The organism is Bradyrhizobium sp. 62 (genome assembly GCF_023073035.1).
Classification (GTDB): Bacteria; Pseudomonadota; Alphaproteobacteria; order Rhizobiales; family Xanthobacteraceae; genus Bradyrhizobium.
This window is the reverse complement of the sequence record NZ_JADPIT010000014.1, coordinates 74,217-130,055: the sequence shown is the minus strand read 5'-3', so window position 1 is coordinate 130,055 and position 55,839 is coordinate 74,217. Positions and strand designations below refer to the sequence as shown.

The 55,839-nt window shown below is 64.7% G+C and carries 51 protein-coding genes, 3 tRNA genes and 1 riboswitch (1 of these 55 cut by a window edge); of the genes, 32 read left to right on the top strand and 22 right to left on the bottom strand.

All coding sequences use genetic code 11. The features are described 5' to 3' along the window. Window positions 1-391, bottom strand: the beginning of a protein-coding gene (gene trxA, locus IVB47_RS09130) for a thioredoxin (RefSeq protein ID WP_247461144.1). 533 nt of this gene lie to the left of the window's left edge; only the first 391 of its 924 coding nucleotides appear in the window; its start codon is at window positions 389-391; its stop codon lies beyond the left edge, outside the window. Window positions 392-666: 275 nt separating this feature from the next. On the opposite strand from trxA, the gene IVB47_RS09125 reads away from it, so the two are divergent. The 4 genes from IVB47_RS09125 (at window position 667) to IVB47_RS09110 (ending at window position 4,252) form a co-directional block, all read left to right on the top strand. After that, window positions 667-741: transfer RNA gene (locus IVB47_RS09125), tRNA-Gly, on the top strand. A 76-nt stretch (window positions 742-817) separates the two neighbouring features. Then, complete coding sequence (locus tag IVB47_RS09120; protein WP_247461142.1) at window positions 818-1,804, top strand: NAD(P)-dependent oxidoreductase; 987 nt, start codon at window positions 818-820, stop codon at window positions 1,802-1,804. Window positions 1,805-2,182: 378 nt separating this feature from the next. Then, window positions 2,183-3,475: a PQQ-dependent sugar dehydrogenase gene (locus IVB47_RS09115; protein WP_247461140.1), complete on the top strand. Its 1,293-nt coding sequence runs from the start codon at window positions 2,183-2,185 to the stop codon at window positions 3,473-3,475. A 183-nt stretch (window positions 3,476-3,658) separates the two neighbouring features. Then, window positions 3,659-4,252, top strand: coding sequence for a c-type cytochrome (locus IVB47_RS09110; protein WP_211394972.1), 594 nt, complete (start codon window positions 3,659-3,661; stop codon window positions 4,250-4,252). 12 nt (window positions 4,253-4,264) lie between these two features. On the opposite strand, the gene panE is transcribed toward IVB47_RS09110, so the two are convergent. The 4 genes from panE to IVB47_RS09090 form a co-directional block, all read right to left on the bottom strand. Next, window positions 4,265-5,188 (bottom strand): 2-dehydropantoate 2-reductase, encoded by a 924-nt coding sequence (gene panE, locus IVB47_RS09105; protein ID WP_247461137.1) that lies wholly within the window; start codon window positions 5,186-5,188, stop codon window positions 4,265-4,267. A 203-nt stretch (window positions 5,189-5,391) separates the two neighbouring features. Beyond that, complete coding sequence (locus tag IVB47_RS09100; RefSeq protein WP_247285460.1) at window positions 5,392-6,006, bottom strand: 2-hydroxychromene-2-carboxylate isomerase; 615 nt, start codon at window positions 6,004-6,006, stop codon at window positions 5,392-5,394. Window positions 6,007-6,092: 86 nt separating this feature from the next. After that, entirely contained in the window at window positions 6,093-7,442 is a 1,350-nt protein-coding gene (locus tag IVB47_RS09095; RefSeq protein ID WP_247461135.1) for an MATE family efflux transporter, read from the bottom strand. An 89-nt stretch (window positions 7,443-7,531) separates the two neighbouring features. Beyond that, window positions 7,532-8,128, bottom strand: coding sequence for a DUF2239 family protein (locus IVB47_RS09090; protein WP_247461134.1), 597 nt, complete (start codon window positions 8,126-8,128; stop codon window positions 7,532-7,534). 150 nt (window positions 8,129-8,278) lie between these two features. Here IVB47_RS09090 and IVB47_RS09085 point away from each other — a divergent pair, with 150 nt between their 5' ends. Next, entirely contained in the window at window positions 8,279-8,944 is a 666-nt protein-coding gene (locus IVB47_RS09085; protein ID WP_247461133.1) for a glutathione S-transferase, read from the top strand. Window positions 8,945-8,953: 9 nt separating this feature from the next. On the opposite strand, the gene IVB47_RS09080 is transcribed toward IVB47_RS09085, so the two are convergent. Together IVB47_RS09080 and ggt are read right to left on the bottom strand one after the other, a co-directional pair. Beyond that, window positions 8,954-10,249: an MFS transporter gene (locus IVB47_RS09080; protein ID WP_247461131.1), complete on the bottom strand. Its 1,296-nt coding sequence runs from the start codon at window positions 10,247-10,249 to the stop codon at window positions 8,954-8,956. Between the two features lie 106 nt (window positions 10,250-10,355). Beyond that, entirely contained in the window at window positions 10,356-12,107 is a 1,752-nt protein-coding gene (ggt, locus tag IVB47_RS09075) for a gamma-glutamyltransferase (RefSeq protein ID WP_247461129.1), read from the bottom strand. A gap of 99 nt (window positions 12,108-12,206) precedes the next feature. Here ggt and IVB47_RS09070 point away from each other — a divergent pair, with 99 nt between their 5' ends. Beyond that, a complete protein-coding gene (locus IVB47_RS09070) occupies window positions 12,207-13,592 on the top strand; it encodes an MFS transporter (RefSeq protein ID WP_247405313.1) in 1,386 nt (461 codons plus the stop codon). Between the two features lie 176 nt (window positions 13,593-13,768). Here IVB47_RS09070 and purH read toward each other — a convergent pair whose 3' ends face one another. From purH to IVB47_RS09055, 3 genes are all read right to left on the bottom strand, one after another. Continuing rightward, window positions 13,769-15,361: a bifunctional phosphoribosylaminoimidazolecarboxamide formyltransferase/IMP cyclohydrolase gene (gene purH, locus IVB47_RS09065; RefSeq protein WP_027566294.1), complete on the bottom strand. Its 1,593-nt coding sequence runs from the start codon at window positions 15,359-15,361 to the stop codon at window positions 13,769-13,771. A gap of 25 nt (window positions 15,362-15,386) precedes the next feature. Beyond that, window positions 15,387-15,468, bottom strand: a riboswitch (ZMP/ZTP riboswitch). Between the two features lie 59 nt (window positions 15,469-15,527). Then, window positions 15,528-17,246 (bottom strand): heparinase II/III family protein, encoded by a 1,719-nt coding sequence (locus tag IVB47_RS09060; RefSeq protein WP_247461364.1) that lies wholly within the window; start codon window positions 17,244-17,246, stop codon window positions 15,528-15,530. Between the two features lie 156 nt (window positions 17,247-17,402). Further along, window positions 17,403-18,749, bottom strand: a complete 1,347-nt coding sequence (locus IVB47_RS09055; protein WP_247461127.1) for an RsmB/NOP family class I SAM-dependent RNA methyltransferase — start codon at window positions 18,747-18,749, stop codon at window positions 17,403-17,405. A 187-nt stretch (window positions 18,750-18,936) separates the two neighbouring features. On the opposite strand from IVB47_RS09055, the gene IVB47_RS09050 reads away from it, so the two are divergent. Then, window positions 18,937-19,146, top strand: a complete 210-nt coding sequence (locus IVB47_RS09050) for a DUF1674 domain-containing protein (RefSeq protein ID WP_027566297.1) — start codon at window positions 18,937-18,939, stop codon at window positions 19,144-19,146. 57 nt (window positions 19,147-19,203) lie between these two features. Next, a complete protein-coding gene (locus IVB47_RS09045; protein WP_247461125.1) occupies window positions 19,204-19,794 on the top strand; it encodes a thermonuclease family protein in 591 nt (196 codons plus the stop codon). A 55-nt stretch (window positions 19,795-19,849) separates the two neighbouring features. On the opposite strand, the gene IVB47_RS09040 is transcribed toward IVB47_RS09045, so the two are convergent. Both IVB47_RS09040 and acs read right to left on the bottom strand, forming a co-directional pair. Continuing rightward, window positions 19,850-20,365 carry a L,D-transpeptidase gene (locus IVB47_RS09040; RefSeq protein ID WP_027566299.1) on the bottom strand — a complete coding sequence of 172 codons (516 nt, stop codon included), beginning with the start codon at window positions 20,363-20,365 and terminating at the stop codon, window positions 19,850-19,852. A gap of 465 nt (window positions 20,366-20,830) precedes the next feature. Beyond that, window positions 20,831-22,777: an acetate--CoA ligase gene (gene acs / locus IVB47_RS09035; RefSeq protein WP_247461123.1), complete on the bottom strand. Its 1,947-nt coding sequence runs from the start codon at window positions 22,775-22,777 to the stop codon at window positions 20,831-20,833. A gap of 398 nt (window positions 22,778-23,175) precedes the next feature. Between acs and IVB47_RS09030 the strand changes: the two genes are divergently transcribed. Further along, on the top strand, window positions 23,176-24,345 hold the full coding sequence (locus IVB47_RS09030) for a DNA topoisomerase IB (protein ID WP_247461121.1): 1,170 nt from the start codon (window positions 23,176-23,178) through the stop codon (window positions 24,343-24,345). Window positions 24,346-24,355: 10 nt separating this feature from the next. Here IVB47_RS09030 and IVB47_RS09025 read toward each other — a convergent pair whose 3' ends face one another. Continuing rightward, on the bottom strand, window positions 24,356-24,811 hold the full coding sequence (locus IVB47_RS09025; protein ID WP_247461119.1) for an SRPBCC family protein: 456 nt from the start codon (window positions 24,809-24,811) through the stop codon (window positions 24,356-24,358). A 100-nt stretch (window positions 24,812-24,911) separates the two neighbouring features. On the opposite strand from IVB47_RS09025, the gene IVB47_RS09020 reads away from it, so the two are divergent. After that, complete coding sequence (locus IVB47_RS09020; protein WP_247461362.1) at window positions 24,912-26,006, top strand: adenylate/guanylate cyclase domain-containing protein; 1,095 nt, start codon at window positions 24,912-24,914, stop codon at window positions 26,004-26,006. An 81-nt stretch (window positions 26,007-26,087) separates the two neighbouring features. On the opposite strand, the gene IVB47_RS09015 is transcribed toward IVB47_RS09020, so the two are convergent. The 3 genes from IVB47_RS09015 to tsaD are packed head-to-tail and all read right to left on the bottom strand — an operon-like array spanning window position 26,088 to window position 28,560. Next, window positions 26,088-26,501 carry an EVE domain-containing protein gene (locus tag IVB47_RS09015; RefSeq protein WP_247461117.1) on the bottom strand — a complete coding sequence of 138 codons (414 nt, stop codon included), beginning with the start codon at window positions 26,499-26,501 and terminating at the stop codon, window positions 26,088-26,090. A gap of 2 nt (window positions 26,502-26,503) precedes the next feature. Next, complete coding sequence (locus IVB47_RS09010; protein ID WP_247461115.1) at window positions 26,504-27,484, bottom strand: NAD(P)H-dependent glycerol-3-phosphate dehydrogenase; 981 nt, start codon at window positions 27,482-27,484, stop codon at window positions 26,504-26,506. Between the two features lie 2 nt (window positions 27,485-27,486). Beyond that, window positions 27,487-28,560, bottom strand: coding sequence for a tRNA (adenosine(37)-N6)-threonylcarbamoyltransferase complex transferase subunit TsaD (gene tsaD, locus IVB47_RS09005; protein ID WP_247461114.1), 1,074 nt, complete (start codon window positions 28,558-28,560; stop codon window positions 27,487-27,489). 164 nt (window positions 28,561-28,724) lie between these two features. On the opposite strand from tsaD, the gene IVB47_RS09000 reads away from it, so the two are divergent. The 6 genes from IVB47_RS09000 (at window position 28,725) to IVB47_RS08975 (ending at window position 35,911) form a co-directional block, all read left to right on the top strand. Further along, on the top strand, window positions 28,725-29,471 hold the full coding sequence (locus tag IVB47_RS09000) for a uroporphyrinogen-III synthase (RefSeq protein WP_247461112.1): 747 nt from the start codon (window positions 28,725-28,727) through the stop codon (window positions 29,469-29,471). 69 nt (window positions 29,472-29,540) lie between these two features. After that, window positions 29,541-30,812 (top strand): hypothetical protein, encoded by a 1,272-nt coding sequence (locus tag IVB47_RS08995; protein WP_247461110.1) that lies wholly within the window; start codon window positions 29,541-29,543, stop codon window positions 30,810-30,812. Window positions 30,813-30,848: 36 nt separating this feature from the next. Next, a complete protein-coding gene (locus IVB47_RS08990) occupies window positions 30,849-32,648 on the top strand; it encodes a heme biosynthesis HemY N-terminal domain-containing protein (protein ID WP_247461108.1) in 1,800 nt (599 codons plus the stop codon). Window positions 32,649-32,748: 100 nt separating this feature from the next. After that, a tRNA-Thr gene (locus tag IVB47_RS08985) sits at window positions 32,749-32,824 on the top strand. A gap of 505 nt (window positions 32,825-33,329) precedes the next feature. Beyond that, the gene (locus IVB47_RS08980; protein WP_247461106.1) at window positions 33,330-35,306 is read left to right on the top strand and encodes a hypothetical protein; all 1,977 of its coding nucleotides are present in this window, start codon (window positions 33,330-33,332) and stop codon (window positions 35,304-35,306) included. A 215-nt stretch (window positions 35,307-35,521) separates the two neighbouring features. Further along, a complete protein-coding gene (locus IVB47_RS08975; protein ID WP_247461104.1) occupies window positions 35,522-35,911 on the top strand; it encodes a hypothetical protein in 390 nt (129 codons plus the stop codon). Between the two features lie 76 nt (window positions 35,912-35,987). Here IVB47_RS08975 and IVB47_RS08970 read toward each other — a convergent pair whose 3' ends face one another. Continuing rightward, window positions 35,988-37,034 carry a polysaccharide deacetylase family protein gene (locus IVB47_RS08970; protein ID WP_247357311.1) on the bottom strand — a complete coding sequence of 349 codons (1,047 nt, stop codon included), beginning with the start codon at window positions 37,032-37,034 and terminating at the stop codon, window positions 35,988-35,990. Between the two features lie 253 nt (window positions 37,035-37,287). Between IVB47_RS08970 and IVB47_RS08965 the strand changes: the two genes are divergently transcribed. After that, a complete protein-coding gene (locus tag IVB47_RS08965) occupies window positions 37,288-37,614 on the top strand; it encodes a hypothetical protein (protein WP_247285455.1) in 327 nt (108 codons plus the stop codon). 166 nt (window positions 37,615-37,780) lie between these two features. Next, window positions 37,781-37,993, top strand: a complete 213-nt coding sequence (locus tag IVB47_RS08960) for a hypothetical protein (protein WP_247430085.1) — start codon at window positions 37,781-37,783, stop codon at window positions 37,991-37,993. A 25-nt stretch (window positions 37,994-38,018) separates the two neighbouring features. On the opposite strand, the gene IVB47_RS08955 is transcribed toward IVB47_RS08960, so the two are convergent. Beyond that, complete coding sequence (locus tag IVB47_RS08955; protein ID WP_247461102.1) at window positions 38,019-39,707, bottom strand: MFS transporter; 1,689 nt, start codon at window positions 39,705-39,707, stop codon at window positions 38,019-38,021. A gap of 172 nt (window positions 39,708-39,879) precedes the next feature. Here IVB47_RS08955 and IVB47_RS08950 point away from each other — a divergent pair, with 172 nt between their 5' ends. From IVB47_RS08950 to IVB47_RS08920, 7 genes are all read left to right on the top strand, one after another. Further along, window positions 39,880-41,247: a hydrolase gene (locus IVB47_RS08950; protein ID WP_247461100.1), complete on the top strand. Its 1,368-nt coding sequence runs from the start codon at window positions 39,880-39,882 to the stop codon at window positions 41,245-41,247. Between the two features lie 34 nt (window positions 41,248-41,281). Continuing rightward, on the top strand, window positions 41,282-42,649 hold the full coding sequence (locus IVB47_RS08945; protein WP_247461098.1) for a cytochrome P450: 1,368 nt from the start codon (window positions 41,282-41,284) through the stop codon (window positions 42,647-42,649). 50 nt (window positions 42,650-42,699) lie between these two features. After that, window positions 42,700-44,109, top strand: a complete 1,410-nt coding sequence (locus IVB47_RS08940; RefSeq protein ID WP_027566317.1) for an adenylate/guanylate cyclase domain-containing protein — start codon at window positions 42,700-42,702, stop codon at window positions 44,107-44,109. Between the two features lie 307 nt (window positions 44,110-44,416). Beyond that, window positions 44,417-44,905 (top strand): TerB family tellurite resistance protein, encoded by a 489-nt coding sequence (locus IVB47_RS08935; RefSeq protein ID WP_027566318.1) that lies wholly within the window; start codon window positions 44,417-44,419, stop codon window positions 44,903-44,905. A 225-nt stretch (window positions 44,906-45,130) separates the two neighbouring features. Continuing rightward, the gene (locus IVB47_RS08930) at window positions 45,131-45,910 is read left to right on the top strand and encodes an SDR family oxidoreductase (RefSeq protein ID WP_247461096.1); all 780 of its coding nucleotides are present in this window, start codon (window positions 45,131-45,133) and stop codon (window positions 45,908-45,910) included. A gap of 127 nt (window positions 45,911-46,037) precedes the next feature. Beyond that, a complete protein-coding gene (locus IVB47_RS08925; protein ID WP_247430097.1) occupies window positions 46,038-46,832 on the top strand; it encodes a glutamine amidotransferase in 795 nt (264 codons plus the stop codon). Window positions 46,833-46,929: 97 nt separating this feature from the next. After that, window positions 46,930-47,742 carry an enoyl-CoA hydratase gene (locus IVB47_RS08920; RefSeq protein WP_247461094.1) on the top strand — a complete coding sequence of 271 codons (813 nt, stop codon included), beginning with the start codon at window positions 46,930-46,932 and terminating at the stop codon, window positions 47,740-47,742. Between the two features lie 116 nt (window positions 47,743-47,858). Here IVB47_RS08920 and IVB47_RS08915 read toward each other — a convergent pair. Next, window positions 47,859-47,934, bottom strand: a tRNA-Ala gene (locus IVB47_RS08915). 188 nt (window positions 47,935-48,122) lie between these two features. Between IVB47_RS08915 and IVB47_RS08910 the strand changes: the two genes are divergently transcribed. Genes IVB47_RS08910 through folD form a run of 3 tightly spaced genes read left to right on the top strand, consistent with a single transcriptional unit; the run spans window position 48,123 to window position 49,673 of the window. Then, complete coding sequence (locus IVB47_RS08910; protein WP_007598721.1) at window positions 48,123-48,413, top strand: YggT family protein; 291 nt, start codon at window positions 48,123-48,125, stop codon at window positions 48,411-48,413. A 20-nt stretch (window positions 48,414-48,433) separates the two neighbouring features. Continuing rightward, window positions 48,434-48,778 carry a DUF167 domain-containing protein gene (locus IVB47_RS08905; RefSeq protein ID WP_027566322.1) on the top strand — a complete coding sequence of 115 codons (345 nt, stop codon included), beginning with the start codon at window positions 48,434-48,436 and terminating at the stop codon, window positions 48,776-48,778. Between the two features lie 10 nt (window positions 48,779-48,788). After that, entirely contained in the window at window positions 48,789-49,673 is an 885-nt protein-coding gene (gene folD / locus IVB47_RS08900; protein ID WP_247461092.1) for a bifunctional methylenetetrahydrofolate dehydrogenase/methenyltetrahydrofolate cyclohydrolase FolD, read from the top strand. A gap of 130 nt (window positions 49,674-49,803) precedes the next feature. Here the strand turns inward: folD and ppa are convergent, their stop codons facing one another. Continuing rightward, window positions 49,804-50,340 (bottom strand): inorganic diphosphatase, encoded by a 537-nt coding sequence (gene ppa, locus IVB47_RS08895; protein ID WP_027566324.1) that lies wholly within the window; start codon window positions 50,338-50,340, stop codon window positions 49,804-49,806. Between the two features lie 177 nt (window positions 50,341-50,517). Next, complete coding sequence (locus IVB47_RS08890; protein WP_007598725.1) at window positions 50,518-51,027, bottom strand: GNAT family N-acetyltransferase; 510 nt, start codon at window positions 51,025-51,027, stop codon at window positions 50,518-50,520. A gap of 262 nt (window positions 51,028-51,289) precedes the next feature. Between IVB47_RS08890 and IVB47_RS08885 the strand changes: the two genes are divergently transcribed. The 4 genes from IVB47_RS08885 to IVB47_RS08870 are packed head-to-tail and all read left to right on the top strand — an operon-like array spanning window position 51,290 to window position 54,388. After that, the gene (locus tag IVB47_RS08885; RefSeq protein ID WP_027566325.1) at window positions 51,290-52,189 is read left to right on the top strand and encodes an alpha/beta fold hydrolase; all 900 of its coding nucleotides are present in this window, start codon (window positions 51,290-51,292) and stop codon (window positions 52,187-52,189) included. Beyond that, complete coding sequence (locus IVB47_RS08880) at window positions 52,186-52,653, top strand: DUF2269 domain-containing protein (RefSeq protein ID WP_027566326.1); 468 nt, start codon at window positions 52,186-52,188, stop codon at window positions 52,651-52,653. Before IVB47_RS08885 ends, IVB47_RS08880 begins: the two co-directional genes overlap by 4 nt. A gap of 8 nt (window positions 52,654-52,661) precedes the next feature. Next, window positions 52,662-53,981: an SDR family oxidoreductase gene (locus IVB47_RS08875; RefSeq protein ID WP_247461090.1), complete on the top strand. Its 1,320-nt coding sequence runs from the start codon at window positions 52,662-52,664 to the stop codon at window positions 53,979-53,981. Then, window positions 53,981-54,388 (top strand): DCC1-like thiol-disulfide oxidoreductase family protein, encoded by a 408-nt coding sequence (locus IVB47_RS08870; RefSeq protein ID WP_247461088.1) that lies wholly within the window; start codon window positions 53,981-53,983, stop codon window positions 54,386-54,388. The genes IVB47_RS08875 and IVB47_RS08870 overlap by 1 nt, the downstream gene beginning before the upstream one ends. A 93-nt stretch (window positions 54,389-54,481) precedes the next feature. Here IVB47_RS08870 and IVB47_RS08865 read toward each other — a convergent pair whose 3' ends face one another. Next, the gene (locus IVB47_RS08865; protein WP_247461086.1) at window positions 54,482-55,729 is read right to left on the bottom strand and encodes an NAD(P)/FAD-dependent oxidoreductase; all 1,248 of its coding nucleotides are present in this window, start codon (window positions 55,727-55,729) and stop codon (window positions 54,482-54,484) included. Window positions 55,730-55,839 lie beyond the last annotated feature (110 nt).

Sequence of the window (55,839 nt, the reverse complement as noted above, 5' to 3'; positions counted from 1 at the left end):
CCGGCGCGGTCACGCCCTTGGTCAGCTTCTCGATGAAGGCGTTGAGCTGGCTCTCCGGGACCGCGCCCATGAAGCCGTCGGCCGGCTGGCCGTTGATGAAGGCGATCACCGCCGGAATCGACTGGATGCCCATCTGGCCCGGGATCGCCGGATGCTGGTCGATGTTCATCTTGACCAGCTTGACCTTGCCCTTGGCGGCCTTGACCGCTTTTTCCAGCAAGGGCGTGAGCTGCTTGCAGGGGCCGCACCACTCCGCCCAGAAGTCGATCAGCACCGGCTGGTGCTTCGATTCCTCGATGACGTCCTTCACGAAGGTCTGGGTGGTCGTGTCCTTGATCAGATCGGCGGCAGCCGGGCCCGCTGCTCCGTTACCCTGGTCGATGATCGTCACGGGATCCCCTCGTCTGATGTCTGGAATTGGCGGCTCTTTAGCACGCCGCCAATTCATATGCTTCGCTGTTGGCCCTAAATTGGGCCGGGACGGCCGAATTTCAATCCATGCGGGCCGATTCGCTGGTTCCGGGGCCTTTTTGGGTCATTTGGCCGCGTTCGGGTCCATATCCGGCCTCCGATTGCAAATCTATGCCGCCGGTAGCTGTTGCATTCCCCTCCCGCTTTTGGCATACGACAGCCGTTGCCGGCGCAGTCATGCGACCGACACAGGATGCGGGTGTAGCTCAGTGGTAGAGCACGACCTTGCCAAGGTCGGGGTCGAGGGTTCGAGCCCCTTCGCCCGCTCCAATTTTTCCCAAAGCATCCAGCCGGACCGGACGGGCACGTGGTTTTCCACGCCGCTGGCGGCTGTATTGGGTCACGAATGACGATTCTGGTTACCGGCAGCGCGGGCCATCTTGGCGAGGCCCTTCTCCGCACGCTCCGCGGGCGCGGTTCGCCTGCGCGGGGCATCGACCTGAAGGCGTCGCCCTTCACCGACGCCGTCGGTTCGATCGTCGATCCCGATTTCGTGCGGGGCCAGATGGACGGTGTCACCGCCGTGATCCACACCGCGACGCTGCACAAGCCGCATGTGGCGACCCACAGCAAGCAAGCCTTCATCGACACCAACGTCACCGGCACGCTCAACCTGCTTGAAGCAGCCATGGCCGCCGGCGTGCGCAGTTTTGTCTTCACCAGCACCACCAGCGCGTTCGGCTCGCAGCTCCGCTCCGACGCGGGCCAAGCCGCGGTGTGGGTCACCGAGGATCTGCCCCCGATCCCGAAGAACATCTACGGCACGACCAAGCTGATGGCCGAAACTCTCTGCGAGCTGTTCTGTCGCGAGCGCGGCCTGCCCGTCGTGGTCTTGAGGACCTCGCGCTTCTTCCCGGAAGTCGATGACGATCCGGCGATGCGGTCGGCTTACGCGCCGGAGAACGCGCAGGCCAACGAGCTGCTCTATCGCCGGCTGGATATCGCGGACGCGGTGAACGCCCATCTCCTCGCCGCCGAGCGCGCGCCGGACATCGGGTTTGCCCGCTACATCCTGTCGGCCACGAGCCCGTTCGAGCAACGCCAACTCGCGGCGCTGGCACGTGACGCGGCCGATGTCGTGCGCGAGCTCTATCCGGAGTGTGCGGAGCTCTTTGCTGCGCGCGGCTGGCGGCTATTCCCCGCGATCGACCGCGTCTATGTCAATGAGCGTGCGCGGCGCGAACTGGGCTGGCGGCCCGAATTCGACTTCGCGCATGTCCTGAAATGTCTTCGCGATCACCGCGATTTTCGCAGCACGCTCGCGCGCGATGTCGGCGCGAAAGGCTATCATGAGACGATTTTCGACGATGGTCCCTACCCCGTCGCCCCTTAGCCGCCATCTTCGCGAATTCGCTCGACGCGTCAAATGTCTACCCGGCGTCACCGGCAGCAAGGCGGCCAGAGCATTTCTACTGTGCATGGGGTTGTTTTCGCGTTTTTTTGTTCCGGACCTCCTGCTGCCTGCAAATTAGCCGCGCGTGATCTTGATTCCGCGCTGCAGCGAGAGCGGTGTCGTCGCGGCATTCGCCATCATTGACTTTACGTCTCAATTTTTACTGAGCGCTATCGCGGCGCACGCGGCGCGCTTCTCACCGCTCGCAGATGTGCTAACCTTCTGCGTCTGTCCTCTCGACAGAGTCCGAACTTCGCCTCTCGACAGCAAAATAAAATAAATGTGCAGCCCTGACGGCTGCCTTAGGGGAGTGACGCGATGAAATTCCATCGATCCGTCTTTCAATCCGGCTTTCAATCCGTCCTGGCGCTTGCAGCGGTTGCCCTTCTCGCGGGGACAAGCGTCGGTCACGCGCAGCAGCAGGACAAGAACAAGCCGCTGAAGAAATACGAATCCGGCACCAAGGAGTTCTGGACCCATCCGCCGGACGACTGGTTCCTCGGCGACGAGACCGAGGCGCAGAAGGGCCTGGCGCCGCCGTCCGGTCCGCCGACCGGCGCGTCCGATTCCGAGCTCGCCAACATCGTCAAGAAGGTCAAGCTGCCACCGGGATTCAGGATGGAGGTCTACGCCTCCGGTGTGCTGGCCGCGCGGCAGATGGCCTGGGGTGACAAGGGCACGCTGTTCGTCGGTTCGTTCGGCCTCGGCAACGTCTACGCCATCAAGGACAACAACGGAAAGAAAGAGGTCAAGACCATCCTCAAGGGGCTGAACATGCCCACGGGTCTGGCCGTCAAGGACGGTGCGCTCTACGTCATCGCGGTCGACAAGCTGATCCGCTACGACGACATCGAAAACAAGCTCGACAATCCCGGCGAGGGCAAGGTCGTCTATGACGACATGCCGTCCTATGCCGCGCATGGCTGGAAGTACATCGCGGTCGACAAGGAAGGCTGGTTCTACATTCCGTTCGGACCACCCTTCAACATCGGCGTGCCCCCGACCAGCGTGTCGCAGATCCGCCGCGTCGATCCCAAGACCGGCAATGCGGAAATCTACGCGCTCGGCGTTCGCAACTCGGTCGGCGGCGACGTCGATCCGCGCACCGGCAAGTTCTGGTTCACCGAGAACGCCCGCGACTGGATCAGCGACGATCTGCCCTCAGACAAGCTGAACATGATCAGCAAGATCGGCGAGCACTTCGGCTATCCCTACTGCCACCAGGGTGACCTGCCGGATACCAAGTTCGCGATGGGCCACAAATGCTCCGAGTTCACGCCGCCCGTGCTGAACCTCGGCGCTCACGTCGCTCCGCTCGGCATGAAGTTCTATACAGGCGACCAATTCCCGGCCGAGTACAAGAACAACATCCTGATCGCCGAGCACGGCTCCTGGAATCGTCACAAGTACCAGGGCGGCCGCATCATGCGCGTGATCGTCGGTCCCGACGGCAAGAACGCCAAGCAGGAGGTGTTCGCCTCCGGCTGGATCGAGGGCGACCAGGGCTATCTCGGCCGTCCCGACGATATCATCCTCGCCAAGGACGGCTCGATCCTCGTCGCCGACGATTGGGCCGGCGCGATCTACCGCATCAGCTACAGCAAGAAGTAACCTAAGACGACACAAGGCTGCGGTGCCGAGGGGCGCCGCAGCCTTTCTCATTTCAATTTCGCACGCTGTCGTTCCTGCTTACGTAGAAGTCCGGAACCCATAGTGACGAACGGGGGTTATCGAACTCCGGGCACGCGCTTCGCCGCCCCGGAATGAGCGTTCGACAGATCGGAAATTCCAATCATGCGCCGGCAGTTCATCTCGCACGCAATCAGCGCGGTTGCGCTTCTCGCGCTCGGTTCTCTCCCGACAAGCGCCGCGGACAATGCCGCGATCAAGGAGAAGGCCGCCGTCTGCGCCGGTTGTCACGGTGAGAATGGCATCTCGCAGACCGAGAACATTCCTTCGCTCGCCGGCCAACCCGATCAGTTCCTGCAATGGCAGCTGGTGTTTTTCCGCGCCGGCTCGCGCAAGAACGACCAGATGCAGCCCATTGCCGAGGAAATCACCAACGAGGACGTCCGCAATCTCGGCGCCTATTTCGCCGCGCTGACGCCGCCGACAGCGGCGGAGGACAAGGATCCGGACCTGTCGAAAAAGGGCGCCCAGGTCGCCGTCGGCCGCCGCTGCGCCTCATGTCATACGGATAGCTTTGCCGGCACCAAGGCCGTTGCGCGGCTCGCGGGCCAGCGCGAGGAATACCTCGTCAAGGCGCTGCACGACTACAAGAGCAGCCAGCGCGTCGGCGGTGGAGGCGCTGCGATGGCCGATGTCGCCTATCACATGAGTGATGAGGAAATCACCGCCGTCTCGCACTATCTCGCGTATTTCAAATAGCTGAAGCTGCGGTTAGCTAGCTCGCTGCTTCTCATACGCCTTCAAATGCGTGTAGGCGATGCGCAGCTTCGGGACTGGCACCTTGGCGGCGTCGGCGCGCGCGATGAGGTCGCCGATGACGTGATCGGCTTCGACCGGCAGGCCGGCCTTGACGTCACGGAACATCGAGGCCGTCATCGGCGAGCCCTCGGTGGTGAGGTTGCCCTTCACGCGCTCGAAGAACGGCCCGCCCGGCGTGTAGCCAGACGCGGCGGCGATCGCGCTGGTCTCGTCCAGCATGCCGAGCAGGAAATCCCTGCCGCCGGGAGCGGCGAGGATGTTGCCGACAGAGGTACGCATCAGGCTGGTGGACGCCGCCAGCGAGGAGAGGAACACCCACTTCTCCCACATGTCCTGCATGATGTTCTGGCTGGCCGTTGCACCATTGATGCCGCTCTTGAAGGCCTCGTCGATCGCCTTGACCCGATCCGACAGCTTGCCATCGCGCTCGCCGTAATTGATCGACTGCATCGGCTGGAGCTGCACCACCTCGCGCTTCTCGTCGAGCGTTGCGGCGATGGCGCAGAGGCCACCGAGCACGCGCTCCTTGCCGAACTTGTCGTCGAGGATGTCGAGATGCTTCATGCCGTTGAGCATCGGGATGATCGCCGTATTCGGCCCGACTGCTGCCGCGAACGACTTGATTGCGTCGTCGAGGTCGAAGGCCTTGCAGCTGAGCAGCACGACGTCGAACTTGTCCTTGAGCGCGTCGGCCTGAACGGTCGGCGGATTTTTCAAGGTCACGTCGCCGTTCGGGCTCTTGATGACGAGGCCGGCGCTCGCGAGCTCGCTGGCGCGCCGCTGCCGGACCAGGAAGGTGACGTCGCGGCCGGCCTGCAACAGCCTGCCACCAAAATAGCCGCCGATGGCGCCAGCGCCGACCACGAGGATACGCATGGGATCGTCCTTATTGTTTCTTGCCGTCGTCGTTGTTTCTTGCCGTCGTCCTGGCGCAAGCCAGAACCCATTACCCCGACTGTGTATTGTCGGGCAAGTTGGAGGCCCAGCACGTCACAGCCATAGCCTTCTGTGTTAATGGGTCCTGGCTTTCGCCAGGACGACATCGGAGATGATGGCTCGATCTGTCCATCATACGAAAATCACTTCCCCGACACCATCTCCTCGACCTCGCGCAACTGCTCCTTGCCGAAGAACATCTCGTCGCCGACGAAGAAGGTCGGCGAGCCGAACGCGCCGCGCGCGACGGCCTCCTCGGTGTTCTTGATCAGTCTGCCCTTCACCTCGGGTTCCCCGGCGCGGGTGAACAGCTTTTGCGCGTCGAGGCCGGAGGACGCCAGCGCCTTCGCCGCGATTTCCGGATCGTCCATCTTCTTCGGCTCGCGCCACATGTGGTGGAAGGCGGCCTCGACATAGGTCTCGAACACGCCTTCGAGCTGCGCCGCGATTGCCGCGCGCATCAGGTTCAGCGTGTTGACCGGGAAGAACGGATTCCAGACATAGGGCTGCACCTTGAAGCGCTTGACGAAGCGTTCGGTCTCGACCGCCTGGAATTCCCGCTTGTTCTTGACGCCGGCGAGCGTCTCGGCCGGCGACTTGTTGTTGGTCGACTTGAAGATGCCGCCGAGCAGGATCGGCACGTACTCGAACTTGACGCCGATGCGCTGCTCGATCGCCGGAATTGCGAGATGACTGAGATAGGCGTTCGGACTGCCGAAATCGAACAGGAATTGCGGGGCTGTGCGGGTCAAAATCATTCTCCCTGACATCGCTTTTTCGCATTGTGGCGTAGCGCGGCCCGTGGGTCCACCTTTTAATGACGGTCATAATCTCTTGATGTTCGTCAGGACAGACGCCGGATCGTCCGCTTGCGCCACACCAGAAGGTAATAGCCCATCTGCAACAGGAGCATGGCGCAGAATACGATCGGATAGGCGGCCCACACACCCTCAAGGCCGATCGTGCGGCTCAGGATCACCGCGGACGGTAGTTCGATTGCTCCGATGGCGAAGATCGCGAGCAGCATTGGCGTCAGTGCCACGCCGGCAGCGCGCATCGCGCCGGAAAACACCGTCGCCAGGCCGAACGGCACCGAGCTCCACAGCGCGATGTTGAGCAAGCCCTTCGCCAGATCGAGCACGGTGTCGTCAGTGATGAAGATGCCCAGCACGGCGCGCGGCGCGAGATAGATCAGCGCCACCAGCCCGCCCGTCAGGACGATGTTGAACGCCAGTCCGGTGCGCACGATGCCGTCGAGCCCCGCTCTGTCGCCGCGGCCGACCGCTTGGGCACCGAGTATCGAGACCGCGATTGAAATCGACATCGCCGTGAACTGCGTGTAGCCCATCACCTGGTTGACCGCGCCATAGGCTGCGGTTGCGTTCGAGCCGAAGCCGTTGACGAGGCCGAGCAGCACCAGCTCGGCGATCGCCATCACCACCATACCGATCGCGCTCGGCAGTCCAATGCCGAGGATCTGTCCCAGCACCACACGATTGAGCCGCAGATGGCGCAGCAGTGCAGCGTCCGGTGCCAACGCATGTTTTCTTCGCAGCAGATAGGCCGCCAGCGCGATCAGCGTCAGAACGTTGGCGATCGCCGCGGCCCAGGCCGGGCTGGTGATGCCGGCCGCCGGCAATCCGAACGACCCGCGGATCAGAATCGGCGTCAGGATCAAGCCGATCGCAGTCGACAAGGCCAGCGCCAGCAGCGGCGTCAGCGCGTCGCCGACGCCGCGGATCATCGCCGTCGTCAGCAAGAAGACGAAGCCGAGCGGCATGGTGAGCAGCATGACGCGGGCATAGGCGCTGGCCTGGTCGAGAATGTCCGGAGGCGTTGCGAGCATCGTCATCAATTGGCGGCTGAAGATCCCGCCGATCAGTGCAATTGCAATCGAGAGCAGCAGGCCGATCGCGAGCGTCGTGCCCACGATGAGCTTGATCCGGCCCTGCTCGCCAGCACCATAGGCCTGGCCGATCAGCACCGTGGCGCCGGTGCTCAGCCCCATGACGAAGGCGAACAGGAAGAACATCACCGGAAAGAACACCGAGACCGATGCGAGCGCGTCGATCCCGATCATCTGGCCGAGATAGACGTTGCTGACGGTGCCGAACAGCGATTGCAGCGCGTTGCTCAGCATCAACGGTGCGAGGAACCGCAGAAAACTTTTCCAGAGCGGCTTGGCGGCGGACATGGTTTAGCCTTTCATCAGGGCGTGCGAAACCGTCGCCACGCGAAGTGCGCGTGGCTTGGCCGTCGGTGGGGTTGGGAGAAGGCGCGCGCCTAAGCGCGATCACTATAGGCGAGCTTGACGATGTGGTCGCGGATGTCGGCGGGCCAATCTGCGATCAGTCCGGTGAAACGCCGCCGGTCATCCGCAAACAACGCGCGCGATGCTTCCTCGAACTGCGGCAGATTGCCGGCCATGGTCGACATGAAGTGATAGGCCGCATCGCGCGCCTGCCGCTCGCGGTCCTTGTCGCCGCTGGCGCGCCGCGCCTCTTCGACAAGTTTCCGCAGCGCGACCGAAGCGCCGCCTGGCTGCGCGCTGAGCCACTCCCAGTGCCGCGGCAGCAGCGTCACCTCGCGCGCGACCACGCCGAGCCTCGGCCGGCCGCGACCGCGTGGCTCGCTCGGCGATGCGGTCTCCTCGACCGGGGGCGGCACAAGCTTCGCCAGCCGCGCCAATACCTCGCGGTCCCCGCCGCGCAGATCGAAGTCGATCGATCGGCCCGTGGCGTCCTCGAAGATGACGATGGGGTCGTCAGGCCGCTCCGCCATCCGCTTGATGACCAGCGCGACCTCTCCGGCCGGCCCGGAGACCAGACGGCGATGCCCCTGGAAAGCGGTGAAAGTCTTCTGCATTGGAATCATTGCCATATTCGTCACGGTGGCGATTTTAATACCCGGGTGTATTACAAAGGTCAATATACCCGGATAAAAATATCTGACCGGATGGCTCGACATTGTGTTCCCGGGCTGGCACGAACGCGCGGCCGATCGACCATGCCTAGCCCCGGGGACCACGCGATGCTGACCGTTCACCACCTCAACAATTCCCGCTCGCAGCGCGTGCTGTGGCTGCTCGAGGAGTTGGGCGTGCCCTACGAGATCGTGCGCTACGAGCGCCAGCCTGACATGCGCGCGCCGAAGGAGCTCCGCGCCATCCATCCGCTCGGCAAGTCGCCCGTCATCACCGACAACGGCAACACTATCGCCGAGTCAGGCGCGATCATCGAATATCTCATCGCCACCTACGGCAACGGTCGGCTGGTCCCGCCGCCGAACACGCCGGAGCGGCTGCGTTTCACCTATTGGCTGCACTATGCGGAGGGCTCTGCGATGCAGCCGCTGCTGCTCAAGCTGCTGTTCACCCTGATGCCGAAGCGTGCGCCGGCGTTGCTCCGCCCGCTGGTGCGCAAGGTTTCGAACCAGGCGCTCACCGCATTGGTCAATCCGCAGCTCAAGCAGCACATGGACTATTGGGAAGGCGAGCTTGAGAAGAGCGAGTGGTTCGCCGGCAACGAGTTCACTGCCGCCGACATCCAGATGAGCTTTCCGCTCGAAGCAGCCCAGGCGCGCGGCGGGCTCGAACTCGGCCATCCCAAGGCGATGGCGTTCCTGGAGCGCATTCACGCGCGGCCAGCGTACAGCCGCGCCCTCGAAAAGGGCGGGCCGTATCAGGTCGGACGATAGCTGCCTGCATCAGTCCGCGTGCAGCACGCGCCCGCGCGTCTCCGGCAGCGCGAAGGCGGCGATGAAGAACAGCGCGTAAGCCACCACCGCGAACATCGCGATCGCATTCGCAAGCGACGTCGTCGCCGATAGCGCTCCGACCAGGAACGGAAACAGCGCGCCGATGCCGCGGCCGAAATTGTAGCAGAACCCCTGGCCAGAGCCGCGCAGTCGCGTTGGATAAAGCTCGGTCAGGAACGCACCGACGCCGGAGAAATAGCCCGAGGCGAAAAAGCCGAGCGGGAAGCCGAGCACCCACAGGACCTCGTTGGTGAGCGGCAGCTGCGTGTAAAGCAGCACAACCGCCATCGCGCCGATCGAGAAGGTCAGGAACAGATTGCGCCGTCCGATCCGGTCGGCGAGCCAGGCGCCGGTGAGATAGCCGATGAAGGAGCCGATGATCAGCGTCGACAGATAGCCGGTCGAGCCGACGATCGACAGATGCCGCTCCTTGGTCAAAAACTGCGGCACCCAGAAGGTGACGGCGTAGTAGCCGCCCTGGCAGCCCGTCGCCATCAGCGACGCCAGGATCGTGGTCTTCAGGATCGGGCCCGAGAAAATTTCCCAGAGCGCCGGACGATTGCCGCTCGCGGCCTGCTTGGCGCGGGCTTCAGCCGCGATCTCCGGCTCGGTCACGGAGCGGCGGATGTAGAACACCAGCAGCGCCGGCAGCGCGCCGATCACGAACATCCAGCGCCACGCTGTCTCCGCCGGCAAAGCCGAGAACAGGATCGCCTGCGACAGCACTGCGAGGCCCCAGCCGACGGCCCAGCCCGACTGCACCGAGCCGACCGCACGCCCGCGATATTGCGGCCGGATCGCTTCACCCATCAGCACGGCGCCCGCCGCCCACTCTCCGCCGAAGCCGAGGCCCAGCACCGCGCGCGCGATCAGGAGCTGTTCGAAATTCTGCACGACCGCGCAGACCAGCGAGAACAACGAGAACCAGATGATGGTGATCTGGAGCGTTCTGACCCGGCCGATATGGTCGGAGAGATAACCGCCGAGCCAGCCGCCGATGGCGGAGGCCAGCAGCGTCACGGTGCCGGCGAGCCCGGCCGATCCCGCATCGACCTTCCACAGCGCGATGATGGTGCCGATCACCAGCGGATAGATCATGAAGTCCATGCCGTCGAGCGCCCAGCCTGCGGCGCAGGCCCAGAACGTCCGCCGCTCCGGCGCGTTCATGTCGCGGTAGAAGGCAAGAAGGCTGGTGTCCTCGATCTCGGCGCGTTCGATGCGCTGGTTCGGATCAACTGTGGTCATGTGCGTTTCCCGACAGTGTTTTCTTTCGTAGTCTTTGGCCTCGCGGTGGTAGCACGCGCGGCGGCGCGCGCAAGCCGGCCAGCCTTCGCGCCATGCAAGGACAGAGTTACTGCCCCGCTGCTTCCGCACCTCGGCTACGCGGATCAGGCGCGCCGAGCGGACCATTGGCGGTCACCGCGATCGAATTCGCCGATGTCTGCCCCATCGGCGCGACGATGAGATGATCCATCGCCTTCAGCTCGAGCAGCACATGATCGGAAAAGCCGCTCTCGACCCGGACCTCGTCGGGCAACCATTGGTGATGCAGCCGCGGTGCGGCCACGGCAGCCGCGACGTCCATTTTGTAATCGAGGACGTTGACGATCACCTGGAGCACGGTCGAGATGATCCGGCTGCCGCCCGGCGAGCCCGTCACCAGAACCGGCTTGCCGTCCTTCAGGACGATGGTCGGCGACATCGAGGACAGCGGCCGCTTGCCCGGCCCGGGCAAATTGGCCTCGAAGCCGACAAGGCCATAGGCATTGGAAGCGCCGACCGCCGCTGTGAAATCGTCAAGCTCGTTGTTGAGCAGCACGCCGGTGCCGTCGGCGACGAGGCCGACGCCGTAGCTGAAGTTCAGCGTATAGGTGTTGCTGACGGCGTTGCCGCTGCCGTCGACGACGGAAAAATGCGTGGTGTTGCTGCCCTCATGCGGTGAGGTCGCGGTGGAAACGAGCTGTTTCGACGGCGTGGCGCGATCGGCGGAGATGGTTGCCCGCAGCTTCGCGGCGTAGTCTTTGGCGGTAAGCGTCCCGATCGGCGCGTTGACGAAGGCGGGATCGCCGAGATAGCGCGCCCGGTCCGCATAAGCGCGCTTCATGGCCTCGATCAGCAGATGCAGCGAGGCCGGCGATCCCTGCTTCAGATCAGCGAGCTGAAAACCTTCGAGAATATTGAGCGTCTCCACCAGCACCACGCCGCCCGACGACGGCAACGGCATCGACACAATGTCATAGCCGCGATAAGTGCCGCGCACCGGCGCGCGGATGACCGCCTGATAGGATTTCAAATCGGCCGGCGTCATGATGCCGCCCGCGTCAGCCACGGCCTTGGCGAGTTTCTCAGCGACCGGCCCCTCATAGAAACCGCGCGGGCCCTGTGAGGCGACGGCCGACAGCGTTTCGGCGAGATCGCTCTGCACCAGCCTGTCGCCTTCGCCGAGCGGCGTGCCATCGGGCCGCGAGAAGATCCTGGCCGAGGAGGGCCAACGCACCAGCCGCTTGTGCCAGCCCGGCAGCGTGTCGGCAATGTCGTCGCCGACGAGGAAGCCATCGCGGGCGATCGCGATCGCGGGCTCGAGCAGTTGCGCCAGCGTGAACCGGCCCGAGCCATATTTTTCCAGGGCCAGCGCAAGACCCGCGACCGTGCCGGGCACGCCGACGCCGAGCGCGGAATCCCGCGACTTCGCCGCGTCGGGCTTGCCGTCGGCGCCGAGGAAGATCTCCGGCGTGGTCGCGGCCGGCGCGGTCTCGCGATAGTCGATCGTGATGTCTTCGTTGCGCTCCGTGGAATGAATCACCATGAAGCCGCCACCGCCGATATTGCCGGCGCGCGGATAGGTCACGGCCATCGCAAAGCCGGTCGCGACCGCAGCGTCGACGGCATTGCCGCCGCGCCGCAGGATGTCGGCGCCGACCTGCGCGGAGATTTTCTCCTGCGCCACCACCATGCCGTGCTCGGCGGGAACGGCATGCACCGTGTCGAGCGCGGGCGGCACATAGGCCCGCCGCGCATCCTGCGCGGTCGCGGCCGGAAGTCCGAACGCCAGAGTGGCAAGGAAGGCGAAAAATGTCCGCCGTGTCGAGAAAGACGACATCATCAAACTTCCGCAATGGCCATCGGCAGTTCACATGCAGCGCTGCAATGCTATACGGTTTGCCCCGACAGAGGCAAAACTGTTCGTGATGAGGATTATGGAGTGACGACGATCGCCCCGGATGCGCGCATCGCCGGCGCGCAGCGGACCTATCCGCCGCGCAGCGCCGTCGTCAGCTGGATCTTCTTCGACTGGGCCGCGCAGCCTTATTTCACCCTGATCACGACCTTCGTGTTCGCGCCCTATTTCGCCACCGGCATTGCGCCGAATCCCGCCACCGGGCAATCGCTGTGGGGCTTTGCGATGGCTGCCGCGGGCCTCGCGATAGCGCTGATGTCGCCGGTGCTGGGGGCTATCGCCGATGCTTCGGGCCGCAGGAAGCCATGGATCGCCGGATTCGGCGCAGTGCTGGTGCTGGCATCCAGCACATTGTGGATCGGCAAGCCCGGCGATCCCTCGATCATTCCGCCGCTGCTCACCGCGGTCGCGCTCGCCAGCGTCGGCGCGGAATTCGCCACTCTCTTCAACAATGCGATGATGCCGACGTTGGTGCCGCCGGAGCGCATCGGGCGGCTCTCCGGCACCGGCTGGGCGACGGGTTATGTCGGCGGCATCGTCAGCTTGATCATCGTCCTCGGCCTGCTCGCCGCGAATCCCGAGACCGGCCGCACGCTGCTCGGTCTCACGCCTCTGTTCGGGCTCGATCCGGTCAGCCATCAGGGCGACCGCGCCGCCGGACCGTTGACCGGGCTTTGGTTCATCATTTTCGTGACGCCGATGTTCCTGTTCACACCCGACTATCCGGCGAAGCGCCCGGTGCGCGAGGCGCTGCACGAAGGCCTGTTGGAGCTGAAGCAATCGATCAAGGGGCTGCCGCAGCAGAAGTCGCTTGCCGCGTTTCTGCTCGCCAACATGATCTACACCGACGGTCTGGTGTCGCTGTTTGCCTTCGGCGGCATCTATGCTGCCGGCACGTTCGGCTGGCACACGATCCAGATCGGCACGTTCGGGATCATGCTCGCGATTGCCGGCGCGATCGGCGCGTGGTTTGGCGGCAAACTGGACGATCGCTTCGGGCCGAAGCGCGTGATCGCCGGCAGCATGCTGATCCTGCTGCTGGCGCTGGCGGCAATCCTGCTGGTCGACAAGGATTCGATCTTCTTCATCAAGGTCGCGCCGCCCGCGCCCGGCGGTGCATTGTTCGCCGCTGCGGCTGAGCGCGCTTATCTGGTGCTGGGCTGCCTGATCGGTGCAGCCGGCGGCCCGCTGCAAGCCGCCTCACGCACGCTCCTGGTCCGTCTCGCACCCAAGGACCGCATCGCGCAGTATTTCGGTCTGTTCGCACTGACGGGGAAAGTGACGTCCTTCATCGGCCCGCTTCTCATCGGCGTCATCACCGCGGTGACCGCGAGCCAGAAGGCCGGCATGGCCGTGCTGGTGGTGTTCTTCGTCGCGGGGCTGGCGCTGTTGATGCGGGTGCGGGAGTAGCCACGCTACCGCGATTCATTCCCGTCATTGCGAGGAGCGAAAGGAGCTTTTGCGACGAAGCAATCCAGACCGCCCTCCGCGGCAAGGCAATCCAGAATCCGTGCCGCGGAAATAGCTGGATTGCTTCGCTGCGCTCGCAATGACGAATTCGACGGAATCGCCCGTACGCCAATCCATCAGTGCCTGAAGTGCCGCGTGCCCGTGAACACCATGGCAATGCCGTGCTCGTCGGCGGCCTTTATGACCTCGTCGTCGCGCATGGAGCCGCCGGGCTGCACCACGGCGGTGGCGCCGGCCTCGATGCAGGCGAGCATGCCGTCGGCGAACGGGAAGAACGCATCCGACGCCACCACCGAGCCCTTGGTGAGCGGTTCGGCGAGCTTCAGCTCGGCGGCCGCATCCTGAGCCTTGCGTGCCGCGATCCGCGCTGAATCGACCCGGCTCATCTGGCCGGCGCCGATGCCGACGGTGGCGAGATCCTTGGCGTAGATGATGGTGTTGGACTTGACGTGTTTTGCGACACGGAAAGCAAACTTCAGGTCGCGCATCTCGGCATCAGTGGGCGCGCGCTCCGTGACAACCTTGAAGGTCATGTCGTCGACCACGGCGTTGTCGCGGCTCTGCACGAGGAGACCGCCCGCCACCGTCTTGGCGGTGAGGCCCGGCGCGCGCGGGTCGGGCAGGCTGCCGGCGAGCAGCAGGCGCAGGTTCTTGCGCGCACCGATGATGGCGATCGCCTCCTCGCTTGCGTCAGGTGCGATGATCACCTCGGTGAAGATTTTCGTGATCTCGCGCGCGGTGTCGGCATCGAGCGCGCGGTTCATCGCGATGATGCCGCCGAAGGCCGAGGTGGAATCGCAGGCCAGCGCCTTGCGATAGGCACTGACCAGGTCGGAGCCCTCCGCGACGCCGCAGGGATTGGCATGCTTGACGATGACGCAGGCCGCAGTGCGCTTGGCGTCGAACTCGCCGATGCATTCATAGGCGGCATCGGTGTCGTTGATGTTGTTGTAGGAGAGCTCCTTGCCCTGGAGCTGCCGCGCGGTCGAGACGCCCGGCCGCTTGTCGGGGGTCGCATAGAACGCCGCGGTCTGGTGCGGATTCTCGCCATAACGCAGCGACTGGATCAGCCGGCCGCCGAAGGCGCGGAAATCGGGCGCGTCGATTTCGAGCTGGCGGTTGAACCAGTTCGAGATCGCGGCGTCATAGGCGGCAGTGCGCGCGTAAGCCTTGGCGGCAAGGCGCCGCCGCAACTTCAGCGTGGTCGCACCTTTGTTGGCGGCGAGCTCGTCGAGCACGGCCTGATAGTCCTGCGCCTCGACCACGACGGCGACGTCGTCATGATTCTTCGCGGCGGCGCGGATCATCGCGGGGCCGCCGATATCGATGTTCTCGATGCAATCCTCGAAGCCCGCGCCTTTGTCGACGGTCGCCTCGAACGGATAGAGATTGACGACGAGGAGATCGATCGGCGCGATGCCATGCGCCGTCATCGCGTCCGCATGGTCCTTGTTGTCGCGGATCGCGAGCAGGCCGCCATGCACCTTCGGATGCAGCGTCTTGACCCGGCCATCCATCATTTCCGGGAAGCCGGTCAGTTCGGAGACGTCCTTCACCTTGAGGCCGGCCGCGGCGATCGCCTTCGCGGTGCCGCCGGTCGAGACCAGCTCGACATCGTGCGCGGCAAGCGCCTTCGCGAATTCGATCAGGCCAGTCTTGTCGGAAACGGAGAGAAGGGCGCGGGTGACGCGGCGGGGATGGTCAGTCATGAGCAAGATCCTCTGTCTGAAGGAGTGTCTATGCCCAGGCGCGCGGCTTCTCAGTCTCGCGCTTCCCGATGGTGCTCCATCCAAGGTCGCCAGTCGCGCGAGCGAGGGCTCGATAGCAGTTTTCGGTCGCTTTCACAACGTTCAGATCGGGCCGAATCACATGCGTCTACAGCGGAAGTTCCGGCTCCCGCCGCGCATTTCTGCGGGCATTCGTGATCGCCGGCGAGGCGGTGGAGCGGACAAAACTCCAGCGGATCGAGGGCGCCTGCCGCGCATCCTGACGGATCACGATCTGCGCGGTGCGGCGCGGGCCGTCATTGCCGGCCAGGGATACGCTGTCCTCCAGCTCGACCTTGTCGTCGAGCGCCTCGAAGGTCCAGACGTCGCGGTTCGGCAGCACCAGCATGACGCCGCGGGCGTCGGACAGCCGGCTCGCCTTCACCGCCGGGTGCAGATGGAATCGCAGCGCGAAATCGGCATCCGGACCCTTGAAGCGTCCGCCTTGCGGCGGCGACAGCGTGTCCTCGCCGTCGATGCGTGCGCCGTGATTGGCGATCATCAGCACGCGGCGGTGGATCGCGCCGAATTTTGTGAGGTAGCCGTCATGCGACGTCGTCAGCAGCGTGCCGTTCTGCACGATTTCGCGATAGCTCTCGACCTCGACGGGGCCGCTGGTGACCGGAGCACCGTGCAACAGCCGCTTCATCGCCGACATCTCCACGAACTGGCATGACGAGGTGTCGTGATAGGTCAGCGTCGAATGCGCCGCCGTGCCGCGTGCGAACGGCCGCCAATTGTCGCGGCCCGTGGTCGGCATGCCGCAATTGGTGACGATGCGGCTGATGCCGGAGGATAGTTCGAACGACAGGCAGCCGGCATGGGCGTCGTGACTGACGCCGGCCGCCGGCGGCGGGCCGGTGTCGATGATCAAAGTGGTCTGGCCGGCATCAAGGCGCTGGAAACCGGTATGCGGCATGTTCGACATCGGCGCGCCGTGGGTGTCGTCATAGGCAAGCAGCGTCGCGAGCAGGTCCGAGGGCGTCGCGCTCATGCCGTTGAACAGCGCGAAATTGCCGTCGCCGTGGCGGAAGAAGCGGAGCATCGGCATCATGCGATCGATCGCATTGAGCAGCGCGGGCGGCGGCGCGATGTTGCGCGCGGCAAAGGTCTGCCGCAGCGGCAACAGGTCGATCAACAGCTCGATCAGCGCGCCCGGGTTGCGCGAGATATGCCCGCCGTCGGGCAGGATCTGCCGCTGCAATTCATCCGAGAGCTTTTTCGAGGTGCTGCGGATGTGACTTGCCTGGTTGGCGAGGCACAGCGCCGCATAGCACAGCGCGATCAGCACCTGGAGCTTCGGCACTCCGTCGGGAATGTTGACCATGGTGTAGCGCAGCAAGCGGATCTCGCGCGCCAGCGCGCGCAGATAGCGGCGGTAGAATTTGTTGTCGGTATCGTTGAGCACCAGCGGCGCCTGCGACAGCAGGGAGATCACGCGTCGCGCCAGCACGTCGGCGCGTCGCGCGACGGGACGGCGCTTGCTGGCCGGGTTGCCGATCCAGTCCTCGATCAGCGAGCGCGCATTCGCGCGCGTCAGCGCGGTGTCGGCGGCGCGCAAATGGCGCAGCCAGCCGAAGCCGAGCAGCGCAACCTCCCAATCCTCCGACGGCGGCTCGAGATCGAAGATCGAACGGCCGTGGCAGTTGACGATCTTGCCGGCGAAGACGAAGCGGCCGGCATAGATTTCGGCGGCGCGGGTCGCGTCCGCGGTGCGCAGATCATGCGGCGCGATGATCAACCGGTCGGCGCGGCCGGGCCAGACCCGCGACAGGGCGACGGAACCGCCGCTCGCGCGCGCGAGCATGTTCCGCGCGAAGCGGTTCATCACCAGCGTCGAGATACGTCTGCGTTGAGCGACCGACACGCCTTGCCTTGATGGGGGAGAGGATTCCGACGAATCCTTATTAATCCCAAAATCGGACGGCCGACACCACCTTGAACGACGCGAATCAGCGCCGTGGTTGCAAAATCCAGTGCAAAATCAGGATTTAACGAGCCGGGCCGCGAAAAATCCGTCGAGCCCGCCGAGCTTGGGATCAGCGTTTGGCAGATGGCTGGGCAGAGTGCGCAGATCGCCCTCGGCGGTGACGATCTCGCTAAGTCCCGACACCTCGGACGCATCGATCGGAACCCGGCGAAGCCCAGGCTCTGCGGCCAGCAGCGCGGCGACCGCATGCTCGCCCTCTTCGGGTTCCAGCGAGCAGGTACAGTAGACCAGCGTTCCGCCGGGCTTGAGCAGCGAGACCGATTTTTGCAGCAGCCGCCGCTGAAGCGCGGTCATTGCGGCGATGTCGGATTCCTGCCGAAGCCAGGATACGTCGGGATGGCGGCGGATCGTCCCGGTCGATGTGCAAGGCGCATCAATGAGGATGCCGTCGAAGCCATCGGCAGGGCCGGACCATTCCGCGGCGTCGGCGACGACGGTCTCGGCCTGGAGCGACAACCGCGTCAGATTCTCGCGCAGGCGCGCCACCCGGGCCGGCGAGCGGTCGATGGCGGTGACATGGGCGCCGGCTTGCGCCAGTTGCGCGGTCTTGCCGCCGGGAGCGGCGCAGAGATCGGCGATGGATTTGCCCTTGATGTCGCCGAACAGCCGGGCCGGCAGCGCAGCGGCGGCGTCCTGCACCCACCATTGTCCTTCGGCGAAGCCGGGAAGCATGGTCACTGCGCCGTGCAGCACCGTACGAACCGATCCGGTCGGCAGGACTTCGCCATGGAGGCGGCTCGCCCATTGCGCGGCGTCCGACTTCACAGTCAGATCCAGCGAAGGATCGTGGCTGAGCGCGAGCGCCATGTCTCTTGCGACTGTTTCGCCGTAGTGCGCGCGCCAGCGCGCGACCATCCAGGGCGGCAGGTCCAGCGATTGTGCGGCAACCTCGTCCACCAGCGCTTTGCCCTCGCGGGCGCAACGGCGCAGCACGGCGTTGACGAGGCCGGCATAGCGCGCGGCGCGCCGGTCGGATTGCACGAGGCGAACGGAGAGATCGACGGCCGCGTGATCGGGCACGTCCATCCAGAGGATCTGGGCGGCGCCGATCAACAGCGCGCTCTGCGCGCGCGGCGCGTCGGAGGGAATGCCCTTGTCGAGCAGGCGGGACAGCACATGGCCGAGCGTGCCGAGCCGGCGCAGCACGGTGGCGACCAGGCGGCGCATCAGCGCGCGGTCGCGGTCGGGGAGCGTCTTCAGTCCGGGATGGGCGCCGCTGCCGTCGAGCTGCTCGTCAAGCGTGCGGTGCTTTTGCAGCACGCCGTCGACGATGTCGGCGGCAATCCGCCGCGCCGCGAGACCGGGCACTTCGGATGGAGGAGCGAAACGTTGAGAAGGCATGCGGAAACAAGGTTCTGAGCGAGCGGCAGTTCGCCGTAATGGGCGCATGCCTTGAGGAGGTGATCTCTGGCACGCGAATATGCCAAATGTAAGAATCGCTTCCGGGTTTTTCAGCCCTTTCGGAGCCATTTCAGGAATGCGTTATTGGGCGTCGCGTCGCGGGCCGCCCCGCGCTAGAAAGCCGACGATGAGTGACCAGCCTTCCGTTCCCGACCGCAAGCAGCTCACGCCGGCCGCCCAGCGCGCGCTGGCCGAGGCCGAAGCGCGCCGGCAGGCTGCGGCAGTCCGAGCCAAAAACGACGCCCAGGCGGCGCCTAAGGAGTTGCAGGGGCCAAAAGGACCCGAGCCGACCCGCTATGGCGATTGGGAGCGCAAGGGCATCGCTTCGGATTTCTGAAGCTTGCCTTTCGAGGCTCGCTTGCCGGATTGCCCGACTCAGCCCTAGCGTGCGCGAATGTCGCGTTTCGATCCAAGCCGTCCCTATCGGCCTTCATACAGCGGCTCGCCATTTGGTCGCCGGTTCTCAGGGCTGTTGCCGTGGATGTTCGTGGTCGGAATCGTGGTGGCCGTGGTGTTCACGTTCCGGCACGGGATGAACTGGCCGTTCCCTTACGCGACCGACGGTCAATCACGAGACGCCGAGATTGTACTCCAGCAAGACGGCCATCCCGATCGTCGCGAGCCGGTCGATGTCGTTCGCACCATCGACGGCGACACCTTTCTCGCACGCGTTCGTCAGCATAACGGCCGCGATCTCGTCGTGCGCGTTCGCCTGCGCGGCATCGATGCACCTGAGATGAAAGCCTCCTGCCAGGAAGAACTCGACAAGGCTGAAGCCGCCGCCGCCGCGCTCCGCGACCTGCTCGGCCAAGGTGGCGTGACGATCACCAATCTCGGACCTGACAAATACGGACGCGTTCTTGCTGACGTCGCGACCAAACGCACGGCCAATGTCTCGGCGGCGTTGCTCGCCGGCGGCTATGCGCGGAGCTACAATGGCGGCCATCGTGACGGCTGGTGCGCGCGGAGCTGGCGCTTCTGGTAACAAAAAAGCCGCGTCGAAAGACGCGGCTCTTGTTGTCTCGCCCTGATGCCGGCGATCAGCGCGTCACGACCACCGTCGTGCCGACCGAGACGCGGCTGTAGAGATCGGTGATGTCGTCGTTGAGCATGCGGATGCAGCCATAGGAGACGAAGCCGCCGATCGAGCCCGGCACGTTGGTTCCGTGGATGGCATATTCACCGCCGGACAGCGTCATCGCCGCGACGCCCATCGGATTGCGCGGCGAGCCGCCCGGGATGACGTCCGGGATGCTCGGCTTGTCGCGCTTCACTTCGGCAGGCGGCGCCCAGGCCGGATTGCGGTACTTGCCGTCGATGCGGGTGGTGCCGGCCCACTGCTTGCCGGACTTGCCGACGCCGACCGGGTAGCGCACGGCGTGGCCGTTATCGAGGACGAGATAGAGCCGACGCTCGTTGGTTTTGACCACGATGGTGCCCGGCGAATAGTCAGCCAGGTGCGTCCCCACCATTTCCGGCCGTGCCTGCGCCGCCGTCGACATCAAGACCCCAGCCCCGACGGTGGCGGCCAGCGCCACAGCAATCCTCATCGACATCGATTTTCCCCTTGCCCCGAACGGACCGTCCAAAATTACGCAAAACCGGCAATCGCCGGCCCGCCAAGTCCTTGTTGCAAGTCCTTGTTACAGGTCCTTGTCAGGGGACATTCTTAACCGCGCCTGTTAACCGGATGGTTTCCACGCACGGCCGCCAAGGGCCGGCCAGCAGGGGGAACAAAGGAAATGTTCGAAACAAAGTAAATGACCTGAAAACAACACTCAGCCGGAAAGATGCCCGGGCGCCGGGTCGCGGCCTGACAAGTGCGTGAGGATGTGAACGGCGGTTGATGCCGGAGACGCTAACGCGGCGATGCGGTCTCGTGTCCCGGACGCGGCGCAGCGCGAAGAGGTGCGACGCAGAGCCAGGATCCAGGACGCCACAGAGTCTGCTGTTGCTTGGGCCGCGGCTCAGCAGCGCACCGCTAAAGAGCGCTGCGCTGCGTCCGGGGGCACGAGACTGCCTTACGCCGACTTCTTGTTCTGCCGGTTCTTGACGAGGTCGTCGACCACGCCGGGATCGGCCAGGGTCGAGGTGTCGCCCAGGCTGCCCGGCTCGTCCTCGGCGATCTTCCGCAGGATGCGGCGCATGATCTTGCCGGAGCGGGTCTTGGGCAGGCCGGGCGAGAATTGGATCTGGTCGGGCGCAGCGATTGGGCCGATCTCCTTGCGCACCCAAGTGACGAGCTCCTTGCGCAAATCCTCGGTTGGCTCGATGCCGGCCATCAGGGTCACATAGGCGTAGATGCCCTGGCCCTTGATGTCGTGCGGGTAACCGACCACGGCCGCTTCCGAGACCTTCTCGTGTGCGACCAGCGCACTCTCGACTTCGGCGGTGCCCATGCGATGGCCCGAGACGTTGATGACGTCGTCGACGCGGCCGGTGATCCAGTAATAACCGTCGGCATCGCGCCGGCAGCCGTCGCCCGTGAAATACTTGCCCTTGTAGGTCGAGAAGTAAGTCTGCTCGAAGCGGGCTTGGTCGCCATAGACCGTGCGCATCTGGCCCGGCCATGACCGCGTCAGACACAGATTGCCTGATGTCTCGCCGTCCAGCACGTTGCCGTCGGCGTCGACGATCTCAGGCACCACGCCGAAGAACGGCTGCGTCGCCGAGCCCGGCTTGAGCTTGGTGGCGCCGGGTAGCGGCGTGATCAAAATGCCGCCGGTCTCGGTCTGCCACCAGGTGTCGACGATCGGGCAGCGGTCGTCGCCCACGACGCGGTGATACCACTCCCAGGCTTCCGGATTGATCGGCTCGCCGACCGAGCCGAGCAGGCGGAGGCTGGCGCGCGAGGTCTTCTTCACGGGTGCGTCGCCGCTCTGCATCAGCGCGCGGATCGCGGTCGGCGCGGTGTAGAAGATGTTGACCTTGTGCTTGTCGATGACGTTCCAGAACCGCGAATTATCCGGGTAATTCGGCACGCCTTCGAACATCAGTGTGGTCGCGCCGTTGGCTAGCGGTCCGTAGAGAATGTAGCTGTGGCCGGTGACCCAGCCGACGTCGGCGGTGCACCAGTAGATGTCGCCGTCGTGATAGTCGAAGACGTATTGATGCGTCATCGCGGCGAACACGAGATAGCCGGCGGAGGTGTGCAGCACGCCCTTGGGCTGGCCTGTCGAGCCCGAGGTGTAGAGGATGAACAGCGGATCCTCGGCGTGCATGTGCTCGACCGGGCATTCCGTCGTCACCATTTTGGCGGCGTCGTGGTACCAGAGGTCGCGCGAGGGATTCATTTCGACCGCGCCGCCGGTGCGCTTGACCACGACGACCCAGTCGACGCCGTCTGCCTTGGCGAGCGCCGCATCGACATTGGCCTTCAGCGGCACCTTCTTGCCGCCGCGCAGGCCCTCATCCGCGGTGATGATCACCTTGGACTGGCAGTCGTTGATGCGCTGGGCGAGACTGTCGGGCGAGAAGCCGGCGAACACCACGGAGTGAATCGCGCCGATCCGCGCGCAGGCCAGCATTGCGTAGGCCGCCTCCGGAATCATCGGCAGGTAGATGGTGACACGGTCGCCCTTCTTGACGTTCCGGGTGCGCAGGATGTTGGCCATCCGGCAGACCTCGTCGTGCAGCTCCTTGTAAGTGATGTGCCGGGATTGTGAGGGATCGTCGCCTTCCCAGATGATCGCGGTCTGGTTGGCGCGGCTGTGGAGATGCCGGTCGATGCAATTATGGGCGACGTTGAGGATGCCGTCCTCGAACCATTTGATCGAGATGTTGCCGGGCGCGAAGGAGACGTTCTCGATTTTGGTCGGAGCGTGCATCCAGTCGATGCGCTTGGCCTGCTCCGCCCAGAAACCGTTCGGGTCCGAGATCGAGCGGGCGTACATGTCCTTGTACTTGGCCTGGTCGATCCAGGCGCGCTTCGCCCATTCCGCGGGGACGTCGTAGATCTTCTCGGACATGTTTCCCTCCACATACGGCAAGCCGAGCACAGACCACGGGCGAGCCGACTTGATCGTTGAACCGATTATGCGTCGGGCTAACCGGGCCCGACAAGGTGCACAAGCTGGACCTTCGGCGAGCAGCCGGCCATGCGGAGGATCAAGCCGCTTCGTGCGACTGTCGCAGTTTTGAAACAGGGCGACGGGGGCTTTCGGATCTTTACCGAGCTCCTCGGAATGGGCCGGCGCAGAGCGCCACGCTCCCGGCAGCGGTATTTAGAAACCGCCCTCACTGATTCGGGACTCGCAATGCGGTTCGGAACACCCTAAATGGCCAACCCGGGCCCAACGAGACCCCTTGGAACAAAAATCAGAACAGCGGCATTGACCGATAACAGACAGGGCTAAGGCATAAGACTATGATGGATCAGCAGAATCTCGGGACGTTGCGGCCCGCTTCAGCCGATCCTGCAGCCATTGCGCTGGCCAAAGCCCTCGGACAATGGCCGAAACCGGCCGGTTCCGGCCGTCCCAGCCCGAAAAAAGCGTTCGACACGGCGCCTGCGGCGACGGTCGAGGCCCTCGCCAAGGAACTGGGCCTGCGGCTCGGCGACCAGAACGAACTGACCATTCGTCGCATCAGGCGCGGCAAGGGCTATTCCTTCGTGCGGCCCAACGGCGTCCACATCCGCGATGCCCGCACCATTCGGCGGCTGCATTCGATGGCAGTGCCGCCGGCGTATCGCGAGGTGCGCTACTCGGCCGATCCGAGCACGCATCTCCAGGCGGTGGGACGCGATGCCGCGGGCCGGCTGCAATATCGCTATCACGCCGATTGGGAGAAGGTCCGCGAGCAACGCAAGGCGCATCGCCTGGAGAAGCTCGTCGGCGCGCTGCCCAAGATCCGGCGCAAGGTCTCGGCGTTCCTGTCGGGCGACGAGCCGACCCGCGAGTTCGCGCTCTCCGCCGTCATCGAACTGATTGCGCGCACCGCCATCCGCCCCGGCAACGAATCCTATGCCCGTCTCAACGGCACCCGCGGAGCCACCACGCTGCTGAAGTCCAACGTTTCGCTGGAAGACGACAGCTTCGTGCTGACCTTCAAGGCGAAGGGCGGCAAGGCTGTGCGCAAAGAATGCGACGCGGCCAAGCTCGTGCGTGCCATCGAGATTTTGCAGGACGTTCCCGGCAAGCGCATGTTCCAGTATCGCGATGCCTACGGCATCGTGCGCGCGGTCAGCACCACGCAGGTGAACGCGTTTCTGCGCGAGATCGCCGGCATCAAGATCTCGCTGAAGGATTTCCGCACGCTGATGGCCTCTGCCGTCGTCGTCGAATCGCTGTCGCGGATCACGCCGGCGACCAGCCAGCGCGGCCGCAAGAAGCAGGTGCTGGAGGCGATCCGCGGCGCTGCCGATCAGCTCTCCAACACGCCGGCGATCTGCCGCAAGAGTTATGTTCACGATACCATCGTCACCGCGTTCGAGGACGGCATCCTCGAACGCTTCGCCGCGACCATGAAGGGCCAGCGCTCGCAGGCCAGGCGCGAGCAACTTTTGCAGCAGGTGGTGGCGACCGCGGCGGTCTGACCTGGCGTCGTTACGCCTTGGTGGAAACGCCGTTGTCGGGACCGGGATTGCTTCCCGCGGCTGCGGTCGTGAGCCGTCCCAGATAATGCGCCCATCCCATCGCGTGTGCGGCAGCCTGTTCCTCGGTCGGCAGCCCGCTATGGGTCATGCGCAGCAATGTGCCGCCGTCGTGTTCGATCAGGTCGATCTCGATCAGGCTCGAGCCGGGCGGCACTTCCTGGCCGCCCTCCCATCCAAACGTGTAGGCGAGACGATGCACCGGCACGACTTCGCGGAACGCGCCGCGGGCAACGCCGCCGCGGGGGCCGATGCCTTTGAGCAGATACAGCCCGCCCGGATGTGGCTCCGTGGTCGCGTCGGAACCCATCCAGCTCAAAATCTTCTCGGGGTCGGTCAGGTAAGCGAAAACGGTGGCGCGTGGGGCGGCGATCTGGGTCTCGCGTCGCACTATGAACGGTTCGGTCATCGGCGATCATCCCTGGGCTGCACTGGGACATGGCGGCGCTCGAGCGGCCCGTCAAGGATTGCCCGTGACAAAGACCGCCTGCGTTCGTCATGATCGGGCCATGCACCTCTCGCCGACGCTAACCTGGCTTGTCGATGCCGCCGCCGATAGCACCGGGGCCGACCGCCTGCTCGCGGATCTCGGCGCACATCTGGTCGCCGACGGCGTGCCGCTTGCGGCAGGCAGCCTGACACTCGAGGTGCCGCATCCGCTGATCGCGAAGCGGACATGGTTGTGGCGCGCGGAGAACGGCCGGGTGATCGAGGCGCTCGGCTTCGCACCAGGCGGCCCCGCGCCCGACCCGCCCAACGATGCCCGCCGCCGCTGGCTGCGTGACATCGCGGGCGGTGAGGTGCACGAAGATTTGGTCGGACGGCCCGACGGGCCGTTGCTCGGTTGGATTGGGCCGCGTCCGTTCACCGCGGACGAGACCGAGCAATTGCGCCAGGCCGCGCGCTTTGCCGCGACACCTCTTGCGGTGCTTGCCGCGCGTGCAACCTTGCGCGCGACGCTGGATGCCTATCTTGGCAAGCGCAGCGCGGAGCGGGTGCTGGCGGCACCCCTGCGGCGCGATCTCGGCGAGACCATTCAGGCCGCGCTGCTCTATGCCGATCTGCGCAACTTCACGCTCCTGTCGGAAACCACGCCACCTGCCGGCGTCATCGCGGCGCTCGATGCCTGGTTCGATCGCATCGCCGGCGCGGTTCATGCCTTCGGCGGCGAGGTGCTGAAATTCATCGGCGACGGTGTGCTCGCGATCTTTCCGGTGGTCGGGGCGTCAGCGCGCCAAGCGTGCGATGCGGCTCTGCGCGCCGCGAGCGCAGCCGAAGCCGGAATGACGTATCTCAACGCGGAGCGCCGTGCCCAAAATCTCCCGCCGCTCGCGTTCGGCGCGGCGCTGCATCTCGGCGAGATGCTGTGGGGTAATATCGGCGCCGCCAACCGGCTCGATTTCACGGCGATCGGTCCCGCCGTCAATCTCGCCAGCCGGCTCGAAGGATTGTGCAAGCCGCTCGGCAGAACCGTGCTGGTGTCGGGCGCGCTCGCCGCGGAGACCGACATGCCTCTTGTTGCGCTCGGATCGCATTCGCTGCGCGGCATCGCCGCGCCTTGCGAGGTGTTTGCGCTGCCGGAGAAACAAGCTCCGATATCGTAGCCCGCATGAGCGTAGCGACATGCGGGATCGCAGCAGTAGTCCCGGATATCGCTTCGCCCATCCGGGCTACAGCGCCTAAGCCTACATCCCGCCCATCTTGCAGACGAGCTTCCATTCCTCGGCCGTCACCGGTTGCACCGACAGGCGCGAATATTTCACCAGCGCCATGTCGGCGAGCTTCTTCTCGGCCTTGATCGCCGCCATCGTCACCGGAAGCTTCAACGGCTTGTCGGCCTTGATGTCGACGCAGACGAATTTTGCGGTCTTGTCGGTCGGATCTGGATAGGCTTCCTTGATAACTTCCGCGATGCCGACGATTTCCTTGCCCTCGTTGGAATGATAGAAGAACGCCTTATCGCCCTTCTTCATGGCGACGAGATTCTGGCGCGCGGTGTAATTGCGCACGCCGGTCCAGGCTTCGCCCTTGGCGCCTTTCGCCACCTGCTGGTCCCAGGACCACACCGATGGCTCGGATTTCACCAGCCAGTACGCCATGTTCATTCCTCTGCCTTGAAAGGTCGCGTCATGAGCCCCGAGATCGCGGCGTCGATCGTGCTTCTGCCGGTCAGAATCGATGCGACGGCTTCCGATACCGGCATTTCGATGTTTTGCGAAGCCGCGAGCTCGATCAGTACCGGCGCGGTGAATTCGCCTTCGGCAAGCTTGCCGGCGGGCGGCTGCTCGCTGCGGCCAAGCGCCAGGCCGAGCGCGAAATTGCGCGATTGTGGGCTCGAGCAGGTCAGGATCAGATCGCCGAGGCCAGACAAGCCCGTGAGTGTTTCGCTGCGTGCGCCGAGCGCGCGGCCGAGGCGTGTCAGCTCGGCAAAGGCGCGGGTGGTGAGTGCGGCCTGTGCGGAAGCGCCGAGCTTGCGCCCGACCGCGATACCGACCGCGATCGCGAGCACGTTCTTGGCGGCGCCGCCGATCTCGACGCCGCGGACATCGGTGGAGTGATAGGGCCGGAACGTCGGCGAGCCCAGCGCCTGCACCAGATGGTTGGCCAGCGTTTCTTCCCTCGCCGCCAGCGTGACCGCGGTCGGCAGGCCACGCGCGACATCGTCGGCAAAGCTCGGGCCCGACAGGATCGCCGGCTGCGCGTGAGGCGCGGCCTCGGCGATCACGTCGGTCATGAATTTATGGGTGCCGTGCTCGATGCCCTTGGCGCAGGCAATGATCGGCACCGGTCTAGCCAGATGCGAGGCGAGCATGTTGACAGCACCGCGCAGATGCTGCGCGGGCACTGCGATCAGCAGCATATCCGCGCGCGCGGCGAGCGCCAGGTCGCTCGTGACGATGATCTCCGGAGCAAGCCGCACGCCGGGCAGCCGCGGATTGTCGCGGCTCGATGCGATCCGCGTCGCGTGCTCGGGATTGCGCGCCCACAGCGTCACGTTCCGTCCGGCCCGCGCCGCCACCATCGCCAGGGCCGTGCCCCAGGCGCCCGCGCCGATCACCGCGACAGATCGGAACGCTGTCATTGCTAGAATCCCGCGCGTGTCTTGCCGTATCCGGCCGGTGCCGTCGCGTTCGCATCGAGCAGCCAGCGCGCGCGAGGCTGTGCTTCCATCGTGTCGATCATGCCGAGCGCGAGACGTTCGGCGCCGGCCCAGGCGATCATCGCGCCGTTGTCGGTGCAGAGCGCCGGCGGCGGCATGATCAATTGTGTACCGGCTTTGCTCGCAACCTCATGCAAGGCGCTGCGGATCGCCTGATTGGCGGCAACGCCGCCGGCCGCCACCAGCGCACGTGGTGCACCGAACTGCTCGCGGAAGAGTTTCAGACCGACGCTCAACCGGTCGGCCGTGGAGTCGAGCACGGCGGCCTGGAAGCTCGCGCAGAGATCGCTGACGTCCTGCGGTGTGATCTCGGCCAACCGGCTCGCTTCGTTGCGCACCGCCGTCTTCAATCCCGATAACGAGAAGTTGGCGTCGGGGCGTCCCTGCAGCGGCCGCGGAAACGCAAATCGCGCCGGATCGCCGCTGACTGCCGCACGCTCGACCTGCGGCCCGCCCGGATAGGGCAGGCCCAGCATTTTCGCGACCTTGTCGAAGGCCTCGCCGATCGCATCGTCGACGGTGGTGCCGAGCCGCACATAGTGGCCGACGCCGGTGACGGCAACGATCTGGGTATGGCCGCCAGAGGCGAGAAAAAGGCAATAGGGAAATTCGAGTGCGTCGGTCAGGCGCGGTGTCAGCGCATGCGCTTCCAGGTGGTTCACCGCGATCAGCGGCGTGTCGTGCACCATCGCGATCGCCTTCGCGGTGGTGAGCCCGACGATGACGCCGCCGATCAGTCCCGGGCCTGCGGCGGCCGCGACACCGTCGAGCTGGGCGAAGTCGATGCCGGCCTCAGTCATGGCGCGGTCGATGATGCCGTCGAGCAGGTCGACATGGGCGCGGGCAGCGATCTCCGGTACCACGCCGCCGAAACGGGCATGCTCCTCGACCTGCGACCACACGATATTGGACAGGATCTTGCCGCTGCCGTCAGGCGCACGCTCAATTACCGCCGCGGCGGTCTCGTCGCAGGTGGTTTCGATGCCCAGTACCAGCATTGGCGAATTGTTATCCAATTTGCGCCCTTCTCACGCCCCTTGCGCTCATCCGCAAAGCAGAGTTCTGGTACGTCCGGTAGCATTCCGGGGTCGGCCAACGCAATCGTCACGCGCGGCCGTCCCTCGTGAAAGCGCCACCGCCACGTGGTTCGGGAACACAAGCGATGTCCATTCTTGTCACACGGCCGCATCCCGACAATGAGGCGACGTCGGAAAATCTTCGTGCACGGGGGCATGTGGCGCTGCTCGCCCCGGTGCTCAAGTTCGAGCTGGTCGCCTTCCATGACGAGAGTGAGACAAGCTACAGCGCCGTCATTGTCACGTCGGCCAATGCGATCCGTGGCGTCGCGCCGCAATTGCGGGACCTTGGTCTCCTGGAGCTGCCGCTGTTCGCGGTCGGTGAGCACACGGCCGCCGCCGCACGCGATGCCGGCTTTGCCGAGGTGGTCGTCGCCGGCGGCGATGCCGCGGCCTTGCGCGACAAGGTGATGCAGAGCGCGCGCGACAAGCGGCTGAAGAAAAAGAGCACGTTGCTCTATCTCGCGGGCGCGGACCTGTCGCGCGACCTCGGCGGTGAGCTGGGCGCCGAAGGCTTCAACGTCGTCACGCAGACGACCTATCGCATGGCGCCGGTCAAGCTGTTGCCGCGCGATGTCTGTGAGGGCTTTGCCGCCCATGGGATCGAGGCGGTGCTGCATTACTCCCGGCGCAGCGCGCGGGCTTTTCTGGAGGCCGCGCGCTCCGAAGGTGTCGAAATCTCGGCTCTGGCGATCCCGCAATGCTGCCTGTCCGAGACGGTCGCGGGCGTGCTGCGCGAGGCGGGTGCCTCGCAGGTTCTGGTGGCGGCGACGCCGGACGAAAATGCCCTATTTGACACCTTGGAGCGTGCTTTGCGCACCCGTTTGGCGTAAGAGGTCGGGCCGAATCCGACGCAATCGGATCCGTTCGTTCAGGGCATGTAAGTGTGAGGAACCGTCACGATGGCCGACGACAAGCCTGAAGACGCAGGATTGGCTCCCGAGTCCGGCCGCGCCAAGCGCATCCCGCCCACCATCGACCTCCAGGCAACCGAGGTCTCGACCCAGCCGCAGGAGGTGGCGGGCGAGCCTGAGGCAGCGACCGAACAGGCCGCGCATGAGCAAGCCAAATCTGAAGCGGGCAAGTCTCAGGAGGAAAAGTCTCAGGAGGAAATGTCTCAAGAGGCAAAGTCCGAAGAAGCTCATGCCGAGCCGAAGCCCGAGCTTGCCCAGGAAGAATCTTCCGTTGCGTCCGCGTCGGCATCGCCGTCAATTTCACCCTGGGTTATCGCTCCGTTCTCCGGCGCCGTGGCAGCCGCCATTGTGATCGCGGTCGGCTGGATGCTGGGCTGGCCTGCGGTGCAGGCGCCGCCGGCTGCTCCACAAGTGACGGGCGCAACCGTCGAGGCGCTGAGCGGGCGCGTGGCCGCGGTCGAAGCCAAGGCGGGCAAGCCTGCCGCCGATCCGGCCATGGTGGCGCGGATCGATGCGCTGGAGAAATCGGCAACGATCCTGCGCAGCGACATCGCCAATCTGCGCGCACAATCCGACAAGACTGCGAGCGCCCTGAACGACGCGACATCGGCGCCGCGCGCTGCCGCGCCCGATCTTGCCGCTCTCAACGACCGCCTCGCGCAGCTCGAGCGTGCCAGCAAGACCGAACGTGCGGAACTCGCGCAGCAAAGCGAGAAGATCGCCGAAGCGAAGACGATGGACGACAAGCCGCTGCGCCACGTGGTGGCGGCGGCCCTGCTCGACGTCGCCGTTCGCCACGGCGACGCCTACGAATCGCAGCTCGCCGCCGCGCGGTCGCTGGCAGCAAAGCCGGATATGCTGAAGCCGCTCGACACCTTTGCTTCGTCAGGCATTCCGACGCCGGTCGCGCTCAGTCGCGAGCTCCTCAACATCGTGCCGAAATTGTCGCCGCCGGCGGAAGCTCCGGCCAGCGGCACCGGCATCGTCGAGCGCCTTCAGGCAGGGGCGTCGAAACTCGTCCGCATCGAGCGTACCGATGGGGTCGGCAATGATCGCGGCGCCATCGTCGCGCGGGTGACGGCGGCTGCGTTGCGCAACGATTTCGTCGAGGCACGGCGCGAGTTGAAGACGCTGCCGGAGGCCGATCGTGCACCGGCGCAAGCCTGGCTCGACAAGGCCGATGCCCGTGACGCCGCGCTCGCCGCCTCACGCAAATTCGCCGACGCCGCCATGGCGGATCTCGTCAAGCCTGGTCAATAAAGGTTCGCGCAACAATCAGCGCGTATAGGGATCGTCATGCTTCGCATCGTCCTCTTCCTCGTCCTGATCGCGCTGGCGGCGGCCGGCGCGGCCTGGGTTGCCGACCAGCCCGGCGATCTCGTCCTGACCGCAGGCGCCTTCCGCGCCACGACGACGCTTCCCAGATTCGTGTTCTTGCTGGGCCTCTTTGCCGCGGCAGTCGTGCTGGTCTGGAGCCTGCTGACGATGGCCTGGCGCGCTCCGGGGCGTCTGCGCCGCCGTCGTCACGAAAAGCGTCATGCGCGCGGTCGCCACGCCATCACCCACGGCCTGCTTGCGATCGGCCATGGCGACACCGCGCTTGCCCGTCGTCACGCCGATACCGCGCGGCGGCTGGCTGCAAACGATCCGCTCGCGCTTCTCTTGCATGCGCAATCGGCGCAGCTCGAGGGCAATCGCGACGAGGCCCAGCGCGTCTTCCGCGCCATGGCCGAGCGCGAGGACACGCGCCTGCTCGGCCTGCGCGGCCTGTTCATCGAGGCGCAGCGCGCCGACGACGCGGTCGGCGCGGTGATGATCGCCGAGGAAGCGATCAAGCTGTCGCCGTCCTCGACCTGGGCCTCGCATGCGGTGCTCGGCTTCCGCTGCGCGCGCGGCGACTGGAGCGGCGCGCTCGCGATCCTCGATTCGAATCTGTCCGCGGGTCTGATCGACAAGCAGGCCTATCGCCGCCAGCGCGGCGTGCTGCTCGCCGCACGCGCGCTGGAATTGGAAACGATGGACCGCGACGTCGCGCGCGAGAGCGTGATGCAGGCGGTCAAGCTCGCGCCTACCCTGGTCCCGGCCGCAGTGCTCGCCGCAAAATTCGAGAGCGAGGCGCATCAGGTGCGCCGCGCCATGAAGCTGGTGGAAACCGCCTGGCTCGCCAATCCGCATCCTGATCTCGCGGATGCCTATGCGCATGTGAAGCTCGGCGATTCCGCGCGGCAGCGTCTGCAGCGGGTCGAGACGCTTGCGGCCAAGATTCCTGCCGACAAGGCCGGTTATGTCGAAGGCCAGCTGGCGATCGCGCGCGCCGCGATCGATGCGTCCGAGTTCGCCCGTGCGCGCGCGGTGCTGGCGCCTTACGTCAACGATCCGACCCAGCGCGTGGCGCTGCTGATGGCCGAGATCGAGCGCACCGAGCATGGTGACGGCGGCCGGGCCCGCGCTTGGACTTTGCGCGCGGTGCGCGCCCGCCATGATCCGGCCTGGACCGCGGACGGTTATGTCAGCGACCGCTGGCGTCCGGTGTCCCCGGTCACCGGCCGGCTTGACGCGTTCCAGTGGCAGACGCCGGTCGCTAGTCTTCCTTCCGACAGGGGCGCGATGATCGAATCCTCAGCCTTCGAGGAAGCCATGCTGGCGGCTCCGCCGCCGAAGCGGGTGACGGCGGCCCCGAGCGAAGGCCCGGCGGAACCGGTTGTCACGGCGCCGGATCCGGTGCCTGCCCCGCAGGACAATTCGCCGCCCCTTGAGGATAAGGAAATCTCAAAGGAAATCGCCGGGGAAACTGTCAAGGAAACAGCCAAGGAAGAGCCGGTCGTCGCGCCCGCCGAGCCGGTCCAACAGGCCCCCGAGATCGTCGAATCATCGCCGGCGGCGGCAACGCCGGTGTTCCGGACCCGCGCCGACCTCGGCAAGCCCACACCAGCACCTATTCCCGCCGTTATCCCGATCGTCCGCGCCCCTGATGATCCAGGGATTGACGACGAGGGTCCGAGCGATGAATTTACGGAACAAATCGGCACGCCCAGGGACCACGCGAAGGCCCAGGCCGGCGGCTGGCGCGGATTCTGGTCTCGCTGGGGCGGGTGAGCGGCATTTGGGAGCCGGCGCCACCTTGCCAATTCGGGCCATGCCCGATATCAGGAGCGCGCGTAACGGGACCGGCCTCGCGCGGGCCCCCGCAAGGTTCGCCGCAATAGCTCAGTTGGTAGAGCACGTCATTCGTAATGACGGGGTCGGGGGTTCGAATCCCTCTTGCGGCACCAGCGCACCAGCGCCCCAGCGTCCGGCCCGAAGATTTTGGTGGCGGAACGGACCTAAGTCGAGACGTTGCAGGGTTTTCTGCTCGAGGTCGAAATATCCCAAATCATGCATGAAGCTGACAATGCTTCGCGGCCCGCGTGCCGCGCGCTTTGGTCATTTGCCTTGGATTGACAGCGCGTCCGGACGGCCGAAACTAAAGGCAATGCGGCGGCGCGAGGCAGCATGCACGATATCCTGGTGGTTGGGCTCGTCGCGCTCACGAGCGGCGCCATTGGTCTTCCGTTCTCCCTGCTTCTGCCGTCGGACCAGTTTGCTGTGCGCTGGGCGCTCGCGCCGCCGCTTGGCTTCGGCCTTCTCGCCGCAGGAACCGCGGTCCTGTATCTCTCCGGCGTCGCTCCATGGGTGACGCTGCTTGCGATGGCAATCGCCGGTCTTGTCATTGCCGCCGCAATGCGCTTTCCGGCGCTGCGTCGGCGGCCCGAGCCATCGTTCGGACGCCGGCTTGCGATGGCGATCGCGGTCGCGGCGATTGCGATGGTGTGTCTTGCTCCCGGCTGGACCGGAGGCGCGCGCTTCCGCGTTTTCCAGGCCAACGTCTACGATCACATGCTGTACGTGGGCTCCTCGGTTTCGTATCGGGTGCTCGACCACGCAACCCTGGCAGTCCAGGGCGCCGACGAGACGAACTCCAATCCAATTTCAGTGATGGCGCTGAAGTTCGTCGACTATCGCGGCGCCGTGTCGATGATCCATGCGGCAATCGCCGCCATCAGTCGCGGCGATGTCGTCGATTGCGCCTATCCGTATATGGTCGGCATGCAGCTCAACATGCTGTTTGCGGCGCTGTTCGTCTTTGTCAACGCGCTCTCGATGCGGCGCTGGCTGGGGTTTGCGTGCGCCGCCGCGCTTACGATTGGATTCTTCGAGCAGTACGTCTTCGATATCAACGCCTGGTCGCAGCTTGCGACGCAGCCGATCTTCCTGCTTCTGCTCGCATTCGTGACTTTCGCCTTCGACCACAATCGCTTTGGGCAGATGCCCGGCTCGATCATGCGGTTGGGAGCGGTCTTTGCGGCCTTGATGACAGGCGCGTTCTTTCTCTACCCGGAATCGCTGACGATCTACGGTCCCGCCGCGGCGGTTGCGGCCGCGATGGGCTGCTGGCAACGCGCCTCGCGCAAGGCCTTGCCCGTGGCTGCGTCAGGCTTGGCGGCGGGTGTGGGAATATCGCTGCTCGCGTGCATCCCGCTCTGGTCCGGCACGGTTGCCTATGTCGTCCGCCAGCTGAGTCATGCAGCGATCAACCCGCCCGACTGGTGGAAGTACTATCAGCGTTACCTGTTTGGCAGCGACGCGAACTTTCTCGCTGTCATCACCAGTCCCGACAGTCGTATCGGAGAACTGGCGAACGCCTGGTTCTCATTGCCCGTCGAATCCGCGCTTGCGGGTCTCGGCCTCTATGCGGTGCTGCCGTCGGCGGGTTGGCCCGCCGCGGTGGCGGTCGCGTGGAAATTGCTGCTCTATGGCTTTCTGTTCGTGCTGTTGAGGGGGATTGCAAGAACAGCGTGGACGATCTGGCGCGCCGATCCGGACGGCAGCGCCGCTCGACTCCTGGCAGGCAGCCTTGCCGGATGCCTCGTACCCATTGCCATCCTCGCGGCCGGTCATGGCTGGGCCGCGGGCAAGGGCCTGGCCATGGCAACGCCGATGCTCTTCACTTTTGTCGTTGCTCCCTTGGCGCCCTTGGCTGCGAAGCGGTGGAATCCAAGCGCCGTTGCCGCCGTTGCCGTCGTAGTGGCTGTTCACCTCGGCCTCGGCATATTGCGGCCGCTGCTGGTGATGCAAGCGGTGGGCGCGGGTCTTCCGGGTCTTCCGACCGCCGCCGCGCAGGTCAACGCGCAAAAGGCGACGTCTCTCGACTGGGACTACAATCGCCTGTCGGCGGACATCAAGAGCTGCAACGGACTCGTCATCGATGTTGCGAATCCGATGATGCACAATTTGTTGCGCCGGCTCGCAGCGGAGCTTCGTGTGCCTTGGGCGGCGCCGCGAATCATGTCCTGGCCCGACAGGGCGGGGCGGCCGTATTTTCCCGAAGGCTTTGAAAAGTTCGACTGTCTGGTGGCGTCCGGACGGCTCACGGCCAATCCGGGGCAGCGGCTGATATCCGTGGCCACAGACCGGTCTTCGCGCGAATTCATGGATGGGCAACGCAATGTGCTTGAGGTCGGCGCAGAAGATCCGCCGGGGATCGCAACGCGCGGTCTTTTCGGCAAGGAAATGACCCCTGGCGGTGCGCTGCAATGGGCATCGCCGAACGCGCGCCTCGAGATTCCGAACAAGCCTTTGATACCGGCGCGCACGTTGAAGCTCGAATTGTGGCCCATGCCGATCTCCGGAAACGAATTCCTGGTCAAGATCAATGGACGTGAGATCTACAAAGGCGTCGTACCCGCAGGCCCGTTGTCATTTCCGTTGGATTGATTCGCAAGCGACGAGACGCTCGTGGTCGAATTGGACACCAACGCCGTCACGCATTTTCCGGCGATCCCCGTGGTCTCGGTTTTGCGATCCGGGAGCTGAGCGTTCGGCGGTAGCCAATGAAGATGCGAGGGATGCCGCCGGCGTGATTCGCGTCACATTACCCCGAGCGCGGCTCCCCTAGTATCCAGCTCACGCCAAACACGGGGAGATTTCATATGCGCAAGATCATTCTGGTGGCCACCATGGTGCTGGTCTCTGCCTCTGCCCAGGCCGGAGGCCCGCGCAGCCTGTCGCTGTCCGCGGTGAGCGAGCCGGCTTCGGTTCAGCAAACGGCGCCGGCGCTTGCTGCCGCGCCGACGCAGGTGAGCGAAGCAGCGCCAGCCGCCGAAGCTCCGAAATATCTCGATCGCCCGCCGGCGGTTTCGCTTGCTGCGCCCGTGGCGGCCGCCACACCCACACCGACGACCACCACGGCCTCAGCGCCCGCGACGACGACCCAACCCGCCGCGAAGACGACGGCCAAGGCAGACAAGCGGAAGCACAAGCGCAGCTGGACCGAAGGCCGCATCATCAGCGAGCTGCATCGCCACGGCATCTACTGGTAAGTGCCTGCTCTCTCAAAAAGCATATGGCCGGGACAAGCCCGGCCATGACGCAAGAGTTTTGGATCGGACTGACGCGTTACTGCGAAACCGTCTGCACCACGCTCCCGATCGGACGCGCGCTCGAGGTCGGCACCTTCAGGTCCTTCAGCAGCGCCTCGTCATATTCCGGCAGCGTCTGGAAGGTCGTCTTGGCCTTCATCTGCACGACCTTGTAGCCGCCGGCCTTGAGACGCGCGAGCAGCGCCGGCATGGCTTCGCCGGTGTGCTTCTGGAAGTCGTGCATCAGGATGATGCCCTTGCCGAGCTTGTCGAGCCTGGTCATCACGGTCTCGATGATCTTCTCCGGCGTCGCGCCCTTCCTGAAGTCGAAGGAGTCGATGTCGGTCGAGAACATCGCGACGTTGCGAGTGCCGAAATAGCTCACGATCGCCGGATTGTGCTGAAGCTGCGGGAAGCGGAAGAACGGTGCGGGATTGGTGCCGAGCGCAAACCTCACTGCGCTGAAGCCCTTCTCGACCTCGTCCTTGGCCATTTGCTCCGTCATCTTCTTGCCGTTCAGATTGACGTGCGACCAGGTGTGCGCGCCGACCGTGTGGCCCTGGGCCAGCACCTGACGCAGGATTTCCGGATGGTAGGTCGCATGCTTGCCGACCGAGAAGAACAGCCCCTTGGTGCATTCATCCGCGAGCGCCTTCAGCACGGCGGGCGTGTTGACCGGCCAGGGGCCGTCATCGAAGGTCAGCACGACCTCTTTGTCGGTGAGGAAGTCGAACTGCTTGAAATGATCGAAGCCGAAGCCCGGACCGCCGGTGGTGTCGATCTCGACCACCCGGGAGACGCCGAGCGCGTTGGGATTGGCGCAGGTCGATTTTTGCTGCACCGGCATCGGTGCGGGTGCAGGCGCCGGGGCGGCTGCGGCCGGCTTGGCCGCAATCGTCGCCGTGGTCGCGACGTCGTCCTTGGCGGCGAGCTTCGCCTGTGCCGGCAATGGATCGGCGGCACGGGCGGCAATTGTCTTGGGAGCGGCCTGGTCGGCGCGCGAGGAATAATAAAACCAACCGCCGGCGGCAATCACGACCGCCGCAACTACACTGGCCAGCATCAGGCCCAACGCATTACGCATCGCCATTCTTTCCAATTACGCAACCAAACCGGCGGAATTTCCCGCTCGCCGAGCCATTAATGCGAAGGAACAGTTAACGTGACACCAACACGGCAGCGGATACGAAGGAATTTCAGCGAGGTGCGCCAACGTGACCATAGTCACAGAGGGTGGGCCTCCCGTGACCGTCATCACAGTGGAAACTGTTTTGCTGGAGCATGGTCGATCCCATCAACAACGGGCCCGCTTCCAGCGGTGCCAATGGGAGCTTCAAATGACCAACTCGCTGAACACCAAGTCTCTGAACACCAAGTCCTTAAGTAGCAAGATCCGCGACACCAGCCTGGCTCTGGGCTTTGCCGCCATCCTCTCGATCGCCTCGACCGGCTCGAGCTTCGCCTTCTCGTCCGAAGCGCAGCAGCAGTGCACTGGCGACGCCTTCCGCCTGTGTTCGTCGGAAATCCCGAACATCCCGAAGATCACGGCGTGCATGATGAAGCATCGTTCGGATCTGAGCGCCGGTTGCCGCACCGTGATGGACAAGGAACTCGCCAAGGGCGGCGCGTCACGCAAGGTCGCTGACGCCCAGGACAGTCAGTAACAGCAACGATCGCTCGTTGCGTCGGTTCGCTCCCCTCGCGATGTGCCCCGGCGTGAATGCCGGAGCCACGCGGCGGCGCAGGCCCGCCTGTCAATAAAGCCGTTGCGGCCTCGGGATCGTCGCTCTAGCTTCGCCCGCACATCTTCCGGGTAAGAGGCATTACGCGATGACCAGATTTCCTTTCATCATTCCATTGATCCTGTTTGCATCGGCTGCGTCAGCGCAGCAGCCCGGTCACGACGCCTGCGCACGCGACGTCACGCGCTTCTGCCGCCCGGTGATGAACAATGGCGATCAGGCTGTGCTCGCCTGCCTCAAGCAGAACCGTACGCGGCTCACCAAAGGCTGCGACAAGGTGCTGACGGATCACGGGCAATAAGGCGTCGTTACGGACTCGCAAAATCCTACGTGCTGCTTCCCGCCGCAGTGGCGACCACGGGCAGCACCTCACTTGCTGCCTGGTCCGGCGTCTGCTCTTTCCAGCGCACCGAGCCGAACGGACGCTCGAGCATGCGGCGGATCCGCACCGGATCGGGGCCGACGTGGAAATCGATCGCCTCCTGATGCAGCGCGCGTTCGGACTGGGTCGAGCGGTTGCGCTGGCGTAGATAGTCGAGCCAGGTCGGACAATGGTAGCGTTCGGTCCACAATTCGGGATCGGCGATGTCGCGCGCGATCGACCAGCCATAGGCGCCGTTGCGCTGCCGAGAGAGTTGCACGTCCTGCATCACGTTGTGAAAGGCGCGCGCGTTCTCTTGGGCGACGCGGTATTCGATCTCGACCACCAGCGGCCCGCTGCGTGCCGTGAGCGACAGCTTGACTTCAGGATCGGCCAGCACATCGGCGTCTTCGTTGCGGGCGCCGACGCGCGGCATCGTGAGCCAGATCCCGAGCACCGGCGAGATCAGCATCAGGCCGGCGGCCGTCAGCAGCGCGACCTCGACGCCGGCATAGTCGGTGAGATGGCCCCAGCCCCAGGCGCCGATCGCGATGCCGCCGGAAATCGAGGCCTGGAACGCCGCGAGCGAGCGGCCCGCAACCCAGCGCGGCGCCGAAAGCTGCACGCCGATATTGAACAGCGCAATGGCGGCCATCCAGACCGCGCCGGCGAGCACCAGTGCAGCCGCGGTCAGCACCGGCTCAGTGCTCACGGCAAGAGCGGCCATCGCAAACGCCATCGAGATGGTGCAGGCGCGGATCGCAGCTTCGCCGCTCATGCGCTTGCGCAATTCGTGGATGTTGAGCGCACCGATCACGGCGCCCATCCCGAAGGCACCGAGCATGATGCCGTAGGTCTGCGCGCCGCCATGCAGCAGATCGCGCGCGACCAGCGGCATCAACGCCATGATGGCGCCGCCAATCAGGCCCATCACCAGCGTGCGCAACAGCACGATCTTGATCGGCGGCGAATTGGTGATGTAACGGAAGCCCGACACCATGGCGCGGTTGAGCTTCTCCCGCGGCAGGCGCGATGGTTCGGTGTTGCGCCGCCAGAGCAGCAGCACCACCAGCAGGGGCAGATAGAGGATCGCATTGCACGCAAACGCCGCCACCGCACCGAGTGCGGCGACGATGACACCGCCGACCGCCGGGCCGAAGCTGCGCGCGATGTTGTAGCTGATGCCGTTCAGCGCGACGGCCGACGGCAGGGCGTCGGGCGGCACCTGCTCGCTGACCGAGGACTGCCAGGCCGGACCGAACAGTGCGTTGCCGCTGCCGACGACGAAGCAGAAGACGAGCAGCGTTTCCGGGGAAATGTAGTTGAGCCAGGCCAGGACCGTGAGCGCGGTCGCGCCAGTCAGCGCGATCATGAGTGCGATCAGGGTCACGATGCGGCGGTCATACATGTCGGCGATGGCGCCGGCCGGCATCGAGATCAGCATGATCGGCAGCATCAGAGCGGTCTGCACCAGCGCCACCTTGTCCGCCGAGGCCGCCATCTGCGTCATGGCCCAGGCGGCGCCCACGCCCTGGATCAGCAGGCCGAGATTGGAGAGCAGGCTGGCGAGCCAGATGCGCCGGAACACGGTGTACCGCAGCGGCGCCATGATGCCGTCGGCCGCAATTTTCTGGCGGTTCGTCTGCTCGGTCATGTCCCCTTCCAAATGGGCTGGCAGAAGTGGTCTTGAAGTTGTCTTGAAGTTGTCTTGGAGCGGTCTTTGGGCGATTCCGGCAAGTTCAGTGATGCCTGCGAAAGTCCTTCGCTGTCCAGTGGTTAGGCCGGTATAAGCGGTGCAAAGAGATGGTTTTGCCGGGGAGGAACAGATGAAGCTGTCACGACGGATGATCTTGCAGGGGGCCGGCAGCTTGCCCTTCGCAGTTGCGAGCCTGCGGACGGGCGCATTGGCTCAACCTTCACCTGCCGGGCCGGGCGAGGTGCCTCCGATCCTGTTCGTCCACGGCAATGGCGACTACGACGCGCTCTGGATGACGACCTTGTGGCGGATGGAATCCAACGGTATCGCGCGCGACCGCATGGCGGCGATCAATTTCACCGATCCCAATGCACGAAGTGACGACAAGGTCGAACAGGCAGGCCGCTCCTCGACCGAGGACCAGCGCCGCGAGCTCGCCGCCGCCATAGCCGAACTGAAGCGCCGCACCGGCGCGGCCCGCGTGGCACTGGTCGGCAGCTCGCGCGGCGGCTACGCGATCCGAAACGCGATCAAGAACGGCGGCGGCGGCGATATCAGCCATGCCGTGCTGTGCGGCACGCCCAATCACGGCGTGTTCGCGACCGACGACCAGCCGAACAGCGAGTTCAACGGTCGCGGCGCGTTCCTGCGCAGCCTGAACGATGGCGAGAGCGAAGTGACACCGGGTGTTGCCTTCCTCACCTTGCGCAGTGACGGCATGGACAAATACGCGCAGGCCGATGGCCGTTTCATCGGCAAGCCCGGTACGCCAACGGGCGTCAGCGTCGAAGGTCCGGAGTTGAAGGGGGCCACCAACCTCGTGCTCGGCGCCCTCGATCATCGCGAGGTGGCGTTTCACCCCCGGGCCTTCCGCGAGATCTATAAGTTCATCGCCGGCCGCGAGCCCTCGCGCATCGCGATCGCGCCGGAGCAGAGCGTCAGGCTGAGCGGCCTCGTGACGGGCACACCGGGCGGCGTGTCGACCAATCGCCCGGTGGCGGGTGCAACCGTCGATGTCTTTCGCGTCGATCCTGAAACCGGGGAGCGCAAGGGTAGCGCCGTGTACAGCGCGAAGACCGGCGCCGACGGCCGCTGGGGACCGGCGCAGGTCGAGCCTTCCTGGTCGCTCGAATTTGCCCTCGCAGCGCCGGATGCGCCGACGACGCACATCTACCGCTCGCCCTTCCCGCGCTCGTCCGACCTGGTGCATCTGCGCGCTGCGCGTCCGCTCGGGCCCGCGGACAAGGACGCCGGGGCTGTCGTGATCATGTCGCGCCCGCGCGGTTATTTCGGCCTGCCGCGGGACGTGGTGCTGCTCGACGGCAAGGAGCCGTCGGACGTCAAATCGGGTGTGCCCACGGATTCGACAGCAACACTGCGCCTTTCGGCCGGCGAGGTCGGGCGTAACATCGTGGCCCAATTTAGCGAAGAACGAATTGTGGCACGCGCCTGGCCTGCCTCCGAGAACAGGATTGCGATTGCCGAGCTGACTTACTAGCTAATTGCCTGCGTCACCTCTGCGGGAGCGAGCCATGAACATCGCCAGTGTGCGTCGGCCCATCGTCCCTCCGACGCCGCCGCGTGCGCCCGACGACATGTCGTTCCTCGGCCGGCTTGCCGTGATCAAGCGGAACATGATCGCGACCTGGGGGCAGCGCGCCTATGAGGAAGACGTCATCGAGGGCCGCTTCTTCTTCCGCAACAGTTTCATCCTGAACCGGCCGGATGCGATCCGGCATGTCCTGCTCAGCAATTACGAGAATTATTCGCGCACCCCGGCCGGCATCCGCATGCTTCGTCCCGTGCTCGGCGACGGTCTTCTGATTGCGGAGGGCCATTCGTGGACGTTTCAGCGCCGCACCCTCGCGCCGGCGTTCACGCCGCGTGCGACCGCAAATCTCGTTCCGCACATGACGGCGGTGCTCGACGAGACCATCGCGAAGCTCGACGCGCAAACGAGCGAGCCGGTCGATCTGCGCGAGATCATGCAGCGGATGACGCTGGAGATCGCCGGACGCACCATGTTCTCGTTCGGCATGGACCGTCATGGTCGGACCTTGCGCAACTTCGTCATGGAGTATGGAGCCCGACTCGGACGGCCGTACTTGCTTGACATGGTGCTGCCGCTGTCCTGGCCAAGCCCGATGGATTTTGCCCGCGCCCGTTTCCGCAAGCGCTGGACCGAATTCGTCGCGATGCTGATCGCCGAGCGGCGTGAGATGGGCAAAAAGGACGGCGCGCCGCCGCGCGATCTGTTCGATCTCATGGACGAGGCGCGCGATCCTGAGACCGGCAAGGGCTTTTCGGACGAGCAACTCGTCGACGAAGTCGCGACCATGATCCTCGCAGGCCACGAGACTACGGCGACCGCGCTATTCTGGGCGCTCTATCTGCTCGCGCTCGATCCCGATACGCAGGAGGAGATCGCCTCCGAGACCCGTGGCGAGCATCTCGACAGCATGGCCGACATCGATCGCCAGAAGTTCACCCGCGCCGCGATCGAGGAGACCATGCGGCTTTATCCGCCGGCCTTCCTGATCGCCCGGGCCGCGCGCGAGAAGGACAACGCGGCCGGCGTCGAGATCGGCAAGGGCGACATCATCATGATCGCGCCGTGGCTGCTGCACCGGCACGAGAAACTGTGGGATCAGCCGAACGCGTTCATTCCAAAACGCTTCATGTCGACGGAAGCGCCCGATCGGTTTGCCTATCTGCCCTTTGGCGCGGGTCCGCGCGTGTGCATCGGCGCACCCTTCGCGCAAGCCGAATCCGTGCTGGCGCTGGCCCGGCTGATCGGCGCGTTCCGTGTCGAGCTTGCCGATACCAGCCCTGTCATCCCGCTCGGCGTCGTCACGACCCAGCCGGACCGTTCACCGCTGTTCCGCATCACGCGTCGGTGACAGGCATTCGCCTGGCCGACGGCGTGATCCACACCAGATAGAGTTACGCCATGAGCGACATCCAGGCCCAGTTTTCCGTTCTGAAGCAGACCGCCGATGCGAAAGTGGTCGACGCGATCACGCGCCTCATCGAAGACGGTGAGGATCACGAGCTCAACCGCGTCAATGTCCTGGACTTCTCCAGAGAGCACAATCTCGACGAAGAGCGCGTGATCTCGGCGTTCCTGCATTCGGCGCGGCTCGGCCTGTTCGATCTCGGTTGGAACGTGTTGTGCCCGGGCTGCGGCGGCGTGCTGGGCGCGCATTCGACCCTCAAGGCGCTCAAGCCAGATGAGTATCATTGCGCGCTCTGCGCCTGCGGCTACAAGACCTCGGTCGACGATCAGGTCGAAGTCTCCTTCACCGTCAATTCACGTGTCCGGCGCATTGCGGCGCATGATCCCGATACGCTGCCGGTGTGGGAGTATTTCAAGCAGGTATTCTGGAGCTCCGGCGTCGACTTCAACAAGGAATCGTTTGCGACGCTCGCCAACGAGGTGACGCTGGATACGATGGAGCTGCCGGCCGGCGAGAAGGCGACCATGTCGCTGCAACTGCCGAACGATTTCATCATCATCTTCGAACCGGTGACGCACGCCGCCCATTTCATCGACGTGCAGGGCGAGCCGACCAAGGACCGTCAGCAGCTCGCCATCATGTACAACAAGGTGCAGGCGCCGACGGGAACCACGACCATGCGGCCGGGCCCGCTGCGGCTGTCGCTGGAAAACCAGGCCGGCGTGCGCGTGCTGCCGTCGGTGTTCATCGCGGCCGAGGCACTCCATCACCTCATCGGCAAGCGCAAACCGTTTCTTACCGCCAAGCGGATGCTGTCGAACCAGACGTTTCGCGACGTCTTCAAGGCGGACAATCTCAGTCTCGACCAGCGGCTCCAGATCACCTCGCTGACCTTCCTGTTCACCGATCTGAAGGGCTCGACCGCGCTCTATGAGCGCGTCGGCGATCTAGTCGCCTTCGACCTCGTGCGCGCGCATTTCCATGCGCTGCTCGAGATCATCTCCTCCGAGAAAGGCGCGGTGGTGAAGACCATCGGCGACGCCGTGATGGCGACCTTCGTCCGTCCCGAGCATGCGATCGCAGCGGGTTTGCGGATGCGCGCGGCGATGGACGAGCTCAACAAAAAGCGCGGCACTGCCGATCTGATCGTGAAGATCGGCATCCACGAGGGTCCGTGTCTCGCGGTGATGCTGAACGAGCGGCAGGATTATTTCGGCCAGACCGTCAACATCGCCGCCCGCGTGCAGAGCCTCTCGACCGCGCAGGAGATCCACATCACCGGCCCGGTGCTGGATGCACCGGCGGTCGCCGAAGTCCTCAAGCAGCGCGAGATCAGGCCGATCCAGAAGCAGGCCGCACTGCGCGGCATCGCCGACAAGATGGTGGTGTACGAGATACCGTGAGGGGCGGCGATCACCATGGTCTGCGTCATTGCGAGGAGCACTTGCGACGAAGCAATCCAGACTGTCATCGCGGAAAGATGCAATCCAGAATCCGTGCCGCGGAAATAGCTGGATTGCTTCGCTGCGCTCGCAATGACGTTGTGGAGGCAATTTGCGCCAAACCTCTGTCGTCAGCCCGGCAACGCTCCAGATTGCCGAAACGTAATGCGTCGCGCGGAACTGACGCACGTTGCGCCGGTTGAGTTTCCTGCTCATATAATGCTGGTAGCGGCCGCGCTCCGCGGCTTCATCGATTCGGTAGGACCTTATGCTCGACGGCCTGCGCCAATTCATCGCCGACATTGTTGCTCCCCATGCCCAGGACCGCGCATTCGGTGACAGTGATTACCGGCTGGCGGCGACCGCGCTGCTGGTTCACGTGATCTCGCTGGACGGCCAGCCGACGGCTGCCGAGCAGCGCAAATTGCATAGCCTGATCGAAAGCCACTTCGGGCTCGATCGCGGCACTGCCGATCGTCTGATCGCGGATGCGACGGAGGTCGAGGGCGAGGCGGTCGACCTCTATCACTTCACCAGCATCATGATGCGCTCGCTCGACGAAGAGGGCCGCAAGCGGGTCGTCCAGATGATGTGGGAGCTGGTCTACGCCGACGGCCAGGTCACCGAGTTCGAGGATAATGTGGTCTGGCGCGCCTCCGACCTGCTCGGGATCGCCCAGCGCGACCGGATCGACCTGAAGCACGCGGTCGCAGATCGTGCCGGTGGTCAGGTCAAGGACAGCGCACTCGGTGGGTGATCTCGTCAGCACAACCAATTGACGGTTGTGGCGACACATGACGAAACTTTAATGTAGCCCCCGGCCGTCTCGACTCCGGATTCGTCCGTAAAATCTCGGGGTTTTGCGCCCCCTGTCACCGGCTCAAGTGGCCATGCTGCCAGCGCCGCTTGCCTGTCGCGCTCGGCCTATGCTCTCGTTCCAGCATTGCGGGGCCAAAAAACTTCAATTGAAGAGATCTCGATCGTGACTGAGCGGGTAACCTTGATCACCGGTGCCTCGGCGGGCATCGGCACGGAGCTGGCGCGTGTGTTCGCCGCGAACGGACATCGTCTTGCGCTGACGGCGCGACGCGCGGACCGGCTCGAGGCGCTCGCGAACGAGCTCGCCGCCAAGGGCGGCAAGAAGCCGATCGTGATCGCCTGCGATCTCGAGGATGCGGATGCCGGCGAGAAGATCGCGGCCGCACTCGTCGCCGAAGGCGTCGAGCTCGACAATCTCGTCAACAATGCCGGCTTCGGCGTATTCGGTGACGCAATCGAGCGAGACCGCGTCGAGCAGCTCGGCATCGTCGATGTCAATGTCCGGGCCCTGACGGATCTGTCGCTGCGCTTTGCCGATCAGCTCATCAAGAACAAGGGCGGTCTTCTCAACGTCGGATCGGTCGCCGGCTTTCTGCCCGGACCCGGCATGGCGGTCTACTACGCGTCCAAGGCCTATGTCATTTCCTTCACCGAGGCCTTGCGGGCGGAGCTTGCACCGCACGGCGTTCGCGTCACCGTCCTTTGCCCGGGCCCGGTGCCCACCGAATTCCAGGCGCGCGCCGGCGTTGGATCCGGCCATGATACGGCCCTTCTCAATGTTCCTGCCGCCGATGTCGCACGGCAGGCCTATCGCGGCCTGATGGCCAACAAGCGGGCAGTGCTCCCTGGTCTGGGCATCAAGATCGTGCCATTTGCGCTGCGCTTCTTCCCGCGCGGCTTCATCCTGTCGGCTACCAGCCGGTTTCAGAGGCAAAGACAGTAAAGAGAGCTCTCGGTCGGTCGTGGCCCGGAGCTTGCTTTCTATCGGGCGTGTGTGTGCGCAAACTCACACGAAATTAACGATCGCTTAGTTATGCTGGCGGTCTGAACCGATAGCACTCGCAGAGACCATGTCGTTCCGGACGAACAGGTTTGGTGGCGCAGAAGTGGTGCCCTTCCCCAGAAGGACGCCGAACGTCGCCGCCTCCGAAACCCGGTTGCCGGTTCTGATCATCCTGCATCAGGAATCCTCGACGCCCGGCCGCGTCGGCAATGCGCTGCGCGCGCTCGGCCATCGCCTCGACATCCGCCGTCCCCGCTTCGGCGATCCGCTGCCCGAGACCCTCGACCAGCATGCCGGCGCGGTGGTCTTCGGCGGTCCCATGAGCGCCAACGATCCCGACGACTACATCCGCCGCGAGATCGATTGGATCGAAATTCCACTCCGCGAACAGCGGCCGTTCCTCGGCATCTGCCTCGGCGCGCAGATGCTGGCGAAGCAGTTAGGAGCTCGCGTCGCGCCGCATGCCGATGCGCTGACCCAGATCGGCTACTACCCGATCCGCCCGACAGAAGCGGGACACCGGCTCTGCCCGAATTGGCCGGCGCGGGTCTATCACTGGCATCGCGAAGGTTTCGAGTTGCCGGTCGGCACTGAACTGCTTGCCGAAGGCGACGATTTTCCGGTGCAGGCGTTCCGCACCGGCAACGCTTTCGGCGTGCAGTTTCATCCTGACGTGACCTACGCGATGATGCATCGCTGGACCACGCGCGGCTATGACGGCCTAAGCGCGCCCGGCGCGCGGCAGCGGCATCATCATTTCGCGGATCGTGCCGTCTACGATGCCGCCGAACGCGCCTGGCTCGATCACTTCATCGACGGCTGGCTGACGCGCCGACCGGTTCTGGCGCAAGCAGCCGAGTGATCGCGCCTTAGCGCAAGCTCTTCTCATCCGTTTGTATGCTAGGCTCATTGTCAACGAGCGCGCGCGAACGCGTGCCGGCAAGCAAAGGGAGAGCGCCATGGCCTACGAACACATTCTCTATGAGGTCAGCGACAAGGTCGCGACCATCACGCTCAACCGTCCCGACCGCATGAATGCGTGGACGCCCATCATGGAGCGCGACGTGCGCCATGCGATGGAAGCATCGAGCGCCGATGACAATGTCCGCGTCATCGTCATCACCGGCGCGGGCCGTGCCTTTTGCGCCGGTGCCGACATGGACGCATTGAAGGGGCTCGACCCCGATGATGTCGGGCGCGCGTCGAACCTGCCGCCCTTCGACATGAACCGGCGGCCCGATTGGCAGACGCGCTATGGCTTCTATCCGTCGATCGGAAAGCCCGTCATCGCCATGCTCAACGGCGCGACCGCCGGCATCGGCCTCGTCCACGCGCTCTATTGCGACCTGCGCTTTGCCGCCGACAACACGGTGTTCACGACAGCCTTCGCGCGGCGCGGATTGATCGCAGAGCACGGCATCAGCTGGATGCTGCCGCGAATCGTCGGCCACGCCAACGCGATGGATCTGTTGCTCTCGGCGCGGCGCGTTTCGAGTGACGAGGCGTTGCGGATCGGGCTGGTCAACCGGCTCTGCTCGCCGGAGAAACTCCGCGAGGAGACCTATGCCTATGCGCGCGACCTCGCCGATTTCGTCTCGCCGAGCGCGATGGCCGTGATCAAGCGGCAGCTCTACGAGGTGCCGTTCCAGACGCTGGCGGAGGCGACGATCGCGGCCAACCGGGACATGATGGTGGCGCTGAACGGCAGCGATTTCCGGGAAGGGGTCGCAAGCTTCATGGAGAAGCGGCCGCCGAGGTTTACGGGGAAGTAGGGGGGCGGATGGAGCCCGGATTCGCCCTTCGGGCTACGCCGCGGCAGCCTTCGCTTACTTCGCTGCGAGAGACCTTCCGGGCTTGCCGAGCCGTAGCTCGCGAAGCGAGCGAAGGCTGGTGGAGCCAGGCGGGATCGAACCGCCGACCTCGTCATTGCGAACGACGCGCTCTCCCAGCTGAGCTATGGCCCCTTTTGTAGGCCGCTCTGGTCAATGCGGCCGACAACCGGGCGCCATTTAAGTCCCCGCCAAGGTCAAGTCAAGGACGGCTGTAACCCGGTTTTAGCCATCCCGGCACCGACTTCCCTTGTTTGGACCGGGGGGAACCGATATCTAGCAAAAGACGTCAATCCCGACCGCAGCCAGAGTTTTTAAAAGCCATGCGTGCCGTTCTCGACATCGTCATCATCGTGCTCGACCTCTACGTCTGGCTGCTGATCGCGTCCGCGATCCTGTCCTGGCTGATCGCCTTCAACGTCGTAAATACCCGCAACCAGTTCGTGTCGGCGGTGGCGGAGTTCCTGTACCGAATCACGGAGCCGGTCCTGGCGCCGATTCGCAATTTCCTGCCCAGCCTCGGCGGCCTCGACATCTCACCCATCATCCTGATCCTGCTCATCATGTTCATCGAGCGGGTGATCCTGTATTACATCTACCCGAACGTGATCTAAGCAGGCTGGAGCGCCCCGGGTTGCCAAAGAACCTTGTCATCAAGGAACCTTGGCGTTACGGGGCCGCAGGAATCAGCATCGCGCTGCGGGTAACGCCGCGCGGCGGCCGCGACGACATCGACGGGATCGAGCAGCTCTCCGATGGCCGCAGCGTGCTCAAGGTGCGTGTGCGCGCCATCGCCGATGGCGGCGAGGCCAACAAGGCCGTTCTGGTGCTGCTGGCGAAATCGCTGGGCGTGCCCAAGGCCAGCGTCAAACTCCTGTCGGGAGCGACCTCGCGGCTGAAGCAGATCGCGGTCGACGGCGATCCGGCGCGGCTCGGCGAAGCCCTGCGCCAGCTCGCATCAGCCAAATCGACGGACTGAGGGAACTGACATGACCGCCAAGATCATCGACGGAAAAGTCATCGCCGCGGAACTTCGCGCCCGCGTCGCGGACGAGGTCGCACGCGTCAAACGCGAGCACAATCTGGTACCGGGCCTCGCGGTGGTCCTGGTCGGCAGCGACCCCGCTAGCGAGGTCTATGTCCGCTCGAAACACACCCAGACCCAGGCCGCCGGCATGGCCTCGTTCGAGCACAAGCTGCCGGCCGACGTCTCGCAAGCAGATCTCCTGGCGCTGGTCGCAAAACTCAACCGCGATCCCGCCGTGCACGGTATTCTGGTGCAATTGCCGCTGCCCAAGGGCCTCAACACCGAGGCCGTCGTCAATGCCATCGATCCCGCCAAGGATGTCGATGGGCTGCATCCGAACAATGCCGGCCGCCTGGCCGGCGGTTTCGAGGCGCTGTCGCCCTGCACGCCGCTCGGCTGCATCATTTTGACCAAGAGCGTGCATGCTTCGCTCGAAGGCATGAACGCCATCGTCATCGGCCGATCCAACCTCGTCGGCCGCCCGCTGGTGCAGCTGTTGCTGAACGAGAACGCCACGGTGACCATCGCGCATTCGCGCTCGCGCGACCTGCCCGGGCTCGTCAAGCGCGCAGACCTCGTCTACGCCGCGGTCGGAAAGTCCGAGATGGTGCGCGGCGATTGGCTGAAGCCGGGGGCGACCGTGATCGACGTCGGCATCAACCGGATCCCGAAGGACGACGGCAAGACGCGTCTCGTCGGCGATGTTGCCTATCAGGAAGCGCTCGCAGTGGCTGGCGCGATCACGCCGGTGCCCGGCGGCGTCGGTCAGATGACAGTCGCCTGTCTGCTGGTGAACACGTTGCGCGCGGCCTGCGCGATTGCAGGGCTGCCGAAACCGGCGGTGTAACGCCACTCTCGTGTCCCGGACGCGGCGCGGCATGAAATGACGCGACGCTGAACCGGGACGCATGGCACCGCAGTACTGGCCCCGGCTCAGCAGCGCGTCGTCACGGTGCGCTGCGTCCGGGACACAAGACCTACCCGTTCTTCTTCTTCTCGCGATCTATGCCTTCGAGGATCAGCTTGTGCGCATCCTCGGGGCCGCCCCAACGCAGGATCTTCACCCACTTGCCTGGTTCGAGATCCTTGTAGTGCTCGAAGAAGTGCTGGATCTGCTGGAGCGTGATGTCCGGCAGGTCGGAATACGACTTCACCTTGTCGTAGCGCTGGGTGAGCTTGGACGAAGGCACCGCCAGAATCTTCTCGTCGCCGCCGGCTTCGTCTTCCATGAACAGAACGCCGACCGGGCGCACGCTCATGACCGCGCCGGGGATGATGGCGCGGGTGTTGATGATGAGGACGTCGCAGGGGTCGCCGTCATCGGACAGCGTGTGCGGGATGAAGCCGTAGTTTCCGGGGTAACGCATCGGCGTGTAGAGGAAGCGGTCGACCACCAGCGTGCCGGCTTCCTTGTCCATCTCGTATTTGATCGGTTCACCGCCCACGGGGACTTCGATGATGACGTTGATGTCGTGGGGGACGTTTTTCCCGATCGAGATCGCATCGATACGCATTCAAGGCTCCGTTGTTGCCGAGGTTAAATCGCACCCGGCAGCGATTTTGGCGCTGTCATACGCGGGCTTGGCCCGCTGATCCATCGCGTTTTTGTGAAATAATGAATCCGGCGATCACCGGCTCAAAAGGCAGCGGTATCGACGGAAGGGAATTGCTGCCGGCCGGACTTCAGCAGCTCAATTGGTCCAAGCGAAGGCAACCTTGTCGAGCGACTTCGGCCCGAAACGCTCCGAGGAGCGCGCCACCATGCGGCCGCCCAAGGCACGGTAGAACTCGGTGGCCGGATCGTTGTCCGAGAGCGCCCACACCACCATGCTCTTCAGGCCGCTCTGCATCAGGTCGCGGCGGGCCGCGGTGAACAGGCGGCGGCCGAAGCCCAGGCCCTGGAATTCGGGACGCAGATAGAGCTCGTAGACCTCGCCGTCGAAATGCAGGCTGCGGGCGCGGTTGCGGCCGTAATTGGCGTAGCCTGCGATCTTGTCGCCGAACACCAGCACGCTGACGCGGCTGCCCTTGCGGATCGCGCTGTCCCACCATTGCGGACCGCGGCGGTTGATCAGCTTTTCCAGTTCGGCGCCGGGAATGATGCCCTGATAGGCGGAGCGCCAGGCTTCGTCATGGGTGGACGCCACCGCAGTTGCATCTGCGGCTTTGGCCGGCCGGACCTCGATCAGGGTTGTGCTCATGGACGTGATCAAACCAAGTCGCCGCGCCGGCGGCAAGACCTATCCTTAATTATCGGTTAACCTGTGGACTTTCTGCATCAGTATTTGAACCATGTTGTACCGAAAAAAGACAAGACGCCGATTCGAATGGCACCGGGGTGCTCTGCGTCGGTGCAAAACTGCTTTGCGGCAACGAATGAACGGCAATGGCAACGCAGAAAGTCTGCCGATATTGATTCGTTCCTACTAGTCTAACTGTCGCTGTTCTCGCCTCCGGCCATTCATGCGGCTCCTCAACATTCTCGTGCTCCTGGCTCTGTTGGCCTTGCTGACTGCGCCGCCTGTGTGCGCTCAGGTCATTTTTGGTTCGTCCGGAGCGGAGGGCGATCCGTTTCGCCGTCAGCAATGGCACGTGCCGTCGCCGGATACCGACATCGCCGCTCATGCCTTGCTGTTTCGCCCGCCGGGTGCCGGCCCGTTCCGGCTTGCGGTGATCGCGCATGCTTCGACGCAAAATGGGTTGCGGCGCGCGCAAATGTCTCAGCCGGAATACCGCGCGCTCGCTGCGTTCCTCATCGCGCGCGGCTTCGCCGTGCTGGTGCCGGAACGGCTCGGCCATGGCGTAACAGGCGGCCGTTATGTCGAGGACCAGGGTGGCTGCGACGAGGCGGACTATGCGCGCTCGGGCCGCGCAACGGCCGACGAAATCGCGCTCGCGCTGGACTATGTGCGAAAGCAGGATTTTATCCGGAACGACGCCGCGCTCGTGATCGGACATTCCGCCGGCGGTTGGGGCGCGCTGGCGCTCGCGAATGCCGATCCGAAGGCGATCTCCGCCATCATCGCCATTGCGCCGGGCCGCGGCGGCCATGCCAACGACGAGCCGAACCGGATCTGCGCGCCGCATACGCTTCTCGCCGCGGCGGCTGAATTCGGCAAGGCCGCGCGCATCCCCATCACGTGGCTCGTTGCCGCCAATGACAGCTACTTTGCACCGGCATTTTCGCGTGCGTTGGTCGATGCGTTTCGCGGTGGCGGTGGCAAGGTCGACTTCCGGACGACGCCGGCCGTCGGTAGCGAGGGCCACTGGATGATCGAAACCGAGGCCGGCGTCAAAGCCGCGAGTGCCGAGCTTGCGCGTGGGTTGAACCTGCCCAAGCCCGTGGTGACCAAGAAGCCATGACGCTGTATTTCCTCATCAAATATCTGCATGTGCTCGGAGCTATCGTCATCCTCGGCACCGGAACCGGTATTGCCTTCTTCATGCTGATGGCACATCGGACGAACGACGTGGCGTTCATCGCGCGCACCGCTTCGGTAGTCGTGATCGCCGACGCGATCTTCACATTGTCCGCCGTGATCCTCCAGCCGGTCACGGGCGGCCTGCTGATGATGCTCTCGGCAACGTCGGTCGCCGAGCGCTGGCTGCTCGCCTCCCTTGCGCTCTATGCAATTGCTGGCTTGTTCTGGATCCCCGTGATCTTCATGCAGATCGAGATGCGCGACCTCGCGCGTAAGGCCGCCGAGCAGCGCGGTGCGCTTCCGGAGCGCTATTTTGTTCTGTTCCGCCGCTGGTTCGCATTCGGCTTTCCCGGCTTTGGCGCCACGATGCTGATCCTCTGGCTGATGATCGCAAAACCGTTTTGAGGAGGGTCATGAGCCAGCGAACCATTCTCGTGCTCGGCGCCTCAGGCCTGATCGGTCGCTATGTCACCGACGATCTTCGCGCGCAGGGATTTCGCGTGATCGGGGTGGCGCGCAGCCTGTCGCCCGCCCACAAGATGAGCACGCTGGACATCGAGCTGCCGATCCTCTCGCTCGAGGTAGCCGCGCTGGCGCACCTCCTCGGCAAGTACGCGGTCGATGTCGTCGTGAACTGCCTCGGTGTGCTCCAGGACGGACCCGGCAGCGACACCAACGCGGTGCATCGGAATCTCGTCGCACGATTGCTTCAGGCGATTGGCGGCAGCGGCCGTGCGATCCGGTTGGTGCACATCTCGATTCCCGGGACCGCGGGCGAGGATCGAACCGCGTTCGCAACAACGAAGCGTGAGGCCGAACGTATGATCGCGGCTTCCGGCCTTCCCCACGCCATCCTGCGGCCCGGTTTCGTGGTCGCGCCGTCGGCCTATGGCGGCAGTGCGATGCTCCGCGCGCTTGCGGCCTTTCCGCTCGACCTGCCGGAGAAGGAGATGGCGACGCCGTTCCAGCCCGTTGCTGTCGAGGATATTTCCGCCACCATTGCCTGGCTTGCCGCGCGCGATATCGATGACGCATCGGTGAAGGCCGTGAACTGGGACCCGATGCAGGTCGAACCGATCACAATGGCTGGCGTCATCGAGCAGTTTCGTATCGCGTTCGGCACGGCCGGCTGGTTGCGCGTCGCGATGCCGTCCTTCATGCTCGATCTCGGCGCGAAAGGCGGCGACGTCGCCAACTATCTTGGCTGGATGCCGCCGATGCGCTCCACGGCCATCGCCGAGCTGCGCCGCGGCGTGAGCGGCGATCCCTCGGCATGGATCGCCGCCACGGGCATCGTGCCGAAATCACTGGCTCAGAGGGTCGGCCGCCACCCCGCCACGATCCAGGATAAGTGGTTCGCGCGGCTGTTCCTGGTCAAGACGCTGATCTTCGCAAGCCTTGTCGTGTTCTGGTGCGTCTCCGGCTGCATCGCGCTGTTCGTGTCCTATCGCGCCGCCGCCGGGATACTGACTGCGCACAATTTTCCGTCGGCGCTGGTCGATCCCATCACCATCGGCACCAGCCTGATGGATATGAGCCTTGGCGTGCTGATTGCCGTCCGTCGCACCGCTGCGATCGGACTCGTCGGGGGCATCCTGGCTTCGCTGGGCTATATGTTTGGTGCCGCGATCCTGACGCCGGACCTCTGGATCGAGCCGCTCGGCGCACTGGTGAAGACGGGACCGGCCATCGTGCTGATGCTTGTCGCGCTTTTGATGTTGGATAATCGCTGATGCCCAAATGGCCCGACGATGACGTGATCTTGTTCGACGGCGTCTGCATTTTTTGCTCGCGCTGGGTCCGCTTCGTCGCCGCGCGCGATACGGGGAAGAGGTTTCGCTTCACGCCGATCCAGTCGGACTATGGCGCCCGGCTCGCACGCACGTTCGGCATCGATCCGGATGATCCTGACACCAATGCCGTGGTTCATGGCGGCGCGGTGTTCATGAAATCCGACGCTGCGCTGACGGTGCTGTCGCAGCTCCCCGGCTGGGGCTGGGTGAGCATGCTATTCGCTGTGCCGAAAGCGTTGCGCGACCCGCTCTACAACCTCGTCGCGCGCAACCGCTACCGCATCTTCGGCAAGTATGATTCGTGCGTCGTACCGGATGCCGACTTGCGGGCGCGGGTGATCGAGTAATTCGTCTTGCGGCGAGCGCAGCGAAGCAATCCAGAATCCGTGCCGCGGAAATAGCTGGATTGCTTCGCTGCGCTCGCAATGACGAGCGTGCGGTTACGGTTTGCCCAGAACGCCCAGCACTTCCCTCGCCGCCCGCTCCCCTGAATCCCTCGCCCCATGCGCCGTCGAGAAAAAATTCGGCGATGTCGCTTCTCCTGCAAAAAACAGCCGTCCGTCCACCGGCGCCGCCAGCACAGCGCGGTCGCCGGCGTGGCCCGGCAGCGCGTGCGAGTAGGAGCCTCTCGCGAACGGGTCGTGCGCCCAGCGCGACTCGCAGAGCGGCTTCAGCTTTCGCCTGATGTCGTTGCCGAGCAAGCCTGCGATCTCCTCGATGCTTTGCGCGGCAATGGCGCCGTCGCCCGCGTCTTCCAGTTCGCGTGCAAAGCTGCCGCCGAAAAAGCCTTCGATGCAGGGCTGGCCGAACGGGCGGATATGATAGGTGCCCATGTCGGTGCGCATTGTGGCGCCGCGCAAATTACCTTCCTTCGGGAAGGCTTCGGCGTCCTCGAGCGCCAACGTCACCTTGTCGTCGACCCCGAGCGGCAGGCCGGCCGCGGCATCGACCTTGGCGGGGAGAGGTGGCGAGAAGCGGATGGCCTTATTGGCGATAAGATTGGTCGGCACGGTGACGATCACCTTGTCCGCGGTCAGCGTGCCCTGCGATGTCTCGATGCGGATGCGCTTGTCCGAATGATCGATCAGCGTGACGCTGCAGTTCAGCGCAATCGGGCATGGCGCGCCATAGGCCGCGATCAGAGCGCCGTAGCCGCGGCGGACGCGCCAGTTGAGGGCACTGTCCTCATAGGCGTCCCAGTCCAGCGTCGACATGTCCTTCAGTTCGCAACCGTTGATGTAGGTCGAGATCGCGTCGATCATGGGATTCCAGCGATTGCCGGGCTCCAGGCTCAAGCTCGCGGGGACGTCCTTGCCCTTCTGGGCGGCCTTCCACAGCCGCTCATAGAAGGCGTCCATTGCGCGCATGAAATCATCGCGCTCGGCTTTCGGAAACGCATTGCCATAGGCGCGCTCGCGCCAGGGCGGGAGGTCCTTGTTGACCTCGAAATCGAGCTGCTTTGCAACCGCGACAAAGGAGTTGTTGTCTGCCGAGTGCAGCCACCCGCAGCCGACGTCGAAGGTGACTTCGGGCGAGGCCTGCACCGTCCAGGCCCTGCCGCCGAGCCTGTTACGCGCCTCCAGCACGATCACGGAGAGGCCGGAGCCTGCCAGTGCATGCGCCGCGCCGAGGCCGGCGGCGCCCGCACCGATGATCGCGACGTCGACCGAGGAGGGAAGGGAACTCATGCGCGGGCTCTAGCACGTTCGCGAAGAGTGCTGAAGCCGCCTCAAGAACAGCTGTCATCACCCGCGCAGGCGGGTGATCCAGTATTCCAGAGACATTTGTGGTCGAACCG

Excerpts from the sequence above, each read along its gene's own strand:
- IVB47_RS09025 (WP_247461119.1), bottom strand. The coding sequence starts at position 24,811 with ATGACCGAACCGTTCATAGTGCGACGCGAGACCCAGATCGCCGCCCCA.
- IVB47_RS08875 (WP_247461090.1), top strand. The coding sequence starts at position 52,662 with ATGAGCCAGCGAACCATTCTCGTGCTCGGCGCCTCAGGCCTGATCGGT.
- IVB47_RS08885 (WP_027566325.1), top strand. The coding sequence starts at position 51,290 with ATGCGGCTCCTCAACATTCTCGTGCTCCTGGCTCTGTTGGCCTTGCTG.
- IVB47_RS09020 (WP_247461362.1), top strand. The coding sequence starts at position 24,912 with ATGCACCTCTCGCCGACGCTAACCTGGCTTGTCGATGCCGCCGCCGAT.
- ppa (WP_027566324.1), bottom strand. The coding sequence starts at position 50,340 with ATGCGTATCGATGCGATCTCGATCGGGAAAAACGTCCCCCACGACATC.
- IVB47_RS09085 (WP_247461133.1), top strand. The coding sequence starts at position 8,279 with ATGCTGACCGTTCACCACCTCAACAATTCCCGCTCGCAGCGCGTGCTG.
- IVB47_RS09100 (WP_247285460.1), bottom strand. The coding sequence starts at position 6,006 with ATGATTTTGACCCGCACAGCCCCGCAATTCCTGTTCGATTTCGGCAGT.
- IVB47_RS09050 (WP_027566297.1), top strand. The coding sequence starts at position 18,937 with ATGAGTGACCAGCCTTCCGTTCCCGACCGCAAGCAGCTCACGCCGGCC.
- IVB47_RS08960 (WP_247430085.1), top strand. The coding sequence starts at position 37,781 with ATGACCAGATTTCCTTTCATCATTCCATTGATCCTGTTTGCATCGGCT.
- IVB47_RS09040 (WP_027566299.1), bottom strand. The coding sequence starts at position 20,365 with ATGTCGATGAGGATTGCTGTGGCGCTGGCCGCCACCGTCGGGGCTGGG.
- IVB47_RS08945 (WP_247461098.1), top strand. The coding sequence starts at position 41,282 with ATGAACATCGCCAGTGTGCGTCGGCCCATCGTCCCTCCGACGCCGCCG.
- tsaD (WP_247461114.1), bottom strand. The coding sequence starts at position 28,560 with ATGCTGGTACTGGGCATCGAAACCACCTGCGACGAGACCGCCGCGGCG.
- IVB47_RS08940 (WP_027566317.1), top strand. The coding sequence starts at position 42,700 with ATGAGCGACATCCAGGCCCAGTTTTCCGTTCTGAAGCAGACCGCCGAT.
- acs (WP_247461123.1), bottom strand. The coding sequence starts at position 22,777 with ATGTCCGAGAAGATCTACGACGTCCCCGCGGAATGGGCGAAGCGCGCC.
- IVB47_RS09030 (WP_247461121.1), top strand. The coding sequence starts at position 23,176 with ATGATGGATCAGCAGAATCTCGGGACGTTGCGGCCCGCTTCAGCCGAT.
- IVB47_RS08910 (WP_007598721.1), top strand. The coding sequence starts at position 48,123 with ATGCGTGCCGTTCTCGACATCGTCATCATCGTGCTCGACCTCTACGTC.
- IVB47_RS09115 (WP_247461140.1), top strand. The coding sequence starts at position 2,183 with ATGAAATTCCATCGATCCGTCTTTCAATCCGGCTTTCAATCCGTCCTG.
- IVB47_RS08890 (WP_007598725.1), bottom strand. The coding sequence starts at position 51,027 with ATGAGCACAACCCTGATCGAGGTCCGGCCGGCCAAAGCCGCAGATGCA.
- IVB47_RS08925 (WP_247430097.1), top strand. The coding sequence starts at position 46,038 with ATGTCGTTCCGGACGAACAGGTTTGGTGGCGCAGAAGTGGTGCCCTTC.
- purH (WP_027566294.1), bottom strand. The coding sequence starts at position 15,361 with ATGACTGACCATCCCCGCCGCGTCACCCGCGCCCTTCTCTCCGTTTCC.
- IVB47_RS08955 (WP_247461102.1), bottom strand. The coding sequence starts at position 39,707 with ATGACCGAGCAGACGAACCGCCAGAAAATTGCGGCCGACGGCATCATG.
- IVB47_RS08975 (WP_247461104.1), top strand. The coding sequence starts at position 35,522 with ATGCGCAAGATCATTCTGGTGGCCACCATGGTGCTGGTCTCTGCCTCT.
- IVB47_RS09120 (WP_247461142.1), top strand. The coding sequence starts at position 818 with ATGACGATTCTGGTTACCGGCAGCGCGGGCCATCTTGGCGAGGCCCTT.
- IVB47_RS09010 (WP_247461115.1), bottom strand. The coding sequence starts at position 27,484 with ATGACAGCGTTCCGATCTGTCGCGGTGATCGGCGCGGGCGCCTGGGGC.
- panE (WP_247461137.1), bottom strand. The coding sequence starts at position 5,188 with ATGCGTATCCTCGTGGTCGGCGCTGGCGCCATCGGCGGCTATTTTGGT.
- IVB47_RS08935 (WP_027566318.1), top strand. The coding sequence starts at position 44,417 with ATGCTCGACGGCCTGCGCCAATTCATCGCCGACATTGTTGCTCCCCAT.
- IVB47_RS08870 (WP_247461088.1), top strand. The coding sequence starts at position 53,981 with ATGCCCAAATGGCCCGACGATGACGTGATCTTGTTCGACGGCGTCTGC.
- IVB47_RS09055 (WP_247461127.1), bottom strand. The coding sequence starts at position 18,749 with ATGCCTTCTCAACGTTTCGCTCCTCCATCCGAAGTGCCCGGTCTCGCG.
- IVB47_RS08980 (WP_247461106.1), top strand. The coding sequence starts at position 33,330 with ATGGCGATCGCGGTCGCGGCGATTGCGATGGTGTGTCTTGCTCCCGGC.
- IVB47_RS08920 (WP_247461094.1), top strand. The coding sequence starts at position 46,930 with ATGGCCTACGAACACATTCTCTATGAGGTCAGCGACAAGGTCGCGACC.
- IVB47_RS09110 (WP_211394972.1), top strand. The coding sequence starts at position 3,659 with ATGCGCCGGCAGTTCATCTCGCACGCAATCAGCGCGGTTGCGCTTCTC.
- IVB47_RS08880 (WP_027566326.1), top strand. The coding sequence starts at position 52,186 with ATGACGCTGTATTTCCTCATCAAATATCTGCATGTGCTCGGAGCTATC.
- IVB47_RS08995 (WP_247461110.1), top strand. The coding sequence starts at position 29,541 with ATGGCCGACGACAAGCCTGAAGACGCAGGATTGGCTCCCGAGTCCGGC.
- IVB47_RS08990 (WP_247461108.1), top strand. The coding sequence starts at position 30,849 with ATGCTTCGCATCGTCCTCTTCCTCGTCCTGATCGCGCTGGCGGCGGCC.
- IVB47_RS08865 (WP_247461086.1), bottom strand. The coding sequence starts at position 55,729 with ATGAGTTCCCTTCCCTCCTCGGTCGACGTCGCGATCATCGGTGCGGGC.
- IVB47_RS08950 (WP_247461100.1), top strand. The coding sequence starts at position 39,880 with ATGAAGCTGTCACGACGGATGATCTTGCAGGGGGCCGGCAGCTTGCCC.
- IVB47_RS09015 (WP_247461117.1), bottom strand. The coding sequence starts at position 26,501 with ATGGCGTACTGGCTGGTGAAATCCGAGCCATCGGTGTGGTCCTGGGAC.
- IVB47_RS09080 (WP_247461131.1), bottom strand. The coding sequence starts at position 10,249 with ATGACCACAGTTGATCCGAACCAGCGCATCGAACGCGCCGAGATCGAG.
- IVB47_RS09090 (WP_247461134.1), bottom strand. The coding sequence starts at position 8,128 with ATGGCAATGATTCCAATGCAGAAGACTTTCACCGCTTTCCAGGGGCAT.
- IVB47_RS09000 (WP_247461112.1), top strand. The coding sequence starts at position 28,725 with ATGTCCATTCTTGTCACACGGCCGCATCCCGACAATGAGGCGACGTCG.
- folD (WP_247461092.1), top strand. The coding sequence starts at position 48,789 with ATGACCGCCAAGATCATCGACGGAAAAGTCATCGCCGCGGAACTTCGC.
- IVB47_RS08970 (WP_247357311.1), bottom strand. The coding sequence starts at position 37,034 with ATGCGTAATGCGTTGGGCCTGATGCTGGCCAGTGTAGTTGCGGCGGTC.
- IVB47_RS08965 (WP_247285455.1), top strand. The coding sequence starts at position 37,288 with ATGACCAACTCGCTGAACACCAAGTCTCTGAACACCAAGTCCTTAAGT.
- ggt (WP_247461129.1), bottom strand. The coding sequence starts at position 12,107 with ATGATGTCGTCTTTCTCGACACGGCGGACATTTTTCGCCTTCCTTGCC.
- IVB47_RS09060 (WP_247461364.1), bottom strand. The coding sequence starts at position 17,246 with ATGAACCGCTTCGCGCGGAACATGCTCGCGCGCGCGAGCGGCGGTTCC.
- IVB47_RS09095 (WP_247461135.1), bottom strand. The coding sequence starts at position 7,442 with ATGTCCGCCGCCAAGCCGCTCTGGAAAAGTTTTCTGCGGTTCCTCGCA.
- IVB47_RS09045 (WP_247461125.1), top strand. The coding sequence starts at position 19,204 with ATGTCGCGTTTCGATCCAAGCCGTCCCTATCGGCCTTCATACAGCGGC.